The organism is Roseibium sp. ROS1 (assembly GCF_054658215.1).
In genome coordinates this window covers 1-55,495 of the sequence record NZ_BAAGIG010000004.1, presented here as the reverse complement: position 1 = coordinate 55,495, position 55,495 = coordinate 1, and the positions used below count along the sequence as shown (strand labels likewise).

Below are 55,495 nucleotides of genomic sequence, written 5' to 3'. Positions count from 1 at the left end.
CGCTGATTTTCTTTGAATCTCCCCATCGCACCGCCGCGACCCTGGCGCTGATGGCGGAACTGCTCGGCCCCGGCCGCGAAGCCGTCGTCGCGCGCGAGCTGACCAAGCGGTTCGAAACCTTCGAGCGTGGCACTCTGGAAGACCTGAGCACCCGGTTCGAGGGCCGGCAGGTCAAGGGTGAAATCGTCATTCTTGTCGGGCCGCCGGAAGACAAGCCGGAAGCCGAGGTGGACGATCTGGATGCCTTGCTGAGTGAGGCGCTCACCGAAATGCCGGTCAGTGCCGCAGCCAAGAAAATCTCGAAAGCGACGGGGCTTGACCGCAACGAGGTCTATAAACGCGCGCTGGAACTGAAGGCGGACGACGCCTGATGGCACGTCGTCCCGGCGGAGCGGAAAGGCAACCGGCAGAAACCGATCGCCGCCGCCAGGCACATGCCCTGGGCCTTTCTGCCGAAACCCTTGCCGCCTGGTACCTGCGCCTCACCGGCTGGCGCATTCTCAAGCGCCGCTACAAGACAAAGGCTGGCGAGATCGATCTCATCGCCAAGCGGCGCAAGACAGTCGCCTTCATCGAGGTCAAGGCCCGCAAATCGCGGCAGGCGGCGCTGGAAGCCGTCACGCCCGCCAGCCAGAAGCGCATCTCGCGTGCCGCGAAGATCTTCGTCACGGAACACCCCAAGGCCGGGTTCTTCACCCTGCGCTTCGATATTATCGTCGTCCGACCCCGCGCGTTGCCCGAGCGGATCGTGAATGCGTTTCAGGCCTGGGAGTAGTTCGGGGCGCAATTTTTCGGCTGCCGAGATATTCACCTTCGGCGTCACGCCGGACAAGCGCAGCGCGGATCCGGGGCTTGCTCGCTGCCCTGCTTGCTCACAGTGGTCTCAATGTCCCGGATATTTGCGTCACCTTGGGCGCGCTCTTGAAACGAACAGGCCCCGGGTCTCCTGTCGGTCACCGGGTTGATGCTGACTATGGCCGAGAGACTTCACCTCATTTGCCGGTGCCCGGAGCCACAGGAACCGAACTCGGATCCTTCTGACCTCCCCCTCTGGACAAAGCCGACTGCGCACCGCATATCTGGACCAATCGTTCTGAAAATCCCAAAGGCGCTCAAGCGGCGCCGCCCGCCGGGAGTTGCCTCATGGCTTTGAAAGTTGCGGTCCAGATGGACCATGTTTCGTCCATCAACATTGCCGGCGACAGCGCCTTCGCAATGATGCTGGAAGCACAGTCTCGCGGACATGAACTTTATCACTACACGCCGGACCGTCTGGCGATGCGCGGTGACGAAGTGTTCTGCGCACTGGAGCCGATCGAAGTGCGCGATGTGAAGGGTGATCACTTCACGTTGGGTGAAAAGAGCCGGTTCAACATGCGCGAGATGGACGTGGTGCTGATGCGCCAGGATCCGCCGTTTGACCTCTCCTACATCGCCGCGACCCACATTCTGGAAAAGATCCATCCGGACACTCTGGTGGTCAACGATCCTGCAGCCGTTCGCAACGCGCCGGAAAAGCTGTTCGTGACCGAATTCGCCGACCTGATGCCGCCGACCCTGATCACCAAGGACAAGTCGGAAATCGATCTGTTCCGGAAGGAATACGGCGACATCGTCATGAAGCCGCTGTTCGGCCATGGTGGCGCGGCTGTCTTCCGCATCACCCAGGATGACCTCAACTACGGTTCGCTCTACGACTTCTTTGCCGCGACCTTCCGCGAGCCCTGGGTCATTCAGCAGTTCCTGCCCAATGTGAAGCACGGCGACAAGCGCATCCTGCTGGTTGATGGCCAGTTCGCCGGTGCGGTCAACCGCGTTCCGGCCGCGGGCGACCTGCGCTCCAACATGGTGCGGGGCGGTGCGCCGACCGACAGTGAGCTGACCGAGCGCGAACGCGAGATCTGTGCGCGCCTCGGGCCTTCGCTGAAGGAGAAGGGCCTGATCCTGGTCGGGATCGATGTCATCGACGGCAACCTGACAGAAATCAACGTCACCGCCCCCACAGGCATCCGCGCCATCCGCAATCTCGGCGGACCGGATGTGGCTGGGATGGTCTGGGACGTGCTGGAAGCGAAAGTGAAGGGCTGAGCAGCCCTTCCCGCCAGCCAGTTCGAATATCCGCTTGACCTCAATTTAAGTTGAGGTTGTAGAGCTTTTCTCCTTTCAGATCCCAAGGAGAAAAGCATGAAATCGGACACGGAATCCCGGCCTATCTACCGCGTTGACCGCTTTGAAGTGCCGCTTGAGGCGCGCGACGTTCTGCTGGAACGGCTCAATGTCATTCGCGGCCTGCTTCAGAACATTGAAGGGTGCCGCCAGAACCTTGTGCTTGAGCAGCCTTCCGGCGAGGGGATGGCAAAATTCGTCACCTTTGTCGAATGGCAGAACGAAGAGGTCTTTCTGGAGGCAAAAGCCCGGATTGCAGACGAATACCGCAAGGTCGCGTTCGACCCGCAGGCCTTCCTGAAGCAAATCGGTGCAAAGGCGGTCATGGCGAACATGAGCGCTGTCTGATGTCTGACGGTACGAACGGGAATACCCGCATGCGGAGGTCGCGCGCACAGCCCGCGTCAAAGCAAAAAAAACCTCCGCATGGGGGTGCGGAGGTATAAAGAGTTTGTGCTTAGACAATGCAACAGAGGGCCTACTCGGCAGCCTCTGTATGTAAAACCCGTTCCACATGGAATCGTTCCTTGGAAAAACGTGATTCACGTGAAATTTTTCAAATTTCTACTTCAGGCTGTCGTTATCGTATTGAAAATACGGGATTAATCCGGCCAAGGACGCTCAAGATTTTTTTCCATTGATACCCGCTGAAACCCCGGATCGCGCTGTCAGCGAGGCGCAACACCCGGAAATGGTGTGACTTTTCGTGTTCCCCTGGGGCATGTCGCTTGGCAGGGCGGCCACTCCTTCGGGCCGTGCAAACAAGATCAAGTCCTGAGCCGGGTCCGGGCTTTGCTGCATCGGAAAAAGAATAATCTGGCCCGCAAGGCAAAACAACGGCCGCTTTCCCGAAGGACAGCGGCCTTTCAGAAGCAACCTGCAAGTGGGATTATTCGGCTGCTTCAGTCTTGATGACGCCGCGGCGGATCTGGTCTTCCTCGATCGATTCGAACAGGGCGCGGAAATTGCCTTCGCCAAATCCTTCGTCACCCTTGCGCTGGATGAACTCGAAGAAGATCGGGCCGATCACGGTCTTGGAGAAGATCTGCAGCAAGATCTTGGTCATGCCGCCGTCGATCACACCCTCACCATCGATCAGGATGCCGTGGCGCTTCATCCGCTCGATCGGCTCGTCATGGCCGTTCACCCGGGCATGGGACATCTCATAATAGGTTTCCGGCGGGCCGGGCATGAATTTCAGGCCGTTGTCCGCCAGAAGGTCCGTGCTCTGGTAGATGTTGTCCGTGCCGACAGCAATGTGCTGGATGCCTTCGCCGTTGTACTTCTTCAGGTATTCCTCGATCTGGCTGGTATCGTCCTTGGATTCGTTCAGCGGAATACGGATCTTGCCGCAAGGGCTGGTGATCGCGCGGCTGACGAGACCGGTGATCCGCCCGTCGATGTCGAAGAAATGGATCTGTTTGAAGTTGAACAGGTCGCGATAGAAGTCCCACCACTTGTCCATGTTGCCGCGATAGACGTTGTGGGTGAGGTGGTCGAGATAATAGAAACCGACGCCCTGCGGCTTCGGGTCGAACTCGCCCAGCCAGTTGAATTCCCTGGAATAGGCCGAGCCTTTGGCGCCGTAGGTATCGACGAAATAAAGCAGCGAGCCGCCGATGCCGACAATTGCCGGAACGTCCAGGGTCTTGTCGTCGCCTTCATAAGGCGTCGCACCTTTGGCAACCGCATGCTCGAACGCCTTTTGCGCATCGACGACGCGCCAGGCCATGGCAGGCGCGCACGGGCCGTGCGTGTCCACGAACTTCATGCCGAAGCTGCCCGGTTCGGCATTCAGCACGTATGTGACGTCACCCTGGCGATAGAGCGTGATGTTCTTGCTCTTGTGCTTTGCAACGGGGAGGTAGCCCATCTTGCGGAACAGTTCGTCCAGCTTTTCCGGTTCCGGATGGGCGAATTCGACAAATTCGAAGCCATCGGTCCCTGCCGGATTTTCAGACGTGATCTGTGCCGGCGGCGCGTCGTGCGGGAACGGTCCCATGAAAGTCCTCCTCGGTAAAACGGGTCATTGAAACCAGAATGCCGCGAAGGACGCGCAGTGTGTGTGCAATCCACGTGTTTTCGCGTAAGATGATGCACGAAACATGCAGGAAATTTCGGAGTGACGCATGACAATTGCGCTGGATGGCTTTGATGTGAAGCTGCTCGCCGCCTTGCAGAACAATGCCGCCCTCACCAATGCCGAACTGGGCGACGTGATCGGCCTGTCCGCAAGCCAGGTTTCCAGGCGGCGGCAGAAACTGGAAGAAGCGGGTATTATCCGCCGGTACCGGGCGGCACTGGATCCGGAAGCCCTGGGTCTGATGGTGACGGCCTATGTCGGCGTGACGCTTGGCGCGCATTCCAGGGAAAACGCCCGCAAGTTCCGCAACATGGTGACCGCGATGCCGGAAGTGCAGGAGGCCCACACGCTGACCGGCGATGTCGATTACATGCTGAAGATCGTGGTGCCGGACCTGAAGGCGCTCAGCCACATCATCAACGACGAGCTACTGCCTCAGGAGGCGGTCCATCATGTGCGCTCGTCCATTGCCATGGAAACACTGAAGGACGACAATCTGCTGCCGCTGAAATGACCGCTCAAAGCCCCAGCCAGCCCATGAGATCGGTCCAGAAATCCTTGCGCAGGCCTTTGAGATCCGGTGCCGGGTTGCCGTATGGGTCCGCCAGGCAGACATCTGAAAACCCGGTCTTGCCGGAGAGAAGACATCGCTCCGGTTCACAGGTGATCGTGTCGGAGAGATAGATCCGTTTTCCCGCAAAGGTCTTGAATGCGAGTTCCGGTTTGTCCTGCCTTGTTCCCGAGGTGAAGACATAGGTCGGAAACTCGCTGCCGCGCGGCTGGCCACGGTCCTGGATCGCATGGATGTACAGCAGGCTTCCGGGCGCGTCTTCACGCGAGCAGCCCTTGATGTTGAAGGCATAAAGATTGCCGGTCGTGCTTTCGCCTGCATCGGCAAGCGTGCGCGAATAGGCGCTCAGCAGATCCTCCTGCCAGATCTTGCGGTAGGTATCGGCCTCGTCGTTCAGCGACAGGGCATGCGCACTCCCGCTCCCCAAAGTCCCGGCGATGAGGCAGCATCGTAGGGAAAGACTGCGGACTGAGGCGAGGAAGTTCAAGATTGTTCTCGTTGTTGCCTGGAAGACAAGCATTGTGGATTGGAGAAGTGTGACCGAGTGTAACGCAAACTTGCGTCCCTTGCAGAAAATCCCATTTGATAGTGCAACCGTGATTTAAGCCGCTTCACGCGGCAATTTTAAGGAGCCGAATATGTTCGACGCAAAATCCTTGCTGGATCAGTTTCTGGGGACCCAGGGCGGTGGTCAATCCGGCCAGCGCGGGACTGCCCGCAAGGGTGGATCCGGAGATCTCCTGTCCCAGGGCAAGGATTTTCTGTCGTCCCAGGGTGGCGGTCTGGCACTCGGCAGCCTGGCCGGTCTCATGCTTGGCAGCAAGAGCGGACGCAAGCTCGGCAAGAAGGCAGTCACCTACGGCGGCCTCGCACTGGTTGCCGGCCTTGCCTACAAGGCCTACCAGGGCCACAAGGCCAATCAGCAGAACGCGCCGCGCCCACAGTATCCGGCCGATGATCCGATCCCGCTGGAAGCACCGCGCGGCACCGCCTTCGATCCGTGCGAGCATCCGGGCGGCGAACATCAGGCCGCAATCGCTTTGCTGACGGCAATGATCTCCGCCGCAAAGGCTGACGGTCATATTGATCGCGACGAACAGGACCGGATTTTCGACAAGATCGACGAGGCCGGACTGGACAGCGAGGCGAAGGCGTTCCTGATGGACGAATTACGCTCGCCGCTTGATCTGGACAAGGTCGTGGCCAGTGCAACTTGTGAGGAGACTGCGGCCGAAATCTACGCCGCGTCGCGTCTTGCCATCGATCCGGATCATCCGGCGGAAAAGGCTTACCTGCAGATGCTCGCTGCCCGGCTTGGTCTGGAGGATGGCCTCGTTCAGGAGATCGAATACGCCGTTCGCGAAGCGCAGATGGCGGGATGACCATCAGTAAAGCGTAAATAAAATCGGGCGTCCCGTGACCACAGATCACAGGACGCCCTGAATAACCGGCACATGCCGCGCGGCCGTCGAAAAGGCAAGCCGCGAAGCGAGCCTAAAGGCACGCAGCCCTGTGGGGGAGCCGCACACCACCCCTGGCCGGCTATTTCCCGGTGTTCTCCTCGATCAGCTCGATGGCGCGGTTGTAAAGCCCTGTGCCGTCCATGCCTTTTTCGTCCATTTCGGCCACCCATTTTTCGATCGTCGGTGCCGAGGCTTCCTTCCAGCGGGCAACCTCTTCCGGTGGAAGGACAATCATCGTCGCCCCCTTCTCGATCGCTTCGTCGCGAGGCTTGGCATCGTCCCGCTGCATCTGACCACCTGCGAATCCGGACAGTTCAAGACCGGAATTCTTGTCGATGATCGCCTTCAGGTCGTCGGGCAGTCCGTCATAGGCCGCCCGGTTCATGCCCAGCACGAAGGTTGCCGTGTAAAGAGCATCGTCACCGAAATCCGTGTGGTTGCTGACGAGTTCGTTGATCTTGAGCGCGCCGGTCACCTCCCACGGCACAACGGTGGCATCGATAACGCCCTTGGACAGGGCTTCCGGAACCGCCGGTACAGGCATGCCGACAGGTGTTGCCCCGAGTGAACTGAACATGTCGTTGGTCACCCGCGTCGGGGCCCGCAGCTTCACGCCGTTCAGGTCGTCGAGCGAGTCGATCGGGTCCTTGGAGTGGATCAGCCCGGGTCCATGCACCCAGAGCCCCAGAACCTTCATGTCCTTGAAGTCCTGGTCCAGCATGGTTTCTTCCGCCAGTTGCCAGAAGGCACGCGACACGGCCTCGGCATTGGTCATGACGAAGGGCAGTTCGAAGACTTCCGTCCTTGGAAAGCGGCCGGGCGTATAGCCAGGCAAGGTCCAGACGATGTCCGCGATGCCGTCGATGGCCTGGTCGACCAGTTCCGGCGGCTTACCGCCAAGCTGCATGGCGGGGAAATGCTGGAACTCGATCCGCCCGCCCGATTCTTCCTCGATCCTGGCCATCCACGGTTCAAGGATGTTCTTCGGCACACTGGCTTGCGCCGGCAGCATCTGGTGCAGCCGCAGCGTGACCTCCGCTGCCACGGCCTGGCCCGCCGTAAGGCTCAGTGAAAGCGCGGCCACGGCAACCGCTCCCACGGTGAGCGCACCTGCGGCCACCGATCTCATCATCCGGTACTTCGACATGGTTTCCTCCCTTGTTCGAAATCGTTTCCTCACGCCTGCTCGTCCGGCAGATGCACCACCAGTCCGTCGAGCGCACCGGTCAGCCTGATCTGGCAGGACAGGCGGGATGTTTCGCGCAAGTCGGCAGCCGCGCATTCCAGCATGATTTCCTCGTCGTCCGTGCGCGCGCCGGTCTTGTCGCTCCACGCCTCGTCCACGTAGCAATGGCAGGTGGCGCACATCATGGCCCCGCCGCATTCGGCAAAGATGCCATCGACCCCGTGGCTGACAGCCGTTTCCATGACGCTCGCCCCTTCGCTCGCTTCTATGGTCTTCCGGCTGCCGTTCGGTTGGACGAAGGTGATCTGCACCATGCGGTTTTCCTTTCAGCCGGCTCTAACCCGACCAGGTTGGTTTCTTTTTGTCAGCTCAGTTTGACGGGCAGGTTCAGGGGGCCACGGAAACCGAAACCGCTCCAGACAACGTCTTCGGGCTTGTCCAGCGTCATGCCGGGGAACCGTTCGAACAGCATCGGCAGCATGATTTCCCCGACAGTCCGCCGCGAGATATGGGCACCGGCACAATGGTGCGGGCCGCTGCCGAAGGCCTGATGCGGCGCTTTTTTTCGAAAGACGTTGAAGGTTTCGCCGTCCTCGTAGAGATCCTCGTCGCGATTGGCCGAGGCCTGGATGGTCATCAGTGTCACGCCTTCGGGAATGTCGATGCCGTCGATTTCCAGATCCCGCGTCACCCGGCGAGACGACGCCTGGATCGGCGCGACCCAGCGGACACCTTCCTCGAATGCATCCGCCCAGGCGTCCTGCCGCTTCACTTCCTCAAGCTGGTCCGGATTGGTCAGCAGGCCATAGATGATGGTTGCCAGCGCATCGCGCGGCTCGTTGATGCCGCCACCGATGGCAATCTTGATGTTGGCGTAGATCTGGCTTCTGGGGATCGGGTCGCGGGCATTCAGCATGACGGAGAACGCGGAGTTGTTGGGCTCTGCCAGATGCCGGGCAATCAGGCTGTCGAACTCGGCATCCATTTCGGCATTGGCCGCATCGGACCGGGCAAACGGTTCATCCGCGAAGCCGAAATTGCCGGCGCCGTCGATCAGCACCTGCGACCAGCGCTGCATGTCGGCGTCGCCGACTTCGTCGAGACCCAGGATGTGGGCGAGGATCCGTGCCGCCACCGGTCCGCACAGGTCGGTGAAGAGGTCGACAGTTTCGCCTCGTGGCAGCCGGTCGAGATACTCCGCGGCAATCTTGCGGTAGAGATCGGCCCAGTCTGTCTTGATGACCTTGGGCGAGAAAGCCGGCTGCATGGCCATGCGCTCCCGCCGGTGTTCCTCGCCGTCCTTGCGCATCAGCGTGTGGGCCAGAAAGGCGCGCCGCATCGGTGTGACAGGATCGTCCGAACTGTAAAGCTCGGGATCGTCCTTCACCATCTTGGTGTGTTTCGCCTTGGTCAGAAAAATACGGTTTGCCGCCGGAACCTGAACGATCGGCGTTTCGGCCCGCATCCGCTTGTAGATCGGATAGGGGTCGCGCGTCAGGTCCGCAAGCGTCAGCGTTTCGTCGACAGGTGCGACCGCCATCTGCCTTCTCCTCCCAAATCCGGCACTGACGGCAGGTTAAGCGGGCAGAATAAAATCAGGCAATACGATTGACTTTATAGTTGTCATCGAATTTTTTGATTTTACAAATTGTGGTGAGTGTTCTTGCCGGATCCGGGAGGAAATTGCCGATGCCGGGCGATCCGTTGGAAGTCGATTTTCGGGCGCTGCAGGTTCTGGTCTGGGTGCACCAGCTCCGTTCGTTCACGCGTGCGGCGGAAGAACTCGGCGTCAATCAGTCAGCGGTCAGCTACACGATCAACAAGCTGCGGGACGTGTTTCAGGATCCGCTGTTCGTCCGCCAGGCCCGTCGGCTCCACCCGACACAACGCTGCGAAGATATCGTCCATCAGGCCAAACGGTTGACGGCCGAGTTCCGGCAACTGGTCGCTCCGCCGGATTTCGATCCGAAGACGGCGGCTCAGACCTTCACCATCGCCTGCAACTTCTATGAACGCGTCCTGATCATTCCGGAAATCGTTCATTTTCTGAAGCGCGAAGCGCCCAACCTGGACCTGGAGATCATCGATGCGTCGGGGATCGGTCACGAGCGCCTGCTGCGCAATGAGGCGGATCTACTGCTTGGTCCGTTCGAACGGTCGGACCCGCATTTCTACAGGCGCGACCTCTATCAGGATCGCTACGTCTGCCTGCTCGATCCGGATCACCCGAAAGCCGGAGCGGCACTGAGCCTGGACGATTATCTGGATCTCGACCACGTGCTTGTGACCTACGGTGGTCAATGGCGGTCGCGCTACATCATCGAGCTTGAGCGCATGAACAAGGACTTGAAAGTCGCCCTGCGCGTGCCGAGCCCGGCCGGGCTGGAGCGTCTGGTCGCCGGATCGAACCTCGTCGCCACGGTGCCGGAACGGCTGTCCAGATCAGTTGCGGATGGACTTCATGTGGTTCCCTGCCCGGTGGAAACGTCGGTGACGATCAGCCTCGTGTGGACCACGCTCAACCACCGCGCACCGCTGCATATGTGGGTGCGCGACATGGTCTACCGGTTGAACACACGAACCCGGAAGGCGGATGATCCGTCTTCCGGCCTGGGTATCTCGCGGTAACAGGCTTTCAGCCGGTCTCCGTCACGCGGGGCTCGGCCCGACATAATGCGACGATGGCCGGATCAACTTGCCGGTTTCCTGTTGTTCCAGGACATGGGCGCACCAGCCCGGTGTCCGGCCGACGGCAAACAGCGGCGTGAACAGGGTCCGGTCGATGCCGATCGCGTCCAGCAGGACGGCGGTATAGAACTCCACGTTGGTTTCCAGCGGCCGGTCGGGCTTGGCAGTTTTCAGTGCGGCAAGCGCTGCCTGTTCGATCTCCTCCGCCAGACGCACTTTCGGATTCTCAGGCCCAAGCAGGCGCAGCCCTGCCTTCAGGACGTCCGCGCGCGGATCCCTTGTCCTGTAGATCCGGTGACCGAATCCCATCAACCTCTCCTTGCGTGCCAAGGCTTCGCCGATCCAGGCAGCTGCGTTTTCCGGACTGCCGATAGCATCGATCATGTCCAGCACAGGGCCCGGCGCGCCGCCATGCAGCGGTCCGCTGAGGGCGCCCATTGCACCAAGAACGGCCTGTTTCAGGTTCGCCTGGGTCGAGCCAATCACGCGCGCCGTGAAGGTGGAAGCGTTCAGCCCGTGATCCAGGATTGTCACCAGATAGCGATTGAGCGCGGCGGCATGGTCGGCAGGTGGCAGCTCACCCGTCAGCATGCGCAGAAGATCGGTTGCGGTTTCCAGGGTGCTGTCCGGTGCGATCGGCGTCTGTCCCCTGGCAACCCGGTGAGACGCAGCCAGAAAGACGGGCAATGCGCCGCTGATCGCAATCGCGTCGGGCAGGCCGGTGGACATCGGCAAGGCAGCCAGGCCCAGCTGCATGCGCTCATAAACGCCGAGGCTGGAAGGGGCAGCTTCAAGAACCGGCATGACGGCAAAGGCGGCCCTCCGGGCTTCACCGAAAGCCTCACGCAGGGACGAGGCCTCAGGCATCTGGAAATCCTGCCACAGATGCCGGACGGCCTCCTCGAAGCTCAGCTTGCCGGCCAGATCTTCGATATGGCGGCCATAGAGGATGAGGACACCCTTTTGGCCGTCGACATGGCTGAGCATGGTGGTGGCGGCAACAACGCCCTCCAAACCGGCAATCGGGTCCGGCGTCATCCGGGCGGGGTTCGGCGCTTCGGTCATGGCTATCTCCTTTTCTTTCCCGGTCAGATAGAAAGAGAAGATTGCATTGATCAATGTTGATAATTAAAATCAATGTATGAGCAAGCCGATCTACCTGTCCGCCCGAGAAGCCGCTGCCGAACTTGGTGTTCAGCCCGCGACTCTCTACGCCTACGTCAGCCGGGGGCTGATCAATTCCGTTGCCGGCCCGGGCAAGCAGCGCCGCTACGATGCGGTGGATGTGCGCCGCATGAAAGGCCGCAAGGCTGCCGACGACTACTCCGGTGCTCGGCCCTTGACCGGCGACCCGGTGCTTGAAACCGAACTGACGCTGATTTCGGAAGCCGGTCCGGTCTATCGTGGCCGGCCGGCGGTCGATCTGGCGCAAACCTCCACGCTTGAAACCGTGGCGACCCTGCTCTGGGCGTCGCAGGAAGACCCGTTTGCCGAAAGCGCTCCATTGCCCCCGCCCAACCTGCCGGAAGGGCTTGCGCCGCTGGACCGGCTGATGGTCGCCCTTGCCGCCTGGCCGCTGCAGGACAAGGCGGCCTACACCCAGGCACCCAAGCTTCTGCAGGTGAAAGGCGCTGCCCTGCTGCGCTACGCGGTTGCAGCTCTCCTCAACGCAGATCCGGTCGACGTGCCGATCCACACGCAGATTGCCAACGCTTTCGGCGTGTCGTCTTCGGCGAAGAACGTGATCCGGGCGGCGCTGATCCTGTGTGCCGACCACGAGCTCAACACCAGTGCCTTCGCGACGCGCTGCGCTGCCTCCACCCGGGCGCCCCTTCACGCGGCGCTCATTTCCGGTCTGGGGGCCTTTGCCGGTCCGCGCCACGGTGCTGCATCCGACAGGACAACGGCATGGCTGTCCGATGTCGGGCCGGACACCGACATAGAAACCCTGCTTTCGGACCGGTTGAGCCGGGGCGAGCCCCTGCCCGGCTTCGGTCACACAATCTACCGCGGTCCGGATCCGCGCGCCGCTTGCCTGCTCGACGTGCTTTACCGCAGCGAGCCCGCGCATCCCTTCGTTCAGCGTCTGCCGGGTTTGATTACGGTCGCGCGTGACCTGTTCGGCGAAGCGCCGAACATCGATCTTGCCCTGGCGGCCACACAAAAGACCTATGACCTGCCGAAAGACGCCGGCAAGATCATCTTCTGCGCTGCCCGCATGACCGGATGGATCGCTCATGCGCTGGAGCAATACGCGGCGCCGGAACAGATCCGGCCTCGGGCCGCCTATGTCGGCGAGCGACCGGAATAAGCCTGGTCACTTTTGCGGGATGCTTGTATCGGGGCGTCTTTGCGACTACTTGTATCGGGCACTTTCGAGGTGCGTCCCATGGAGATTGGATGTCAGAGATTGCGTGAGCAGGCTCTCTGAAGATCAGAGAGCCTTGAATACATGAACCGGTGCCTTGGCGGGCGCCCGATGACGTGTGTTTAATTCACGAGACAATCCAATGGTACGGAACTATTCCGACTTCATTCCCGCACGCCCCAAAAACGATGGGCCGGACAAAAACACTTCACGGCTTCTTTCACTTGGCTGGCGGCCCTATTTTGCACAACAGATCAGCTCCGACGAGCTGACGGCAACACCGCCCGTCCGTGTTGTCGAGGTCCATCGAAACGCGCTTCACGTGGTCGGCGAAGGGCTGGACGAAGCGATCCTGCCTGTCAGGAACGCCACGGTAGGCGACTGGTTGCTGCTGGACCGCGCTCATCCGCCATCAAGCCGGGTGCTGGAGCGGCAGAGCCTGCTCAAACGTCGTGCACCCGGAACCGATCGACAGATCCAGCTGATCGCAGCCAACATCGACACGGTGTTCGTGGTGTCTTCCTGCAATCAGGACTTCAATATTGCTCGGCTGGAGCGGTACATCGCGCTTGCGTTCGAGGCCGGTATCGATCCGGTGATCGTCCTGACCAAGTCGGATCTGGCGAGCGATCCGGAAAACTATGTCGATCAGGCTCGGACGATTTCGAATTCGGTTCCGGTCGTGACGCTGGACGCGCGCGGCGATGAGCCGGGCCTGAAACTCGCGGCCTGGTGCAAGCCGGGCAAAACAGTTGCCTTCCTTGGCTCTTCGGGCGTCGGCAAGTCGACGCTAACCAACGCGCTTTCCGGCACCGAGGACATAGCCACGCAGGCTATTCGCGAAGACGACGCCAAGGGCCGTCACACGACGACCCACCGGCAACTTCACGTGGTTCCAGGCGGCTGTCTGGTGCTGGATACACCGGGCATGCGGGAACTGCAGCTGACGGATGTGGCAGCCGGGATCGATGATCTGTTCTCGGATCTGAACGAGCTGGCATCCCGTTGCCGCTTCAATGACTGCCGGCACGAAACGGAGCCCGGTTGCGCCGTTCAGGCCGCGCTGGAGGAGGGCACCCTGGAACCTGGCCGGCTGAACAGGTGGCGAAAGCTGAAGGCGGAAGAAGCCTTCAACTCTGCAAGTCTGGCGGAGCGCAGGTCCAAGGACCGGGCATTCGGCAAGATGGTCCGAAGCGTCATTAAGCAGAAGAAGCAGAAAACCTGGGGCGCGGAGTAGCGGGTCTGGAAGGCCAAGGCTTACGTAGCTGCTGCCATCCGGGGTCGGGCTCTGCCCAGCCCCGGATCAATGCTTTCCAGCGCACCCGGAGTTGGCAAGCGGTTTGGTCACAGTGTCAGCCGCATGTGGACGATCCGCTTGTCGCCGCGCTGTTCCTCATGGGTTTCCGTGAAGCCCGCACGCTGGTACCAGGCCCGGTTTTCGGTCATGAGCACGTTGGTATAGAGCCGGATTTCGCTCAGCCCGAAGTCCGCTGCCCGCCGCCGCGCCCAGTCGAGCAGCTGCCTGCCACAGCCCTTGCCCTGCTCTTCCGGATCAACGGCAATGCTTTCGATCAGGAGATGGTCCGGATGCCGGATCAGAACAAGGCTGGCGGCAAGAGAGGTGCCGGAGCGGAGCACCCAGACGTCGTCCTGCCGGATATGCGCGGCATAATCGGCGGTCATTGGCACGGGCACGGCGTTGATGACCGGGATATAATGCGCATAGGCCCGCCGGGCGAGTTCGGTCATTGCGACTGCATCACCCGGGTTCGCCAGGCCAAAGCCTTCGGAAACCTGTGAGGCGTCCATTAGGGATCAGGGCCTTGTTTTCATGAAGGATTCGAAATCGGGAATTCCTTCCGGCATGGTTTCGGTCCTGTCGAAACAGCCGAACGTGCCACCGTCTTTCATGTCTTCGGCAGCGGCAATGAAGGCGCGGTAGGCAAGCCGTGCCAGACCTGCCCCGATGGAGACACGCGTAACGCCCATGTCGCCCAGTTCCTTGCGGGTCAGGTGGAAGTTCTTGCGCCCGGCCAGGACGTTCATCGGCGCTTTCACGGCGGCCAGAACGGCGGCAATCTGTTCCTTGTCCTTCAGCTCCGGTGCATAGACGCAATCTGCACCCGCCTCTGCAAAGGCGTTCAGCCGCTTGATCGTCTCGTCAAGTTCATGCTGTGTCTGGACGGGTCCTTCACTGCGGGCAGTCAGAACGAAATCCGGCGCCAGCCGGTTCTTGGCATCCACCGCCGCCTTGATCCGCTCCACAGCCAGCTCCAGATCGTAGTAGGGATGTTTCGGATCGGTCGTGTAATCCTCGATGGAGCAGCCGGCGAGACCGACCTCGATCGCCCCCTTGACCGTTGCCACCACATCGTCCGGGCTGTCGCCGAACCCGTTCTCCAGGTCACCGTTCACCGGCACGCTGGTCGCGGCAATGATGTCGGCGGCATGTCCGAGCGCATCGTCGCGCGTGATCAGTCCTTCGGCATCCTTCACGCCTTGCGTCCAGGCATATCCGGCGCTGGACGTGGCCATCGCGTCAAACCGCAACCCGTCCAGGATGCGGGCTGTACCGATATCGAAGGGATTCGGCATCAGGAAAGCACGCCCTTTTTCGTGAAGAGCTTTGAAGGCGGCACGGCGTTTGGCTGCGGTCGGCATGGCCGGATCTCCCTTGAGGTGTATTTCGCAAAGATTACCGTTAAAGTTTAAATCGGCAATGCGATCCCTTTATGATGGGTGCGATGATGCTCAGGTAAGATCCAGTTTAGCCAGAATCGGGGCGCCAGTTTGGAAAAACCGTGATTCCAGCGAAACGCCTTGTCTTTGCGGTCGCAGCGCCGTTTGATGGTGAAAGCGCCAGCAGGCAGATCCAGGGAGGTTGCCATGCCGGAAGATCCCACGACACTTGCAGATTTCAACGACCCGATAACAACAGTTGACCAGCTCGAAGCCCATGCCGGAACCGCGCCCGAAAAGGTGAGGGTAAAGGAGATCAAGGCACTGGATAGCCTGTGCAGGCAGTTCATTGCACGATCCCCCTTCTGCCTGATCGCGACGGTTGATCCGGAAGGCGTGATCGATGTGAGTCCCAAGGGGGACCCGGCCGGTTTTGTCACCGTCTTGAGCGACACACTGCTGGCGATCCCCGACCGCCCCGGAAACCGCCGCCTCGACAGCTACCACAATCTGCTGAAGGACCCGCGCGTCGGACTTATTTTTCTGATCCCGGGCAAGGGCGAGACCTTGAGGGTGTCGGGCAGAGCCCGCATCGTCCGGGATGCCTGGTTGCTGGAGCGGATGCAGGTGGAGGGCAAACAGCCGGCGATGGCGCTGGCAGTGGAGATCACCCGGGCATTCATGCATTGCCCGAAGGCCATGGTCCGCTCGAAGATCTGGCAACCGGAAAGCTGGCGCAATGCTGATGACCTGGGCGACATCGGCGATGCGATGATCCGGCATGGCAAGCTGAAACAGACCCCGGAGGCGCTTCTGGAAGAAGCCACCTCCGAAGGCTTGCTCAGGCTTTATTGATCAGGTCCATGCGGTGCGTGAAACCCTTGCCGCGTAGCAGCCGCGGCGAGCAAAATGCAGGTGAATGTAGTCGACTTGCGGATTGTCGAAGAACGTCCGGATGACACCTTCAAGCTCGCGGCCTTCAACGACTTCCGCGTCGATCATCTCGTGGGCCCGGTTGAAGGCACGGGCCGACAGCAGGCGCTTCGCCACGACTTCCGGGATCGTGTCCGGGTCCGGATGGTTTTCTTTCGCGCCATCGGCGACAAAGATCGCATGCCGGGAGCGGTAGGGCGTTTCGCCAGGTTGATGTTCGAAATTGAGCAGGTAAACCCGGGTACCCGGGGCTGCATCGGCAAGTGACACACGGCAGGGAAACGCTCCGTCCGAAATGTGCACCTGAATGCCCTTCTGCGCGAGTTCCGTGTCACTCAGGCTGCTCAAATGTGCAAATTCGGTGGCGGGAAGAGGCTCGATCTGAAACATGGTGTTGTCTCCTCAATGGTTGTGAGAAGACCCTAGGCGGCTCAAAACGCCCAAACGACCCGATTTGCGAGCGGGAATATATTTTCCTGCTGCCGGTCTGTCAGGCCGGGTTTTTGACACCTGCCCGACGTGCCATACCCAGGGAAACCGGCGCGGTTTCTTCAAAGCCGAATTGGGCATAAAGCGCATTGGCCGGAATATCGGCGATCAGGCTGACATAGGTCGAGGGCGGGAATGCGCTTTCGATATGGGCAGTCAGGGCTGCCATGATGCGCTTGCCAAGGCCCTGCCCCTGGTAGGCGGGCAAAACCGCGATATCCGTCACCTGGACAAAACAGCCGCCGTCACCAATGAGACGCCCCATGCCGATCGCTTCATCGCCGTCATAAAGCATCACGCAAAACAGGCTGTTCTTCAACCCGATTTCCGCCGCGTCCCTGCCGTAGCCGCTCAGCCCGGAATCGACCCGCAGGCGCAAATAGGTATCGACGTCGGGGACCTGGGTCTTCAGCGAGATTGTCATGCAGTGTCCTGGAATCGGCTGCAACAAGGAGGGAACGCGACCCTAGCCGATCGCACCGGCGCTGGCCATCGGAATAGACATGCTCAAGCCGGACAAGGGGCTGTTGACCCCAGGCACGCTGCTTTGCATTGAAGGCTCAAGACAAACGACATCTTGCGTTCCTGCGGTGTTCTAACCGATAACGGCAGGTGGCTGAGAAAATTCGGCCGCGTACCGGAACGAGAAGACTGAGCAGACGTGGATTTTTTCAATCTCCAGCCCGGGGAATGGCAGGCCCTTCTCTTGACCCTCAAGGTCGCTTCTGCCGCCCTCGCTGTCGCGCTGCCGCTTGCCGTTCTGATGGCCTTCGTACTTGCCCGCTACCGGTTCACCGGCCACGGCGCCGTCAATGCTCTTGTGCATCTGCCGCTCGTCTTGCCACCGGTGGTCACGGGCTACGTGCTGCTGCTGACCTTTGGCCGCAAGGGTCCGGTCGGATCGTTTCTGGACAGTGTCTTCGGTGTCACCTTCGCCTTCAATTGGACCGGTGCCGCACTTGCTGCCGGTGTGATGGCTTTTCCTTTGATGGTCAGGCCGATCCGAATTTCCTTCGAAGCCGTGGATCCGAAACTGGAAGAAGCGGCCAAGTCTCTCGGTGCCCATCGCCTGACCGCCTTTCTGACGGTCACCCTGCCTCTTGCCCTGCCGGGCATTCTCGGTGGCGCGATCCTGGGCTTTGCAAAGGCCATGGGCGAATTCGGTGCCACCATAACCTTCGTCTCCAACATTCCGGGGGAGACAAGAACCCTGTCTCTGGCGCTCTATACCGCCACCCAGACCCCGGGTGGAGAACTGGCTGCCTTCCGCCTGACGCTGATTGCGGCCTTTGTCGCCTTTGCGGCGCTGATCGCCTCGGAAGCACTGGCGCGCCGATTGCGCGCGCGCATGGGGGGCGGTCATGCTTGATGTCGACATCACCGGCCGTGTCGGTCAGCTTGATCTTGAAGCCCGGTTCAACAGCCGTGGCGGGGTGACATCGCTTTTCGGCCAGTCGGGCGCCGGCAAGACAACTCTGACCAACATGATCGCCGGGCTGATCAAGCCGCTCAGCGGACATATCACCGTCAACGGCACGACCCTTTTCGACGCGAACAAGAGTATCAACCTCTCGGTCCAGGCGCGCAGGATCGGTCACGTCTTTCAGGATGCCCGGCTGTTTCCGCATCTCAGCGTTGCCTCGAACCTCACCTATGCGCGCTGGGCAGGCCGCAGGCCTGGAACCCGGGACATGGCCGAAGTGGTCGATCTGTTGGGGTTGGGCGGGCTCCTGGAGCGAAAGCCCGGAACTCTTTCTGGCGGCGAGAGGCAACGGGTGGCCATCGGGCGGGCGCTTCTGTCGGACCCGCGGCTACTGATCATGGACGAGCCGCTGGCCAATCTCGATCAGGCGCGGCGAAACGACATTCTTCCCTATCTGGACCGTCTGTGCGTGGAGGCGGGAATCCCGATCCTCTACGTCAGCCATTCCATCGAGGAAGTGGCGCGCCTGTCCAACACGCTCGTGATCCTGTCGGATGGACGCACGCCCGCCTTCGGACCGGTGGCCGACATGCTCGCCCGGACCGATCTGGGCCGGGCAACCGGCCGTCACGAGGCCAGTGCGCTGCTGGAAGGCACCGTCACCAGATGTGACCCGGACTGGGGCCTGACCGATGTCGATATCGGCGGAGCCACACTGCAGATACCGGATATGGCCGCCGTGCCGGGCGATGCTGTGCGCCTGCGCATCCGGGCCAGGGACGTTGCCCTGGCGGTCAAGCCGCCGGAGGGCCTATCCATCCGCAATGCCTTCGCGGCGACAATCCGCAGTATTTCAAGTGAAAGCGGTCCCTATGCGGAAATCCTTTGCTCCGTCAACGGTCAGGTGCTGCGTGCCCGCATCACCCGCGCGTCCGTTGCCGACCTCGATCTCCACACCGGCAAGGACGTCACGGTTCTGATCAAGAGCGTTGCCATTGACCGGCGCCAGCGCGCACCGGCCCTGTCGGACACGGCGACCGGGGAGGATTTCGCTGGATAAGGCTCCCGCTTCACGCGGCGCGCGGCTTGTTTATACTGACGCGATGTTGCGCAAGACCAAGCGCCGGACCTGGCGCAGGCTGAAGATCGGTATCGGAGCGGCGGCGATCCTGTCGACGGTCGCACTGATGTGGCTGACCGGGCTTGCCAGCTTGCGGATCACGCTTGCGGAGGTGGAAACCGGTGCGCGGGCCAATCTTGCGGTTCAGACAGCCGTTCTCGAAAGACTTCTCGACAAGTTCCGCCTGCTGTCGCCGCTGTTGGCACGTGGTCCGGATATCGGTCAGTTGCTGATGAGCACGGGCAGGTCTGGAGACCCCGGCATCGCCGCGATCGCTGCCGGCATGTCGGGCGCGGAAGAGATCTGGCTGATGGACAGGCAAGGCAATGTCGTGGTCTCCAGCCAGGATGGTGTGCCGACGGGCTCCTTCGGCGGGGCGGAACGCATCGGACATGCCTTCGAACAGGCCCTACAGGGCCAGCTCGGCCGGCAGCTCATCCCCGGTACGCCAGAGGCCGCATCGAACTATGTCTTCGCCTCGCCGTTGCGCCGGGGCAGCTCCATCGTCGGCGTGATTGCCGTCCGGGTCAGTCTGGAAGACGTCGAACAAGCCTGGGCACTCAGCAAGGAACCGCTGGTCGCGCTGGATGGCAGTGGCCGGATTGTGGTCACCAATGTGCCCGCATGGCGCGGCAAACGGATGGACGAGCTTTCTGTCGGCCGGGATATCGCCGACATGTCGGTGGCGGAGCGCATCGAGGTCCTGCTGCCGGCAACGCCGTCGCCCTACTATTACCTGCAATTGACGGAGAACTTGGCCGTTCTCGGTTGGCAGGTCAGAACGCTTGTGACGATCGAGGATGCCCGCCAGCGATCCGGTTGGGCCATGCTGGTCGCGCTTCTGGTCTGTGTGATCGCCGCCGGAGGTATCGCCATCCTGATCGTCAGGCGGGAAGAATTCGTGCGCCAGGAACGGCGCAACCGGGCGAGCGCACTGCGCCTGGAGCGCCGTGTGCAATCACGGACAGCGGATCTTCGCCGCACCAACGTCCTTCTGGAACAGGAAGTGCGCGAGCGCGAACAGGCTGAAGCCGATTTGCGTCTGGCCCAGGCCGAACTCGTGCAGGCAGCCAAGCTCGCAACGCTCGGCCGGATGTCTGCGGCTCTCAGCCACGAGTACAACCAGCCATTGGCAGCTATCCGTTCCGATGCCGAAGTGGCAGGCATGCTGATCGAGCGGGGGCGAGCGGACGAAGCCCTCGGCAATCTCTCGCGGATCGAAGGCATGGTCAGCCGCATGGCCGAAATCGCCAAGACGCTGAAAGGCTTCACCCGCAAGTCGGGCACCGACATCAAGCCGGTGTCCCTGCGTCAGGTGATCGACGAGGCAACGCTTCTGCTGCAGCCACATATCAAGCAGAGCAAGGTGCGTCTCGATCTGGCGCTGCCGACGGAGGATATCATCGTCAAGGGCGGGCGCATCCGCCTGGAGCAGGTGGTCATCAATCTCCTGTCCAACGCTCTGGATGCGGTCAGCGGCAACGCCGCATCGCTTGCCATGCCCGAAGTGCGGCTGGAACTGAGGCAGGAAGGCAGCGAAGCGGTTCTGACCGTCAGTGACAATGGCACAGGCATCGATGCCGATGTGCTGCCGCAGATCTTCGACCCGTTTTTCACCACCAAGGATGTCGGCGCCGGGCTCGGGCTGGGCTTGTCGATTGCCTACAAGATCGTTCATGACTTTTCCGGATCGCTGAAGGCGGCGAATCGCGACGGTGGCGGTGCGGTGTTCACCATGCGCCTGCCGGTGGCCGATGAGCATGTCCTTGCAGCGGAATGAAATGAGATAGGCGTTAATGGATCAGGCGACCGTCCTACTGATTGACGATGAAGCGGACCTGCGCGGCTCCTTGAGCCAGGGGCTGGAGTTGTCCGGCCAGGCGGTGTTTGCGACCGGCGAACCGGAAGAAGCCCTGGAGCGGGTCAACCGCGGGTTCTACGGCGTGCTTGTTACAGATATTCGCATGCCCGGGACGGACGGGTTCCAGGTCATGAAGCGGGCCTTCGAGATCGATCCCGCCCTGCCCGTGGTGCTGATCACCGGCCATGGCGATGTGCCACTGGCGGTCGAGGCCATGCGCGCCGGTGCCTATGATTTCATGGAAAAGCCCTTTTCCGTTTCGCGCCTTGCCTCCGTAGTGGAACGCGCGCTCGACAAGCGCCGGCTGGTGCTGGAAAACCGAAAGCTGCGCGAGGAACTGGCAGACCGAACGGGCCTGGAAAGCCGTCTCGTGGGGCGCACCGCCGCCATGGAACTGCTTCGCCGCAATGTCACGGCCCTGGCGGCAACCGATGCCGATGTGCTGATCCTGGGGGAGACCGGCTCCGGCAAGGAGGTGGTCGCCCGGGCACTGCATGACGAAGGTCCCCGCAAGGAAAAGCCTTTCGTCGCCCTCAATTGCGGGGCGCTTCCCGCCGAAATCATCGAATCTGAACTCTTCGGCCACGAGAAGGGCGCCTTTACCGGTGCCAGCGGACAGCGCATCGGCAAGCTGGAACATGCCCATGGGGGCACCGTGTTTCTGGACGAAATCGAATCCATGCCGCTGGAACTGCAGGTCAAGCTGCTGCGCGTGATCGAGACCCGGACAATCGAACGGCTCGGCTCCAACAAGGCGATCGAACTGGATGTGCGCTTCATCGCGGCCACCAAGGAAGACCTTGAGGCCGCCGGCAAGGAAGGCCGGTTCCGGCTGGACCTGTTCTACCGGCTCAATGTCGTCAACGTTGCCATTCCACCGTTGCGAGACCGGCTGGAGGATATCCCCCTCCTGTTCCGGCATCTGGCGGTGGAAGCCCGGGCACGCTACCGGCGCGAGATCCCGGACATCAACGAGGAATATCTCGCCGAGCTGATGGCGCGGGACTGGCCGGGGAACGTCCGCGAGTTGCGCAATGTCGCCGATCGTTTCGTGCTCGGTGTCGAGCTGGTCAACGCGCCCAGCAGCGGGGCCGGATCCACCTTGTTCGAACAGGTCGCGACATATGAACGGGCGTTGATCGTCGCCGAACTCAAGCGCAACGACGGTGCCATCAAGCCCACTTACGAGAACCTTGGGCTCTCGCGAAAGGCGCTTTACGAGAAAATGCGCAAATACGGTCTCGGCAAGGACGAAGCGCTTTCCGTCTGACAATGACCTGATTTCCTTGCCATCCCGGCTTGCTGGGCGGGTCGGCAAAACGAATGGCCGAAAAAAGTTTCGGGCCGGTGTCACAAATCGCTGCACCCGGTCGTCAACCCTGTGTCACACCCTGAAACCTGAATGGAAGACACGCCAATGACGACCTCTAATGCCATCAATCACTACGAAAATGTCCCCGATATCGTGAAGCGTTTCGTCGCTGCCAGTGGTGAGATCGGCAAGGCAGGGTTGGAGCCGAAACTGCGGCATCTCATCGATCTGCGTGCCTCGCAGATCAACCAGTGTGCCTATTGCGTGAAGATGCACACCCAGGAAGCACTCGACGCGGGCGAGACCCAGGAGCGTTTGCAGCGCCTGACGGTCTGGCGGCACGTTGATGACTACACGCCGGCGGAGAAGGCGGCCTTTGCCTGGACGGAAGCCTTGACCAGTCTTCAGGTCGATACGAACTATGAGGCATTGCGCGGTGAATTGCGCCGCCACTTCGATGACGCCGAGATCAGTGCGATCACCGCCGCGGTCGCGATGATCAATCTGTGGAACCGGGTACAGGTATCGAACCACTGACATGAGTGACGCTCCAGGCATCGATGTTTTCGAGACGGTACGCCCGAAGCTGATGGGGCTGGCCTATCGCATGCTCAGCTCCATGGCAGATGCCGAGGATGCGGTGCAGGACACATACCTGAAGTGGCAATCCACGGACCGTGCCGGCATCCTGAATCCGGAAGCATTCCTCACCACGGTCTGCACCAATTGCTGCCTGGACACTCTGAAGGCCGCTCACAGGAAACGGGTCGACTATGTCGGCCCGTGGATCCCCGAACCGCTTCAGTTCGAAAGTGGCTCGGACCCGGAGACCGACCTGGACAGGGCACAATCCCTGACGACAGCGTTCCTCCTGCTGCTGGAGCGCCTCAGCCCGAAGGAGCGCGCCGCCTACCTGCTGCGCGAGATCTTCGCAAAGCCGTATGACGAAGTTGCCGAGACTCTGGGGGTTACCGAACAGGCCTGCCGCCAGTTGGTGTCCCGGGCAAGCAGACATGTGCAGGGTCCGACCTCCCGTTTTGTTCCTCCGGCCGATCATCAGGACCGGATCCTGTCTGCCTTTCTCACCGCTATCGAAACAGGGTCCACGGACCACCTGACGGGCCTTCTCGCCGAAACCGTACAACTCCAGTCCGATGGTGGCGGCAAGGCAACGGCCATGAGCCGGATCCTGGAAGGCGCGGACGAGGTCGCTCGCTACGCGGTTCTTATTCTTGGCCGCCTCTGGGAGCCCTGCCGGATCAAGATACTGGATCTGAACGGCACACGTGGCCTCGTCATGTTCTACGGCGACGAGATCGTGACAGCTGTGATGTTCGCCTATGACACCGATGGACGACTGGAGCGTATCTACAACATGCGCAATCCGGACAAGCTGGCACGCCTGAAGGTCAAGCTGCGCCACGACCGGTCTTCAGGCGCTATCTGGCACTGATAATTCGGCGCTTTACGGCTTAAAATATGATGTAGCAGGCCTGAAATGTGTCGGTTTCGACACATCCGGTTTGATGCCATGTGTCTGACTCGACCCATAAACGAAAGTCTCTCCCGACCAGGTTCATTTGAAACTTTTTGTTAACCTGCAGAAATCGGCGCTTTTTGTTGCTCTTCCGGCACTTGGCACGGACTTTGCCAATAGGGTGCCGACCAGCCACCACGCTGTCCGGCCCGAATGGCCGTCATACTGAAATGTCTGGGAGGACATCCGATGAAAAAATTCGCTCTCGCCGCAGCTACCGCGGCGTCTCTGGCCCTGTCTGCAAACGCTTATGCGGCTGACGATTGCAATGACGGTGAAATCGTCATCAAGTTCAGCCACGTGGTTGCCGCAACCGGCCACCCGAAAGGCGACGCTGCCACGCTGCTGGCGGAACGCGTCAACGACGAGATGAACGGCAAGGCCTGCATGCAGGTGTTCCCGAACTCTCAGCTGTTCGACGACGACAAGGTAATGGAAGCTCTTCTGCTCGGCGATGTTCAGCTTGCTGCGCCGTCGCTTTCCAAGTTCGAAGCCTACACGCTGAAGTTCCGCCTGTTCGACCTGCCGTTCCTGTTCCAGGATCTGGACGCCGTCGAGCGCTTCACCACAGGTGAAAACGGCAAGGAACTCCTGAACTCCATGACCGACTACGGTTTCCAGGGCCTCGGCTACTGGAGCTCCGGCCTGAAGCAGTTCTCCGCCAACAAGCCGCTGCTGGTTCCAGACGATGCAAAAGGCCTGAAGTTCCGCGTGCAGACCTCTGACGTGGCTGTTGCCATGATCGAAGCCATGGGCGCCAACGCTCAGAAGCTGGCCTTCAAGGAAGTCTACGGCGCACTGCAGACCGGTGTTGTGGACGGTCAGGAAAACTCCTGGTCCAACATCTACACCCAGAAGTTCTTCGAAGTGCAGGACGGCATCACCGAAACCAACCACCAGCTGCTTGCTTACCTGCTCGTCACTTCCGACGAGTGGCTGGACAGCCTGGATCCGGAAGTTCGTGACCAGTTCCTGACCATCGTGGAAGAAGTCACTGCAACCGCAAACGGTAACGTGGCAGCTGCTGAAGCCCAGAACCGCCAGAACGTTCTGGATGCCGGTTCCACCATTCGTGAACTGACCCCGGAGCAGCGCAAGGCATGGGTTGGCGCCATGAAGCCGGTTTGGGACAAGTTTGAAGGCGATATCGGTAAGGACCTGATCGACTCCGCCGTCGCTTCCAACAACGCCAGCTAAGGCTGACCTGAAACAACTCCTGGAAGGGCCGGATCGTCCGGCCCTTCTGCCAAGGTCCCGCGGCCGCCCGCGCAACCATGCCGGCGGACACGCTGATAACCAAGAGGCCAATTCGGGGGAAACGCATGCAACGCGTCGACAATTGGGTCACGCGCTTCGAGGAAGGTGTACTCGCCTTTCTCCTGGCCGCCATGACCATCGTATCCTTCACCCAGGTGGTGGCGCGATACGGCTTTAATTCCGGCTGGACCGGTGCCCTGGAATTCACACGTATCCTGTTCGCCTGGCTGATCCTGTTCGGCATGAGCTATGGCGTCAAAATCGGCTCGCATCTGGGCGTCGATGCGGTCATCCGCCTGTTTCCCAAGCCGGTGTTCCGGGCTGTTGCCGTATTCGGTGCGCTCTGCGGCGTTGTCTATGCGCTAACGCTGCTCTGGTCGGAATGGCTGCACATCTTCGGTCTCGATACCAGAGGCGGCGCGATCGACTACTGGTCCAAGATGTACAAGATCGGCATCGGTCTCGACGACCTGCGCTATCCCGACGCGATCATTGAAACCTTCGGCACTAAAGAGCGTGTTCAACGCTGGATCGCCTATCTGATCCTGCCCATCGGCCTGTTCCTGTTCATGTTCCGCTGCATCCAGGCGGCCTGGCAGATCATTACCGGCGAGCGCGAGATGATGATCGCCGCGCATGAGGCGGAAGACCTCGTCGCTGAAAACAAAGACGTCTTGAAGGACTGAGGCCGGGGCAATGGAAGCAGCAATTCTCTTCATTCTCGTCCTCGGCTTCTTGTTCCTGGGCGTTCCAATCTCCATTTCGCTCGGCTTGTCCAGCGTTCTGGCGATTGCCATCTTCTCCAACGATTCCATCTCGTCGGTGGCGCTGCAGCTGTTCACGGCGTCGCAGAACTACACACTCTTGGCGATTCCCTTCTTCATTCTGGCATCGGCCTTCATGTCGACGGGCGGTGTTGCCAAGCGCATCATCCGTTTCTCGATCGCGTCCGTCGGTGCGATCCGGGGCGGTCTGGCGATCGCCGGCGTCTTCGCCTGCATGCTGTTTGCAGCTCTGTCAGGCTCGTCGCCCGCAACCGTGGTCGCGATCGGTACCATCGCCATCGCCGGCATGCGGCAGGCAGGCTACACGAAGGAGTTTGCAGCGGGTGTCATCGCCAATGCCGGTACGCTCGGCATCCTGATCCCGCCTTCCATCGTCATGGTGGTCTATGCGGCTGCAACCAACGTTTCCGTTGGCCGCATGTTCCTTGCCGGTGTGGTTCCAGGGCTGATCGCCGGTCTGATGCTGATGATCGCCATCTACGTCATGGCACGCGTCAAGAACCTGCCGGCCCAGCCGTGGCCAGGCTTCAAGGAAATCTGGCATGCCATGATGGAAGCGGCCGTCGGCTTGTTCCTGATGGTTATCATCCTGGGCGGCATCTACGGCGGTATCTTCACCCCGACCGAAGCCGCGGCAGTGGCAGCCGTTTACGCCTGCCTCGTGGCACTCTTCGTCTATCGCGACATGGGCCCGCTCAGTGGCATTCGCTGGGTGCAGGAACAGGACGGCCCTCTGGGACTGGCCGGTTTCAAGACCATCACCTACGGGTTTGCCGCAATGTTCGCCTGGTCGAGCATCGCCGGCATGGTTACGGACAGACAGGGTTTCTACGGCATCGACAGTGCCATTGTCCTGCTGGCTGCGCTGATTGGCTATCCGCTTCTGCGTGGCCGTGTCAGCCCTGCGGAGCTGCCGTCCATCTATGGTATCGGCGCAAAGATTTGGGGTCGGAATATCGGACTGATCGTCTGGAAGTTTCTTCCGGCCATGTTCCACAAGGACACCAAGAAGGTGATGGTGGATGCGGCGAAGACGACCATCATGCTGATGTTCATCATCGTCAACGCCCTGCTGTTTGCCCACGTGCTGACATCGGAGCGGATTCCGCAGGCAATCACCGACTGGATGGTCGGAGCCGGTTTCAACTGGTTCACCTTCCTGATCGCGGTTAACCTGCTGCTGCTGCTTGGTGGTCAGTTCATGGAACCGTCGGGCCTGCTTCTGATCGTGGCGCCGGTGGTCTTCCCGATCGGCATGGAACTCGGCGTCGATCCGGTTCACCTCGGCATCATCATGGTCGTGAACATGGAAATCGGCATGATCACGCCGCCAATCGGGCTCAATCTGTTCGTCACATCGGGGATAACGGGGATGAGTCTGGTGCAGGTGGTCAAGGCGGCAGCGCCGTTCGTGCTCATCCTGCTCCTGTTCCTCATCCTGGTGACCTATGTCCCGGCCCTGTCCACCTGGCTGCCCTACAGCCTGATGGGACCGGAAATCATCACAAACCGGTAACGACCCGGATCATCCAGAAACTCGAACGGCGGGCCTTGCCCGCCGTTTTTTTGTTTGCCGGACCCGGGAGGGAGCCTTCACGTCCTTCACCAGGCCTCATCCCCGCCACCTCATCCTGAGGAAGGCCAAGGGCCTGTCTCGAAGGATGGGCGGCACACTCCGAAACAAGCGGCCCATCCTTCGAGACGCCCGGCTGTACCGGGCTCCTCAGGATGAGGCTGATGGGAATGGGGGAGGTGGGAGTGGAGATCGTGGTACAAAAAAAGCCGGCCCTCAGGACCGGCTTGAAAGGCTCTGTTTCAAAAAATCGCTTAGACGATGCTGCCGAGTTTCATGGCAACGCTCATGTCACCTTCCACCTGCATCTTGCCGCCCATGAAGGCAGCCGTCGGATTCAGATCACCCGAGAGAAGGTCACCGAGGTCTTCGGCGGACATCTTGATGGTGCAGTCTGCCTCGTCATCTTCGTTGGAAACGCTGGAGCCTTGCAGAAAGATGATACCCGTTTCCCCAAGATCGAACTTGACGGATTCTTCAATGCCGCCATCGGCAACCTTTGCGCGGACACCTTCGGTAAGCTGTTCCAAGGACATGTCGTTTTCTCCCGTTTGAATTGGGCCGGAGCCCGTCTTTGCCCTCTTGAAGCATGACGTTTACGTAATCGTCAAGTAGAAATCTGTGTCGAAAGAGATGTGCCGCCGGGAGCCTTTCGCCACATGCTCCGTCATCCCATGGCTTGACCATGGGATCCCTGTCGCTTCACCGGCAGCGCGGCCGCCGTGATCATCGCATGGATTGCCGGATCAAGTCCGGCAATGACGGAGAATTTCAACATTTCGCGGTGCCAGAGGCAATCCAACTGACAGGATCGTCAGATCAATGATTGTCCCGTGGCAGCCCCTTGGTATGCGCGACGTCCTGGTATTTAACCGCCGGCTCCAGAACCATGCCCTTGTCGAACTGCCCGATCATGGCGCGCTGGATCTCCTGCCAGGGTGTCTGGCTCTCCGCAATCTTGAAGCCGCCCGCCGCTTCCAGGTCCGTGCGTCGTTGCGCAAGTTCCTCATCGGAAATCAGGATGTCGGCAGTGCCTTTCCTCAGATCGATGCGCACACGGTCCCCGCTTTTCAAAAGCGCGAGTCCACCCATGGCGGCAGCTTCCGGTGATGCGTTCAGGATCGACGGCGAACCGGATGTGCCCGACTGACGGCCGTCGCCGATGCAGGGCAGGGATGTAATCCCGCGTTTGATCAGGGCTGCGGGTGGCTGCATGTTGACCACCTCAGCACCGCCCGGATAACCGATCGGGCCGGTGCCCCGGATGAACAGCATGCAGTGTTCATCGATCTCAAGGTCCGGATTGTCGATGTTGTCGTGGTAATCCTCCGGCCCTTCGAACACAACGGCACGGCCCTCGAACGCTTCCGGATCGTCCGGATTGGAGAGATAGCGGTCGCGGAACTCTTCCGAGATGACGCTGGTCTTCATGATGGCGCTGTCGAACAGGTTGCCCTTCAGGTTGATGAAACCAGCCTTGTCTTTCATCGGATTGTTGAAGGGCTTGATGACGTCCGGCAGATCTGTAACGACACCGTCGCAATTGTCGCCGATGCCCTTGCCGTTGACGGTGAGCGCGCCCGGATGCGGCAGCTTGCCGTTTCGCATCAGCTCCGCCACGACAGCAGGCACGCCGCCTGCGTGGAAGTAATCCTCGCCGAGATATTCTCCGGCCGGCTGCAGATTGACCAGCAGCGGCACGTCATGGCCGATCTCCTGCCAGTCGTCGTTGTCCAGCTCCACACCCAGATGGCGGGCAATGCCGTTCAGGTGGATCGGTGCATTGGTCGAACCGCCGATGGCCGAGTTGACGACAATGGCGTTTTCAAACGCTTCGCGGGTCATAATGTCGGAGGGTTTCAGATCCTCACGCACCATGTCGACAATGCGTTTGCCGGTCTCGTAGGAAATTGCACCGCGCTCACGGTAAGGCGCCGGAATGGCGGCCGCCCCCGGCAGCTGCATGCCAAGGGCTTCGGCCAGCGAGTTCATGGTCGTTGCCGTGCCCATGGTGTTGCAGAAGCCGACGGACGGCGCGGAGGAGGCGACGAGGTCCATGAAGCCCTTGTAGTCGATCTCGCCTGCGGCAAGCATCTGGCGGGCCTTCCAGACGATGGTGCCGGAGCCCGTGCGCTCGCCCTTGTACCAGCCGTTCAGCATCGGACCGACGGACAGCGCGATGGCCGGAATATTCACCGTTGCGGCGGCCATCAGGCAGGCAGGTGTGGTCTTGTCACAGCCGATTGTCAGCACCACGCCGTCGATGGGGTAGCCATACAGCAGTTCGACGAGACCAAGATAGGCCAGGTTCCGGTCCAGTGTTGCGGTCGGGCGCTTGCCGGTCTCCTGGATCGGGTGAACCGGAAATTCGAAGGCAATACCACCGGCATCGCGAATACCTTCGCGCACACGCTTTGCCAGCTCCAGATGGTGGCGGTTGCAGGGTGAAAGGTCAGAGCCGGTCTGGGCGATGCCGATAATCGGTTTGCCCGACTGCAGCTCTTCACGCGTGATGCCGAAATTCAGGTATCGCTCGATATAGAGCGCGGTCATGCCCGGATTGTCGGGATTGTCGAACCAGGCGGCGGACCGCAGTTTCGGTGTTTTGGTGTCGCTCATGTCGCCTCATCCCTCAATGCACTCACAAAGTGTCAAAAGCCGATAAACACCAGCTCCATGAGGCTGTAAAGGCGCTGAAACCCGATTTCGGTTCCACAATCTGAGAATGCGCGCGTCATGTATTCCGGTGCAGCGTATCTGCAATGGAAAATCGGGCAAATGTCCAAAGAACGGCAAGACAGACAGCGAAAAGAACGGGTGCGGCCGACAGCGGAAGGAGGGTCAAGGCACCGCACAGGCCGGCGAAAAGCCAGAGACCTGACAGCAGCCGGCGGGCGTGCACGGCCAGCAGATTGCGGCGCATGGCCAGCGCCTTCAGGGCAGGGAAGGCACCAATGTCGTCGGTATCGCTGACAGCAAGGGGGGAATGCCTTGCATCCGTCCCGTCCTTTCCGGGCGTGGCGCCTTCGCGCAGTTCCAGCGCCATACGGTCCTGCGACAGGGTCAGGACAAGGGGAGGCATGTCCGGAAAGCAGCGGGAGGCGGCCTCGGGCGCGGTTTCTCCCGGCTTCGGATCGTCGGTCAGCTCTAGGCCAAGCATGCCCGCCAGCGCGCTGCGTGTGTTGGGGCTGTCACCACTGAACAACCACGGCACGAGGCCCTCTTTGCGCAGGGCCATCCCCGCAACGCCGGCGTCCTGACGCAATGTGCCTTCCAGACCTAAAACACCCACGACGCGTCCCCCGACAGCGACACGCAGCACCGTCTTGCCGTCTGCTTCCAGCGACCGGGCAATGGCGTCGGCGGTAAAACTGTCGATCTTGAGGCGCTTCAGGAGGTCCGTCGTGCCGATCACCACGGTCTGTCCGCCGAGCAGCGCAACAACACCCAGACCAGGTGTCGGTTCGAACCGGTCCGGCATCTTGAGGGCGACCTGCCACTGGCTGGCCAGTTCGCGCAGGGCCTGGGCGACCGGATGGGTTGATCCGGCTTCAGCGGAGGCGGCAACGGCCAGGAGCGTTTTCGGCTCGTTGTTGAAGGCCATGACATTGGTGACCATCAGGTTGGGTCCAGACATCACGGCAGCCTTGTCGATGAGGATATCGCGGGCATGAGCGACCTTGGTGAAGGCGCCGGGGGCAATGTCACGGGCGCCTGCCGCCAGCGCTGCCTTGTGAAAGACCTTGTCCGCGAATGCGTTGATTCCGTCGATCAGTTGCGGCCAGGAAAGAAGCAGAGCGGCGGCAAGAGCTGCGGGGGCCTCGGTCCTGTCGAAGACCCACCACCAGGTACCGGCAGCCAGCAGCGCCAACAGGACAGACCATGCCGCTTGTGGCACTCCGCTGAGGTCACCCCTTGGTGGCAGCAGAACCACACCGAACGCCCGCAGCACCATCAGGAAAGCTGCGGCAAGGGCGGGTGCATTGGTCTGGGGCGATGTCGGACCGGACAGGTGGAGGCCGGTCGAAACGGCAAGCAATCCGGTGCTGACCAGCGCCGTGAAAAGCGTCAAGGGCCGGCCGACAGAGGTGTTGAGCGAAAAAGAGAGGCCGAGAAGCGAAAAAATCGCGGAAAACATGCTGAAAATTAAGGCGCTGTAGGAACCGAAAACCAAAAGTGACGTCGCGGCGTCAGAGGGTTCTCCGCCTGCTGCTGCCAGAGCCAGAACAAGGCACACTACGGCAATGACAAGAAAAAATGCCCAAAGAACTGAAATCAATGATGTTTTCGGCATAGCCGGTCGGCTCTCGTATCTGGAATTCTTCTGCTGGAACCGGGTCGTGGGCCAACTGGAGATACAAACGGCACGCCCTGGGGACCGTCTGAAAATGCGGGAGCGGCCGGAGACAGGCAATGCCGCAGAGTCAGTTCGGTAAGCATGTTGCCTGTCCCAGTCGCAGTGCATCGGAATGGGTGCTGACCATTTGTGCAGCGTGGAACTTGAGCGAAACTGAATTGCGAGTAGTATAAATGGGTAATTTTTTAAACGGCCTGCAAGTATTGAGGGCCTGTATTTAATAGTCCTCTGGACGAAGATTATTTCGGGGTGTGGTATATTAATGGGAGAGCCGAAAGGCTCTCCCTTTTACGTTTGGGCGCGCCGGAAAAACATGGTTAACATCTGTTAACAATCGGGTCCGGACTAAAAATCAGAATGAATCTATTTGGGTGCAGATCGTAGTGGCGCCCTGGGCGGCAAAAACTGCCCGGTTCGGACTGGATTGTGACTAACGTTTTGCGGTCACCGGAGAATCGGGGTGGGGCTTGGAGTCAAGTCAGCGACTCGGCCGAATCCGAAAAAAGACTCATCTTCAAAGACTTGGGAAGGCCGGCGACAACGCCGCCGGTTCCTTCAGGCCGTTGCGAGGTTTGCACGCGACAGCAACTCCAGTGACGGCATCAGGTTCAGGAGTTCGCGGGTATAGGGGTGTTGCGGCGCTTCGAAGAGCTGGTCGCAGTCTGCCACCTCGCACAACTCGCCATGGCGCATGACGCCGATGCGGTTGCACATCTGCCGGATCACGGCCAGATCGTGGCTGATGAACAGCATGGTCAGCCCAAGTTCTTCCTGAAGATCCTTCAAAAGGTTCAGGATCTGCGCCTGGATCGACACGTCGAGTGCCGAGGTAGGCTCGTCACAGATCAGGAACCTGGGCCGCGTCGCGAGCGCCCGTGCGATGGAGATGCGCTGGCGCTGACCGCCGGAAAACTCGTGCGGAAATTTCCTTCCGGCCGCCGCGCCCAGGCCGACATGATCGAGCAGGTCATCGACGATCTGGCGCACTTCCGCATTGCTTGACGCCAGTCGGTGGAACTTGATCGGTTCCGCGATGATGTCGCTGACGCGCATGCGGGCGTTCAGCGAGGAATAGGGATCCTGAAAGATCATCTGCATCTGGCGGCGCATCGCCAGGACGTCCTTGCGATTCTTGAGCGACGTCAGTTCGGTCTTGCCGAACAGGATCGACCCTCCCGTCGGCTGATAGAGGCCGGTGATCAGGCGCGCGATGGTCGATTTTCCCGACCCGCTCTCGCCGACGAGGCCGAAGGTCTCGCCTTCGTTGATGTCGAAACTGACCTTCTTGACCGCCTGGAAGTATTTGCGCTTGGACGGGAAGATCGAGCCCCGGGTCTCGAACCGCATGTCGAGGTCCGTTGCCTTGACCAGCGGGCCGGACACTTTTTCATAGTCGCGTGCCTTGCCGAGCCAGTGTGTGGCGATGTCGATCTGCTTCTGTGGTGTGCCGGCCTTTTCGATGTAGTTGACCACCGGAAACCGCTCGACCTTGATGTCCGGGCGTGGCACGGCGGAAATCAGGCTCTGGGTGTAGGGGTGTTCCGGAGCGCCCAGCACCTGGGTCGTCTCGCCGTATTCCACCAGTTCACCGTGGTACATCACCGCCACATGGTCCGTGATGTCGGCAATCACGCCCATGTCATGGGTGATCACCAGCATGGCGACGTTACGCTCCCGGCACAGCTTCTTCATCAGTTCAAGGATCTGCGCCTGGATGGAAACGTCGAGCGCGGTTGTCGGCTCGTCCGCGATCACCAGTTCAGGTTCCGCACACAGCGCAAGCGCGATGACCACCCTTTGGCGCATGCCGCCGGAAAACTGATGCGGATACTGCTTGATGCGTTCGGGCGCATCTGGAATGCCCACGGCCTCGATCAGTTCGATCGCGCGCTGGCGGGCCTGCGATCCGGAGAGCGGCAAATGGGTGCGGATCGTCTCCACAAGCTGGCTTTCCACCGTCTGCAGCGGATCGAGAGACGTCAGTGGATCCTGGAAAATCATGCCGATCTTTCGGCCGCGCAAACGACGCTTTTCCTTGTAGGGCAATTGGTCGATGCGCTTGCCGTGAAGATAGACTTCACCCCCGGCTATGTGTCCGGGTTCCTGCAGCAGCCCGATCACCGCGTTGCCGACTGTCGACTTGCCTGCACCAGATTCTCCGACGACGCCGAGAACCTTGCCGGCATCGACGCTCAAGGTAACGTCATCTACGGCGACGAAGACGGATTTTCGGCCCGGAAACTCGACCCTCAGGTCCTTGATATCGAGAACGCTCATACCGGCCTCACCTGAGTTTCGGGTTGAGGGCGTCGCGCAGCCAGTCGCCCAGAAGGTTGACGTTCAACACCAGCAGGGCCAGTGCAAGGCCCGGGAAGATCGCGATCCACCACTCCCCCGAATAGAGGAAATCGTTGCCGATGGCGATCAATGTGCCGAGGGACGGCTGGGTAGGCGGCATGCCGACACCCAGGAACGAGAGCGTCGCTTCGGTCACGATGGCAAGTGCCAGATTGATGGTCGCGATCACCAGCACCGGTCCGGTAACGTTCGGCAGGATATGGCGCACCATGATGATGACCGAGGGAATGCCGATCACGCGGGCGGCCTGAACATATTCCTTGTTCTTCTCCACCATGGTGGAACCGCGAACCGTGCGCGCATATTGCACCCAGAAGGACAGCGCCAGCGACACGATCAGAATGTAGAAGGCGAAAACCTCCCGGTCGATCGCGCCGAAGATGCCATGCGCGACACCGTCGATCAGAAGGGCGATCAGAATGGCCGGAAACGTCAGCTGAACGTCGGCAATCCGCATGATGATCGCATCCACCCGACCACCCATGTAGCCCGCGACCAGCCCCAGCGAGATGCCGATGAAGGCGGCGACGACAACAGAGCAGAAACCAACGATCAGCGAAATTCGCATGCCGTAGAAGATGCCGGAGAGCATATCGCGGCCCTGATCGTCCGTTCCCAGGAGGAAGCGGGGATCGGCATATTCCATCCAGACCGGCGGAACGCGGGCGTCCATGATGGAAATCGACGCCAGGTCGAACGGATCATGTGGAGCAATCCACGGCGCCAGGAACGCAAGGAGGAAAAGGATTGCCGTGCCAGTGGCAGCGACAACGGTGACCTTCGATTTCAGGAACGAATGAAAGAGGTCGCTGTCGAGAGCGCGGGCCATCCGCCCCGGTTCCTTGACCGGTGCCGCCCTGTCCTGAACGCTGGATTTTGCTTCTTCGTTGGTGACGAAAGGCATGGCGTCGGTCTCCCTTATGGCCGACCGACCCGCAGACGCGGATCGATGAAGAAGTAAAGGATGTCGACGATGAAATTGATCGTCACGAACAGGAAGGCTGTCAGCAGCAGATAGGCGGACATGATCGGAATATCGACGTTCTGCACGGCCTGCAGGAACATCAAGCCCATGCCGGGCCACTGGAAAACGGTCTCGGTGATGGTCGCGAAAGCGATGATCGCGCCAAGCTGCAGCCCGGTGATGGTGATGACCGGAACGAGCGTGTTCTTGAGGGCATGCCGGAAGTTCACCAGCCGGTCCGGCAGACCGCGCGCCCGGGCGAACTTGATGTAATCGGTCCGGATGACTTCCAGCATCTCGGCTCGGATCAACCGCATGATCAGGGTCATCTGGTAGAGGCCGAGCGTGATGGAGGGCAGGATCAGCGCCTTCAGGCCGGAGATGGTCAGAAAGCCGGTCGTCCACCAGGATCCGATCGGCACGGTCTCGCCGCGTCCGAAGCTCGGCAGCCACTGCAGCGTAACGGAAAACAGGAAGATCAGCAGAATCCCGATGAAGAACGTCGGCAGTGAAATGCCGATCAGCGAAACTGACAGAAACAGCTTGGAAACGGGCGATTCCCGATTGAGCCCGGCGTAGATGCCCATGGGAATGCCGACAACGAGCGCAAACACCGCAGACGCGAAGCTGAGTTCGAGCGTGGCGGGTATGCGCTTGGCGAAAAGCTCGGAAACCGGCTGACGGAACTGGTAGGACGTGCCGAAATCGAATTGCGCGGCCTTGGTGACGAAACGGAAGAACTGGACCGGAACCGGGTCGTTCAGACCCAGGCGCTCGCGCAGGGCCTCCCGTTCTTCGATCGAGGTTTCGATGCCGACCATCTGGTTGATGGGATCGCCGACAAAGCGGAACATGGTGAACGCGAGAAGGGCGACCACCAGCATGACAATCATCGCCTGCACGATGCGGCGCGTTGCAAATCCAATCATTTCGGCTCTTTGAATGCTTTAGTCATGAAAATACGCCCCCGGCGGAGTTGCCGGGAGCGTCATTTGCTGTGCTTCAGGATCAGTTCTTGGTCACGAAGCGGAACTGGAACTGGTTGTCGGCACGCTGAACAAGGTCCAGCTTGTCGGAAACGCCCCATGCCAGGCTCTGCTGGTGCAGCGGGAGGTAGTAGGCGTTCTCGTGGCTGATGCGGAAAGCTTCAGCAATCATGGCATCACGCTTTTCCGGATCAATCTCGACCAGGATTTCGTCGGTCAGCTGGTCGATCTTCTCGTCGCAGAAGCCACCGTTGTTGAACGGCGAACCTTTGCCGGATTCGTCGCGGCAGTTCATCAGGTTGTCCAGAACGTTCCAGCTGTCGAAGGATCCGGGGGTCCAGCCAAGCAGGTAGAACGACGTGTCGTAACCACCGGAAGCAAGGATCTTGGCGAAGTATTTCGCCTTTGGCTGGGCGTTGAGGTTCACCTTCACGCCGATACGGGCCAACATGGCGGCAACGGCCTGGCAGATCGCCTCGTCGTTGACGTAGCGGTCATTCGGGCAGTCCATGCCGATGGAAAAGCCGTCTGCATAGCCGGCTTCGGCCAGCAGTGCCTTGGCGGCTTCCGGGTCATAGGGATAACGCTCGAAATCGGCCGACTTGGAGAACAACAGCGGCGAAACCATCAGGGCAGACGGGTTGGACAGGTCCCGCATGACCTTCTTCTTGATCCCCTCGATGTCGATCGCCTGGTAGAAGGCCTTGCGCACCCGGGCATCCTTGAGCGGGTTCTTGCCCTTGACGTCGGAATAGAGCAGCTCGTCGCGCATCTGGTCCATGCCAAGGAAGATCGTGCGCAGTTCCGGTCCGGTCAGCGCCTTGGTTCCCGCATTGTCGTTGATGCGTTTGATGTCCTGCACCGGGATCGGGTAGACCATGTCCATCTCGCCGGACAGCAGCGCGGCAACGCGCGTTGCATCGGAACCGATCGGCGTGAATTCCACCGTGTCGATATTGTGCTTGGCTTCGTCCCACCAGCCGTCGTATTTTTCATAGACGGTCTTCACGCCGGCTTCATGGCTGACGATCTTGAACGGGCCGGTACCATTTGCATTGAGTGCCGCATGGTTCGCAGAAGTGTCGGACGCCGAGGTGACTTTCACCGCGTCGTTCTCCGTCGTCCACTCCTTGTCCATGATGTAGAACGTGTCCCACTCGTAATGCAGGATCGGGTTCGGACCGGTGAGAACGAAATCGACCGTGTAGTCGTCAACAATCTCGACCTTGGCATCAGCCGGGACGCGGGTGGTCAGGTCAGACCCTTCCGAGCGCACGCGGTCGACGGAAAAGGCAACGTCTTCGGCAGTGAAATCGCTGCCGTTGTGAAACTTTACGCCCTTGCGCAGGTGGAAACGCCAGCGGTTCGGATCGACGATTTCCCAGCTCTCGGCCAGGGCCGGTTCAATGGCCAGGTCCGGACCACGGCGCGTCAGGCCTTCATAGGTATTGCCGAGCGACGACAGGGTGAAGGTCTCGTTGAGACTGTAGGGATCAAGCGCGTTCAGTGCACCCTGAAAGGCAAATTTCAGCGTTTCAGCATGAACAGCAGTCCCCGTTCCCGCCGCAAACAGCGCTGCGGCGATGACAATTTTTCTTTTGTTCATAGTCCCCTCGTTTTCCGGTTTCGGCTTTGCTCCACGGCCGCACCCCCCTGCCAGGACCATGCGGCCATGTTGTCAAAAACGACTATGACATCGTAAATCTCTGTGTTCAAACCCGTTTAGCTGTCAAATTGCGACATTCTGTCAATCAGCTTGTCGAGGAAGGCAGCGCAGCGGTCGAGTTCGGAAAGCTCGATAAATTCGTCGGGCTGATGGGCCTGATCGATGGATCCGGGACCGCAAACCACGGTCGAAAGTCCGTGATCCTGGAAGATCCCGCCTTCGGTGGCATAGACCACGACGTTGCGGCTGTTGTCGCCGGTCAGGCGCCTGGCAGTGGTTTCCGCCAGCCCGTCCGGTTCCTCTCCCAGCCCGGGCACATAGGCAAGTTCTCTCACCTCGATGGCGCAGTCCGGCGAGATCGCTTTCATTCCCGGCAGAACCTCATTTTCGATGAAGGCCCGGTAGGCGGCGACCCAGCCCTTCGCGTGTTCACCCGGCAGCAGACGGATATCGGTCACGAATTCGCAGTGCTGGGCCGTGATGTTGTGTGCCTGGCCGCCGGAAATGGTGCCGCAATGCAAGGTGGTGTAGGGCGGTTCGAACGGGCAGTCAGGATCGGCCTTGGCCCGGTTCTCCGCGGTTCTGGCATCCAGCCAGCCGATCAGCCTGGCCGCCACCGAAATCGCCGAAACACCCCGGTGCAACTGGCTGGAATGGACCGGATGACCCTGGATGCGCGTCTTCAGTACTGTAATGCCCTTGTGGCCCGTAACGACCTTCATGCTGGTCGGTTCGCCCACAATCACGACCGAAGGGCGCGGGCCGTTTGCCAGCATTTCAGGGATCAGCACCCTGGCCCCGTCGCAGCCGGTTTCCTCGTCATAGGACAGCGCGATGTGGATGGGTCGTCTGAGCGGTGCATTCAGAAAATCCGGAACCTTGGCAAGCACAGTTGCCGCGAAGCCTTTCATGTCCGCCGCGCCACGGCCGTAGAGGCGGCCGTTTTCCTCCCAGGCGGAAAAAGGATCGTGAGACCAGTTCTGGCCCGCCACCGGAACGACATCGGTGTGGGCAGACAGGACCGTTCCACCGTCGATATCCGGACCGATGCGGGCATAAAGAGCGGCCTTTTGGCCCGTTTCATCCAGCGCCCGCCCTGAAGCGACACCCCATTGGCTGAGATAGTCTTCGACGAAGGTGATCAGATCGAGGTTGCTTCGATCCGAAACGGTGTTGAAGGAGATCAGTTTCTCCAGCATTTCCCGAGGCGTGTAGATCCGGCTCACGTGGTCTCCAGAGGTTTTGTGACAGGGAGGATGGGTCTCAGGCGGGAACGGCGTCAGCGAGATGGAGACCATCTAAGCTTTTCACCGCAAGGATTTGCAAGGGGATTTCCTTGCCGCGCACCTTGATCTCGGCCTCTTCGGCACCGTCGATCCGCGCGCCTGCCGCATCGACAACAGCCTTGGAAACAACCATGAAGCTGCCGTGGTTCTTGTTCTCCGTTTCCAGCCGGCTTGCGGTGTTGACCACGTCGCCAAGCGCAGTCAGCCCGCCGCGTTTGCCTGCCGTTCCGGCGGCGCCGATGCGACCGAGAATGGCCGGCCCCAGGTGCAGGCCAATGCCGAGCCGGATCGGATCGCGAAACTGCGGCCCCTTCTCCTTGTCGAGCGATTTCATGACCTTCTCGATACGGCGGCAGGCGGCAAGAGCCTGCCGGGCGCCGGTTTCCGCGTTGCTGTCCATGCCGAAGATGGCCATGATGCCGTCACCAATGAACTTGTCGACATAGCCGCCCTCCTCCCGGATCGCGGCAGAGGCCTGGTCCAGGTAGCTGTTGAGCAGATAAACCACGTCATAGGCGAGCTGGCTTTCGGTGATGCCGGTGAAATTGCGCAGGTCCACGAACATGACCACCACATCCTGCTCGACGCCCCAGTAATAGGCGTCCTTCAGGTGTTCGCCGATAATTGCACTGGCCTTGACCGGTACAAGGGGCTGCACTTCCACGTTGCTTTCCGGGCGCGCCTGGCAGGCCAGCCGAATGTCGCTTCCCGCGCCGATCCGCGTCAGTACCGCAGCTTCGGCAACACTCGGTTTCGGCAAGGTTTCGCCGCCCTCCAGAATTTTTACTCGGCAGGTGGAGCATCTGGCCCGCCCGCCGCACACCGATGCGATCGGTATGTCGTTCATGCGGCTGATTTCCAGCAGCGTTGCGCCCGGTTGCGCCTTCACCGTCAGTCCGCCTGGATAGACCACGGTCAGGCTGCGCGCTTTCAGGCTGAGAAGGTAACGGATCAGGATGGCCAACAGGCTGACGGCAATCAGGCCGAACACGACCGCCCGGAACTGAACGACGACCTCGCTGGCCCACAATTGCTGGTCCGGAGTGATTCGGAGAGTTACCTCACGGCTGAGGGCCAGCCGGCGGGCACCTTCAATCCAGCCCCAGATGGCAAGCACCGGCATCGCAAAGGCAAACCCGGCCGCCAGCGGCTTCAGCTTCTGGTAAACCGGATAAAGGCGCAGGAAGAAGTGCAGGCCGATCATGGCGTGGGTCCACACCATGAGCAGCAGAATAGACTGATTGACCGCCGCATTCGGCCACAGCAGCGTCAGCATCTGCTCGTAGAGCGGCAGGAAGCCGAACTCCTTGGCAACGCCCATGGTCGTGGTGACATGCGGTATCAGGAGCCAGGGAATGTAAAGACCGAGGGCGAGCTGCAGAAGTTCCCAACGGGACATCTTCAACGTTCGCCGTTTGCTGGTCCGCCACAAGGCGAGCAGCACATGGGTCAGCGCGGCGAGGATGAGGACAGTTTCGCCAAGCGGGCTTCTCCAGACCCAGTAGTGCCAGACCGAGGCCTGGTCCATGGCCTGGAAGGAAATGATGCCGAGGGCGTGATTTGAAAAATGGCTGAGGCAGAATGTGAACAGGATCAGGCCGCTCCACAGCCGGAGCCGCTGACGCCAGTTCCCTCCGGCGACCATGACACTGTCGGACTTCTTGCCCGGTCTTGCCGCCGAAGCGGACTTTTCAGAAGATTTGGCGGCCGTCGCGGGCCTGCTCGGCCGGCTTGTGCCGGGGGCCTCTTCCTGCATGTATTTTCAGTCTCCGGTCTGGCCGTTCCGGCCTTCTGCCGGTCTGCCCTGTCAATTGCCACTTGAAGCGCGGGGGGCAGCCGAGGTCAAGGAGGCAAAAAGGAAATGCGGTGAACTGCCCGTGAAGGCACGCGAAACGTGGAAAAGTCCTCGGCATGCGAGCACTGTCAGGTCAAATTTCGCAAAATTTCGGGTTTTCTTCGGCTATGACCTTGCATCCCGGGCGACAGTCGGCACATTCCGGGCCGGACATCCAACTACCGGGAAGAGGCGATGAAGGTCTACGGCATCAAGAACTGCGACACCGTCAAGAAGGCGCGGAAGTTTCTGGAAGAGGCCGGCGTGCCTTATGAGTTCCACGACTACAAGAAGGATGGCGTCGATGCCGATCGACTGGCCGGCTTTGTCGGTGAATTCGGATGGGAGTCTATCCTGAACAAGCGCGGCACCACCTGGCGGCGCCTGGACGAAGCAACGCAGGACAGCGTTGTCGATGCCAAGAGCGCGCTCGACGTGATGATCGAGAACCCGTCCGTTATCAAAAGGCCGATCGTGGCAGGCGAAACCAAGAATTTCGTCGGCTTTGACCCTGTCGCCTGGGAAATGGCACTGGAACTGGGCGAACTGAAGTAGCGTTTGCCGCCACTGGCCAATCAGGCCCGGTACATACCGGGCCGGGCTTTTGCCTGCCAGGCTGTTACCAGGTCCGGCGCGGGCCGGTGTCGATGTGGTAGTGGCCGGAAGAATAGTGCTTGTATCCGCCAACTTCCGGCTGTGATTTCAAGAAGGCAATGACGGACGACGGGTTGCCACGGACCGAAAAATCGACCGCCCGGCAGTTGAGGTGATAGGAATCCCTGGCGCCACCCTTCCACCAGTTCTCAAGCCACCAGCGCTTGGTCGAGCTGACAGTCACTTTGCCATAGCGGGATGCAACCCGGTTTAGAACCTTCTTCAGCTTGCGCGGCACGCACCAGGAACTGTCGTTATAGTCGATGGAATTGTGGGATGCGGTCATCCAGCCCATGCCGGTAACACCGGCGACGGTTCCGCAGCCGGCAAGTGTGACAGTCAATCCTAGGAATACGATCCAGGCGGTGAGGCGCTGACGCATGACGGGCGGCCTTCGGTTACTGATTACAATCTCGTCCCCCGCGCGCAGGTTGATTGAATTTTATTAAAATTCTAATGAAAAACGTGGTTAACGCGCCTTCGAAACAAATGTTTCAGAAGCTAACGTTTTCTGATACAAATGCGTCAACCCAATGTGGGCTGTCCCGTCAGTTGTCGGATGCGTTTGCCATGTCTCATGTTTTTCCCCGCCACACCAAAGCCGATCTCCCCGTCGCAGTAACAGGGGACGGTTGCTACATTCTCGATCGGTCCGGAAAGAAATATTTCGATGGATCCGGCGGCGCCGCGGTCTCCTGTCTCGGGCACAGCGATCCGGATGTGATCGCTGCCATCAAGGCCCAGGTGGACCGGATCGCCTTCGCCCATACAGGCTTTTTCACCAGCGAACCTGCAGAGGAACTGGCGGATCTCCTGATCGGAAAAGCACCGGGTAATCTGGACCGCGTCTATTTCGTCTCCGGTGGATCGGAAGCCATGGAGGCGGCGCTGAAGCTGGCGCGTCAGTTCTTCCTGGAGAAGGGTGAAGCGTCACGGCACCGGGTAATTGCCCGCAGGCAGAGCTACCACGGCAACACGCTTGGTGCGCTGGCAACCGGCGGCAACCAGTGGCGGCGGGAGCCTTTTGCACCGTTGATGATCGATACCACCCATATTGCCCCCTGTTACGAGTATCGAGACCGCCGCGAGGGGGAAACCGCCTTCGACTACGGTCAGCGGATCGCCAACGAACTGGAGGCGGAAATCCTTCGGCTCGGGCCGGAAAACGTCATGGCTTTCGTTGCCGAACCGGTTGTCGGTGCGACGGCGGGTGCCTTGCCGCCGGTCGAAGGTTATTTCAAGCGGATCCGGGAGATCTGCGATAATTACGGCGTGCTTCTGATCCTGGACGAGGTCATGTGCGGCATGGGCCGCACCGGCACCCTGTTCGCCTGTGAGCAGGATGGTGTCGCGCCGGATATTCTATGCATCGCGAAAGGGCTCGGAGCCGGCTATCAGCCGGTCGGTGCCATGCTGTGCACCGCTGCCATTTACGAAGCCATCGAGACCGGATCGGGCTTTTTCCAGCATGGCCACACATACATCGGCCATCCGACCGCCTGCGCCGCCGCGCTCGCCGTGTTCAGGAAACTGACCGGCGGCGTTGCTGACCGGGTGATGCCGATGGGCGAGAAACTGACGACGGCGCTTAACGATGCTTTCGGTCAGCACCCGCATGTTGGTGATATTCGCGGCCGCGGACTTTTCCGGGGCATCGAAATCGTCGAAGACCGGGCCAGCAAGGCGCCGTTTGATCCGAAGAGGGGCATCAACAAGGCGCTCAAGAAGGCAGCATTCGAGGCCGGTCTAATCTGCTACCCGATGGGCGGGACGATCGATGGGGTGCGGGGCGACCATATCCTGCTGGCGCCGCCTTTCATTCTTCAGGACAGCCATGTCGGAGAGATCACCGACAAGCTCAACCAGGCGTTCAAGGCGGTCTTCTGAACATGAGTGCGCTTTTTGTTCCGCCGCCTTTATCATTGATCATGGTGGCTCCCAACGGTGCCCGCCGGACCAAGGCGGATCATTCCGCCCTGCCGATGACCATCGCCGAAACGGTGGTGGCGGCAAAGGCGTGTCTTGAGGCTGGAGCCGGTGCGCTTCATGCCCACGTACGCGACCTTACCGGTGCCCATGTGCTTGACGCCGGGCTTTATCGTGAGCTCTTGTCGGAAATGCGTGTTGCGGTGCCGCAAATGCAGGTTCAAATCACCACGGAAGCTGTTGGAAAATACACTCCGGAAGAGCAACGCGAACTGGTCTACAAGGTTAAGCCGGATGCGGTCTCCGTCGCGATCCGGGAGATGGTTCCGGAAGGCGGGGAAGACCAGGCAGAAGCCTTTTATCGCTGGGCATTCGACCATGAATGTGCGGTCCAGCATATCGTCTACAGCGCGGATGATCTGGACCGGTTTTTCGACCTGGCGGCAGCCGGCACCCTGGCAGGGGAAAGCCATCAGCTGCTGTTCGTTCTGGGGCGCTATGCGGCAGGCCAGGAAAGCGCACCGGAAGATCTGGTGCCGTTTCTGGAAAAGCTCGCGGAACGCGGCAAGGGGCAGTCGCTGGACTGGGCGGTCTGCGCTTTCGGACACCGCGAGACGGAGTGTCTGGTGGAGGCGGTCCGGCAGGGCGGCAAGACCAGGATCGGTTTTGAAAACGGCCTGTGGAACAGGACCGGAGAACGCGCGATAGACAATGCCGACCGGGTCAGCGATCTGGTATCGGCCCTGAAGGAACACAGTCTGATGCCTGCCTGATCGTTCGGGCCGGCATCCGGCACGAAGCAAAATCAGCGGGCTGCGGCCCTCAAGGTTGGAGACTGGAAAATCATGGCGGATAGCCTTTACGTTCTGACGCTGTCCTGCGCGGACAAGCCTGGTATTGTGGCGGCAGTCACGACGGAACTGGCGGATTTTGGCGCCAATATTGCCGAAAGTGATCAGTTCTGGGACCGGGTAACCAACCAGTTCTTCCTGCGTATTGCCATTCTGGCTCCGGAAGGCGTGACCCTGGAAAGCGTTCAGAGGGCGCTTGACCCGGTCATCAGCCGTTTCGACATGAAGGCCAAACTGGTCGACACGGCCAAACGGCCGAAGGTCATCGTCATGGTGTCCAAATTCGACCATGCCATGTTGCACCTTCTCTACCAGATCCGCGTCGGCTGGATGGATGCCGAAGTGGTCGCGATCGTTTCCAACCACACCGATAGCCAGCGCACGGCCGAGCACGAAGGCATTCCGTACCACCATTGGCCGGTGAACAAGGAAAACAAGGCCGAGCAGGAAGAGAAACTGCTGAAGTTGGTCAAGGAAACCGGAGCCGATCTGGTGGTTCTCGCCCGCTACATGCAGGTGCTTTCCGACAGCCTTTCCAAGCGTCTGTTCGGCAAGATCATCAACATCCACCACTCCTTCCTGCCGAGCTTCAAGGGCGCTAAGCCCTATCACCAGGCGCATGCTCGCGGCGTCAAGATGATCGGGGCCACCGCTCACTATGTGACACCGGATCTCGATGAAGGCCCGATCATTGAGCAGGACGCCGAACGGGTAAGCCATGCGCTCTCCGCCGACGATTTCGTCGCCCGTGGCCGCGACATCGAATCCCGCGTGCTGGCCCGTGCCGTCAAATATCACCTGGAAAACCGGGTGATGATCGTCGGCAACAAGACCATCGTGTTCACGCCGTAAGGCAAGCCTTGGTGCTCGAAAAGCAATTGGCCCCGGTCGTCCGATGGATGGCCGGGGCTTTTTCATGATCCGGAAGCCTGGGTTGGGGGCCGGGTGTCCTCAGGCAACCACTGCCATCGGCGCGGTGACAGGCATGCCGTCGCGCTTCAGTTCCGCATGAACCCAGTCGCGGAACAGGCGGACCTTGCGGCTGGTGCGTAAGGCGGGCGGGTAACTCATGTACCAGCTTTCGTCATCGGCATGGCAGGTCAGCTTGAACGGCTGGATCAGCTGGCCGTTTTCAAGGGCGGTCTTGCAGAAATAAGGGGTCAGGATCGCGACGCCCTGTCCTGCGATCGCCCGGTTGGCCTCGAGCGCCTGTGACCCCATGCGCGAGCTAGGGTGACCGCTCAGGTCGACATTCGGCAGTCCCGCTGCCTCGAACCACATCTGCCACCACGGGTCCTGCGGATCGACCAGCGGTAATTTCAGAATGTCCTCGGGCTTTTTGACGCCGCCGATCGTGTCCGCAAGCTTCGGGCTCAGCATCGGTGTAAAGTCCGCGCGCACGATTTCATGGGCGAGCCAGTTTTTCGGAGGGGCCTTGCAGGCGGAGATCACGACGTCGGATTCGTTGAACTCCGGTTCAGCATGCGGGCCATAGGGAACGATGCGCACGCCCACGTCCGGGTTCTGCATCTGGAACTCGAACAGACGGTTTGACAGCCAGTTGACCGCAAACGTGGTGTTGCTGGAGACGACAAGCTGGCCGGCGTTCTTTTCGGAAATATCCTCGAAGGCACTGCGAAGCGAGGAGAACGCATCCACCACCCGCGCCGCCAGTTGCCCGCCATTGTCGGTCAGCTCGATCTTGCGGGCCTTGCGGGTAAACAGTTGAAAGCCGAGACGATCTTCCAGGATCTTGATCTGGTAGCTGACAGCCGCCTGGGTCATGCCCAACTCGTCGCCGGCCTTGGTAAAACTCAGGTGCCGGCTTGCAGCTTCAAAGGCCCGTATTGCGGAAAGTGGTGGCAAATTCACTGACATGCATAAGTCTCCCTTATGCATGTCTATTGAATTTTCGTTGGTAAGACAACCGGAACCCGCCGATATGTAACTCACAAGAAACAGGAGTTATAGACGTGTTCAGGCTCTCCCAGACGAAATCGGGCTGCGCGACCCATCAGCAAGACTTGGGCTTTTCATTAAGGTCGCTTATCGGTTCTCTGTTCGCAAGGATGGCAACCGGTGGCCGCAAGCGTGTGAACGTGGCTCATCTGCCGGACGAGCTGCGCCGGGATATCGGGCTTGGCCCCAACCCGCATGAAACGTCGTTCGAGGCGCGTTGGCAAAAGGAACTGAAGGACCTGCAGCGGTAGAGCTTACCCGCTGCCTGACCTTCACCCGGCCGCGGTCTCCCCTGTGGCCGGTCGGGCAGATCCGGCAGGCGCATGCTGCCGGATCTGTCTCGCTTCACGCAGTGCCTCCGGTCAGGTCAGTTTCTTGAGCGCCGGCAGAATGGTCTCATAATCCAGCGTGCCGCCGGTGAAATGGCGCATCAGCAAGGTGCCCATCAAAAGGCACAGCACGCTGTCGGCCGCCTCGCTCTCCGCAAGGCTTCGAACGTGCCCGCGCAGCTGGTCATTGGCGAGCTTCATTGCCGGATCACTGGCGATTTCTTCCCCCGTCTTGCCGCGCAGGTAGTCGAACAGCAGCGAGATTTCGGCTGCAAATCCAGGCTCCAGGCTCCGGGCAAAGTCAACCAGTGCTGACGCGGGCACCCGTGAAGCATCATTCGCGCCGGCCTCTGACGTCATCTGCGCCATGACTGTTTCGGTGCAGGCCAGGAACAGGCTCTTCTTGTTTGGAAAGTAGTGATAGAGCGCGCTTTTCGACAATCCCAGGGCTTCTGCAACGCGGCGCATGCCAAGGCCGGAGTAGCCGAGTTCGGAAAAAAGCGGCGCAGCCCTGCGCGCAAGTTCCAGCCGGTAGGCCTCGTGATCGATCTGTTTCGGCATTATTTCGTCCAGTTGGTCGATAAACATATTGACCACCTGAAGGTGCGTCGTCTAGATCTCTTTTTAGTCCAGTTGGACGAAAATAAATTGACGGTCCACAAGCTCCAAAAATCGAGCTGTCGGATCGAAGGAGTATTCATGGCGCAACCTGGAGGCGTGAGTCGCAAGCACGAAAGGTCCCTGCTGCAAAAATGTGTCTTCGCAGCACTTCACCTCATCTGTGTGCTCTTAAGCATCTGGCTTCTTCTGGGCGGTGGATGGGTACGGGTCGGTGCCTGGTTCGGGCTGGAACTCACCCTCGCCGATCCGCAGCGTGGTCTGCTCCTGCTTGCTTGCACTCTGCTCTATTTTGCCCGCCATCTGTTGACCCTGTTCTACCTGCTTGCCCGGAAGGTGGCTTTTCCGGAGGTCTTTGGACTGGGAGCCTTCATCGCCTTCTTCGAAATCGGCTTTTTGTTGCTCGGCAGCGGTGCCTTTCGCCAGGCCACCGTACCCTTCTCGGTTCTCGATGGTGTGGCGCTTGCAATGGTGGTCGGCGGTTCGTTTCTCAACAGCTGGTCGGAACTGCAGCGCAAGTGGTGGAAACGTGATCCCGCCCATCACGGTCAATGCTACACCGGGGGCCTCTTCGCCTCATCGATGCATATCAACTATTTCGGCGACACGGTGCTGTTCACGGGCTGGGCTCTGCTCACCCACAATCTTGCGGCGCTTGCCGTTCCGGCATTCATGGCGGTTGCCTTTGTGGTCTTTCATATCCCGGCGCTCGATGCCTATCTTTCGCGGAGATATGGCCCGCAATTCGACGCCTACGCAGCCCGCACGCACAAGTTCATCCCGTTTGTTTATTGACTGACACGCAGCCTCAGATCAGCAGTGCCCAAACAGTCGCCGCCAACATGGCGATTGCCATGGTCACCGTAATGGCTCGCATGAGCGGGCCTTCGCCGATCAGGGCGAGGATCGACACGCCAACCAGGGCCCAAAGGGAATGAAACACCATCCCGCCAAGGGTAAAGCCCGCCACCAGGATCATCGCGTTTTCGTGTATCCCGAGCCCGTTGCCGGCCAGGAAGGTTGAAAAGGCAACCAGGTTCATGGCCCAGGTTTTCGGGCTGAGCGGGTGTATCAGCAACCCTTCCCAGAAACTGGGCAGCGCGACCTCGCCCTTCGGCTTGACGCTGAGGCAAACGATCCGCCAGGCAAGATAGGTCATATAGGCCATGCTCAGCACCTTGAAGACAGTCACCACCGTGCCGCCTCCGGCCATTACATGGCCAAGGCCATAGGCAACGCTGAGCTTGAGCGGCAAAGATCCGATCTGCGAGGCGACAATCACGGGAAAGGCGGTGCGGTACCCTGCGGATGCGCCGATGGCCAGAAAGGTCAGGTTGCCCGGACCGGGCGTCCCGGTCATGACGATGACGAACACCGCGAAGGCGAGAAACGTGGCGTAATCCATGGGTATCTCCAGACACAGCATCGAGTGTTTCGATACAATCGATACAAAATAGCGGAGATACTAATTGTCTTGAGGTATTGTATCAGTCAATGATAACATTGTTCTCATGACAATGTGGATCCCGAACATCGAAGCGGCCGGTGGCCCGATCTATCTGGCGATCGCGGACGCGTTGGAAGCCGACATCAAGACCGGGGCGCTTGCCCAGGGCGACAGGCTGCCGCCACAGCGTGAACTTGCCTATCAGCTTGGTGTGACGCTCGGCACCATTACCCGTGCCTACGGCGAAGCCGAGCGGCGCAGGCTGGTGAAGGGAGAAACCGGACGGGGCACCTACATTGCCTCTGAAACCCAGAAGGTTTCGCCCCTTGCCCCGAAGGAAGACGAGCCGGAAACCTGCGATCTGGCGCGAAACTTTGCCTATCCGCATCTCAACCCGAGTCTTTCCGACGGGCTGACGCGGATGGCGCGCACGGTGGGGATCGACCGGTTGAACGGGTTCGTACCGTCTGAAGGGCTCAAGGCGCATCGCGAAACCGGGGCTCTCGTCTTCAAGGACTACGGTCTGGAAGCCGACCCGGACCGGGTCGCGGTTACCTGTGGCGCGCAGCACGGAATTCAGGTCACCTGCCAGGCCCTGTTCCGCCCGGGCGATGCGGTTGCCGTCGACCGGTTCACCTACCCGTCGATCTTCAGTTCCTTTGCCAGCATCGGCCTGAAGCCGGTGCCTTTGCCCGCATTGATACGGGCCGATGGTGGCTTCGGCGCCATGGATCCGGCAGCGCTTGCCCAGGCCGCGAAGACGCATGGTGTCAAGGGCGTGTTCCTGATGCCGAACATGCAGAACCCGACCACTCACACCATGTCTGTCGAAGAACGGCAGGATCTGGTTGCGGTTGCCCGGCAATTCGACCTGAAGATCGTCGAGGACGATCCCTATACGCCTTTTCTGCCGGAAGCCCTGCCCGCCTTCGGTGCGCTGGCGCCGGAGCGCACGGCCTCAATCGCCAGTATCTCCAAGGTCTGTTCACCCGGAAGCCGGATTGGCTTCGTCCATGTGCCAGGGCCTTTCGGTGACAGCATTCGCAACAAGATCGGTGAAAGCACCTGGATGGCCTCCCCCATCACGGCAGAACTGATTGCCGGCTGGGTGCGCGAGGGACATCTGTTCAAGACGCTGCGCCTGAAGCGCAAGGCAAACCGCACAAGGTTCCTGGCAGCGCGTGAATTGCTCGCGCCGCATTTCCTGCAGAGCGACGTCAACAAGGTGTTCGGCTGGCTGCGCCTGCCGGAAACTGTCGATCCCGACGCGCTTCAGAACGCGCTCGGACACCAGGGCATTTCGGTCTTGTCATCCCGGTATTTTCAGGCGAAGGACCACCAGCCGGCGCCCTATCTGCGCCTGACCTTCGGATCCGAACAGTCCGACGACCGCTTCCGCTGGGCCCTCCAGCGCATCAGATCCACCATCGGCCAATTGGCCGAATTGCCCGATCTCACCCGCCCGGTAGGGTAAGGCCTTGCGGTAATGTGTGATTTTGCCAGGCACCTGTCAGTCTTTGACAAGCCGGCAGATCCGACCGATAAGCTGCGCGCAAAACAGGACCGGCCCTTGCAAGGAGTGCCGTCCGCGACGAGGTGACATGGCATTCTGGCCCAAAAGCAGGAAACTCAAGGACAGGCCCAGTGTCTGTAATCCCGACGCCAGTCCTTACGCGGTCTTCGATCGGGTTGGCCTGAGTGTCGGCAAAGAGCATATCCTGCAGGATCTCACCTTGCAGCTTGCCGAAGACCGGATCGGCATTATCGGCCTGAACGGGTCCGGCAAGAGCTCTCTTGTACGCCTGTTGAACGGGTTGCGTACGCCGACGAGCGGCAACCTCACGCTTTTTGGAGCCCCCTCCGCCGAGGCGGAACTGGAGTTGCCGCGTCATGTCGGCTTCGTGTTCCAGAACCCGGATCATCAGACCATTTTTCCCACGGTGGAAGAAGAAATCGCCTTTGGCCTCACCCAACTCGGGGCCGGCAAGGAAGAAAGCCGCAGTCGCGCGCGGGCGTTCCTCGCCCTGCATGGCTGTGAGGGGCTGGCCGGCAAACCGATCACGGAACTTTCCGGCGGTCAGAAACAGCTCGTCTGCATCCTGGCGGTTCTGGTCATGGAGCCGCGGCTCTTGGTGCTGGACGAGCCGATGGCCAGCCTCGATGCACTGACGACAGTGCGCATCCGCCAGAAAATCCTGTCACTGCCGCAAAAGATCGTTCTCGTCAGTCACGATCTCAGCCAGTTCGACGGTTTCGACAGACTGCTCTGGCTGGAGGACGGACGTTTGCGCATGGATGGCGCGCCGGATGCGGTTCGGGCGGCCTTTCAGGAAGACGTCGTCTCGCGGCAGGGCATGAATGTGGAGGTTGCCGAGTTATGATGTCGGTCTATCTCCAGGGCAACAGCTGGGCCCACCGGATCCCCGCGGGCCTGAAGCTTCTGGCTGTTGCCGTCGCCAGCCTGCTGCTGCTGCGATACACATCATTTTGGGTTCTGCTGCCGGCTCTTGCAGGTGTTCTCCTGTGTTATGCCTCCCTCGGGCGCGAGGGACTGGCGCAACTGAAGCTCCTGCGGGCAATGTCGTTTCTGCTTGCCGTGCTGCTGGCGCTTCACTGGGTGTCCGGAAGTCTGCTGGAAGGGGTTACGATCATCCTGCGGCTTGCGATCATGATCCTGGCTGCAAACTTCGTTTCGGTGACCACCCGTATGGACGATATGTTGAATGCCGTCCAGCCGCTGTTCAGGCCGCTCGAGTTCCTCGGTTTCTCTCCCCGCAAACCGGCGCTGGGCGTTGCGCTGGTGCTTCGCTTCGCGCCCTACATGCTCGTCGTTTTCGGTCAACTGCGCGAAGCCTGGCAGGCGCGAACAGGCACGCAAAATTCGTGGCGTCTGCTGGCGCCTTTCGCCATTCAGTCCCTGAGCATGTCGGATCATGTTGCCGAGGCATTGAAGGCGCGGGGCGGCTCGGAAGGCTTGTCAAGATGACCGAAAAGAAGCTCCATATGGCTGGCATTCGGCCAAAAACTGGGATATCCCGCCCACAGATGACGTTGCCTGACCCTCATGTGGTAAGATCCGCGCGAGGTTGAACGGCAGCACCCTTGTTAATGAGAAGAAGGTCGATTTCATCATGGCTGACAGGTCTCTTGTGCACGTTGCTTTCTATGCCGCGCTGATTGCCGCCCTGGGGCTGGTTCCGCCGGTGGCGATCGCCTTTCTCGGCGGTGTGCCGATCACGGCGCAGACCCTCGGTGTCATGCTGGCCGGTGTCATGCTCGGCCCCATCCGCGGTGCGCTTGCCGTGCTGCTTTTCCTGTTTCTCGTCGCGCTGGGCTTGCCGTTCCTGTCCGGCGGCCGCGGAGGCCTTGGCGTCTTCATGGGTCCGTCTGTCGGTTTCCTGATCGGCTGGCCGGTCGGCGCTCTCGTGGCCGGCTTGATCATGCAGTCGACCCGCGAGCTGAACATTCTGGTGTCTTCGGCAATAGCGGCTGCGGTCGGCGGCATTCTGGTGGTCTACGCTTTCGGCATCCCGGGCGTTGCCATCATGGCCGGACTTTCCCTTCCGAAAGCCGCGCTTGGCAGCGCAATCTATATTCCCGGTGACCTGGTCAAGGTCGCACTTACGGCGCTCATCGTTCAGACCGTCGCACGCGGCCTGCCGGGTGCCGTGTTGTCCCGGTCTTAATTCCGAAGATCCAGCAAGGCCACATCATGGCCTTCGTCGGCGACAGTCTCGACCGGTTTGCCAGTGAGAAAGCCACTGGGGCCGCACTCACATGCGGTCCGAATTCTCTCTCCTGGCAGGAGCTTGCAGCCCGGATCAACCGGATCGAGACAGTGCTTTGTGAGCGGACCGACCATGCAAGCTATGTGGTCCTGCGTCTTCGGGACCCTGCGGACCTGGTCGTCTGCTTCTTTGCCTGCGCCCGCACCGGGCGTGTCGCCACGGTCATGGACCCGGACTGGCCTTCAGCCCAGGCATCAGCAGTTCTGGAAGCGGTCGGGCCAGATCTCGTCATCGATGACCAGTCACTGCCGGTGTTGCTGACGGCTGGTACCGGTTCCACTGAAGCGCGAAGGTCACCGGAAACTCCACCTGAGATCCTGCCGGACGAAGACGACCTCTTTTATGCAGGCTTCACCTCCGGTTCCAGCGGTGTCCCCAAGGGCTATGTGCGCTCTCACAGATCGTGGCTCGAAAGCTTCAAACTGTCGGCACAGGCCTTCGGTATTTCGAAAGGCAGCCGCGTCGTCCTGCCCGGGCAGCTCACGCATTCACTTCACCTTTATGGCGCTGTCTGCGGCCTCGCCTGCGGCCAGCAGGTGGTGCTCACGCCGCGGTTCGATCCGCGCGTCGTCCTGAGAGAGCTTGGCAGCGCCCCCGAAGGCTCTGTCCTTTATGCAACGCCGACCCAGCTGCACTTTCTGGCCGAGGCTGCCCGGCGCAGCGGTCCCATCGCTGCGGTGAAACAGGTTCTTGCGAGCGGGGCCAAATGGCGTGAAGCCGACCGGCAGGCCTTGAAGTCGGTTTTCCCCGAGGCACGCCTTTTCGAATTCTACGGGGCTTCGGAAACCAGCTTCATCACGCTGTCCTCACCTGAGGACAATGTCCCTGCAGGCTCGGTCGGGTGTGCCGCGCAAGGGGTCGATATCGTGATCGGTGACCCTTCGTCCCCCGCTGCCCCTGGCCGGGCCGGGCCGGTCTGGGTGCGGAGCGGACTGCTGTTTTCGCACTATATAAGCGGCACATCCCCGGACACGCTCTGGCGGGACGGTTGGCTCACCGTCGGCGATCACGGTTTTCTCGATGAGCGAGGCTTCCTGTTTCTGACAGGACGGGAAAACCGCATGGTCATCACTTCCGGGCTGAATGTTTATCCGGAAGAGGTTGAGGCCGTATTGGCCGACCATCCCGCCGTCGCCCTTGCAGTCGTCGCAGGGTTACCGGATCAGGTGCGCGGTCACCGGCTGGAGGCGGTGGTTGAGCTGGGTGCGCCTTTGGCGGGTGCAGAGCAGATCTTGCTGCGCCATTGCCGCGAACGTCTCGCACCCGGCAAGGTGCCGAGGCATATTCACATCAGGGCAAAGATGCCGCTGACGCCAGGGGGCAAGCCGGATATTCGGAAGGTCGTGGCCGATTTGGCGAAAACCGGAGGCAGCGGGTGACGCAGACACGCAAGGCAGTGATCGCAGCAGCACGGCGGACGGCGGTTTGCCCGCGGGGTGGCGCACTTGCCTTGTTGCAGGCCGACGAGCTTGCCGCACCCGTTCTTGCACAGCTTGTCGTTGACGCCGGAATAGAGCCTGAAGAGGTCGACTGCGTCTTTCTGGGCAACGCTCTTTATGGCGGCGGCAATCCGGCCCGCCTTGCCGCGCTTCGCGCCGGGTTGCCTCAAACGGTTCCTGCTCTCACCATCGATACGCAATGCTGCTCGGGACTTGATGCGATCGTCATGGGTGCGAGATTGATCGAGGCTGGTGCGGCGGACATTGTTCTGGCAGGAGGAGCGGAAAGCTTCAGCCGGTCGCCGATCCGGATGACCAGACCTGTCGATCCGGCAGCTCCACCCGTTGCTTACGACCGTCCTGCTTTCGCGCCCGCGCCATTCGGCGACCCGGATCTTGCAGATGCAGCTGCAAGGCTCGCCGCTGAAACGGGAACGTCACGAGAAGACCAGGCGGTCTTTGCTGTCACCTCACACGACAAGGCGAGGTCGGCAAGGGGCTATCTTCGCGGGCGTCTGGTCAATGCCGGAGGGAAACTTCCGGAAGAGGACGGGTTCACGAGACACCTGTCGCTCAAGACAGCCCTCAGGGCACCGCTTCTGAACGGCGATCACGAAACCGGTCTTAGTGCAGCAACGATCGCCTGCGAAGCAGACGGCGCTGCAGCCGTATTGCTGATGTCCGAGGGAGCCTTTCAAGAACGCTTTCATCTGAATTCAAGTGAGAGCCGGATGACAGGCCTGAAAATACTTGCGAGCCGAAGTGCCGGCGGTAGCCCCGCCGAACCGGCTCTGGTTCCGATAGAGGTGGCGAAGGCCATGTTCGCAGAACTGGGTATGGATGCGACGAAGCTGGCTGCAACAGAACTCATGGAAGCCTATGCAGTTCAGGCAATGGTGACAGCAGCGCACCTGGGTCTTGAGTCTGAAGGTCTGAACCGGATGGGCGGCGCACTTGCAAGGGGGCATCCGATCGGCGCATCAGGCGCAATTCTTGCTGTGCACCTGTTTGATGTGCTGACACGCAAGGAGACCCCTGCGGAAGGTGCTCGGAACCTGGGCATGGCGCTCATTGCGGCAGCTGGTGGACTGGGCTCGGGGATAGTGGTTTCGCCTGCTGTGCGCAAAGTTGGACAACTATTAAGTATCTGAAATATAATATCTTTTCGAGTTGTATGAAAGTTTTTTCGCTTTTTTTGATTTTTTTCGAAAACCGGTGTTGACGGGTTGGGTTGGTCTGCGTATAACCCGGTTCATCGACGGCGGCAACGTCGCTGGCGACAGGGTTTTGTGACCTTAATTCCAGAAAATTGGTCCTAGTGGCCGGGCTTGATGGTTCGGCGAATGGCTTGTTTTTGTTGAGTTCTGGTTACGGCTTGAGAGGTTTTGATGCCTCTGTTCTTTGACAATTTGATTATTGAAGGAAGGGAAGCGTAGGCGGCGTTGGCCTTGCGATCATCGGGTGTTTTTGATGTCTGATGGTTTTAAGGAGTTACGCAGGTACGCTGATCTTTCAAACAAGGAAGCCGATTGGGTCTGA

General features: G+C 60.4%; 55 protein-coding genes (1 of these 55 cut by a window edge). 31 read left to right on the top strand and 24 right to left on the bottom strand.

The genetic code is table 11. The features are described 5' to 3' along the window. The 4 genes from rsmI to ACYQ6M_RS22970 all read left to right on the top strand — a co-directional run. A protein-coding gene (gene rsmI / locus ACYQ6M_RS22985; RefSeq protein WP_370199697.1) for a 16S rRNA (cytidine(1402)-2'-O)-methyltransferase crosses the window boundary here: on the top strand, window positions 1-371 show its 3' end. 544 nt of this gene lie to the left of the window's left edge; only the last 371 of its 915 coding nucleotides appear in the window; its start codon lies off the left edge, out of view; it ends in the stop codon at window positions 369-371. Then, window positions 371-775 carry a YraN family protein gene (locus tag ACYQ6M_RS22980; RefSeq protein WP_460075826.1) on the top strand — a complete coding sequence of 135 codons (405 nt, stop codon included), beginning with the start codon at window positions 371-373 and terminating at the stop codon, window positions 773-775. The genes rsmI and ACYQ6M_RS22980 overlap by 1 nt, the downstream gene beginning before the upstream one ends. Window positions 776-1,143: 368 nt before the next feature. Then, window positions 1,144-2,088, top strand: coding sequence for a glutathione synthase (gene gshB, locus ACYQ6M_RS22975; RefSeq protein WP_023002334.1), 945 nt, complete (start codon window positions 1,144-1,146; stop codon window positions 2,086-2,088). Window positions 2,089-2,184: 96 nt separating this feature from the next. Continuing rightward, a complete protein-coding gene (locus tag ACYQ6M_RS22970) occupies window positions 2,185-2,514 on the top strand; it encodes an antibiotic biosynthesis monooxygenase family protein (RefSeq protein WP_460075824.1) in 330 nt (109 codons plus the stop codon). 541 nt (window positions 2,515-3,055) lie between these two features. Here ACYQ6M_RS22970 and hppD read toward each other — a convergent pair. Further along, a complete protein-coding gene (gene hppD / locus ACYQ6M_RS22965) occupies window positions 3,056-4,168 on the bottom strand; it encodes a 4-hydroxyphenylpyruvate dioxygenase (RefSeq protein WP_023002332.1) in 1,113 nt (370 codons plus the stop codon). A gap of 127 nt (window positions 4,169-4,295) precedes the next feature. On the opposite strand from hppD, the gene ACYQ6M_RS22960 reads away from it, so the two are divergent. Then, the gene (locus ACYQ6M_RS22960; protein WP_023002331.1) at window positions 4,296-4,763 is read left to right on the top strand and encodes an Lrp/AsnC family transcriptional regulator; all 468 of its coding nucleotides are present in this window, start codon (window positions 4,296-4,298) and stop codon (window positions 4,761-4,763) included. Between the two features lie 4 nt (window positions 4,764-4,767). Here ACYQ6M_RS22960 and ACYQ6M_RS22955 read toward each other — a convergent pair whose 3' ends face one another. Beyond that, on the bottom strand, window positions 4,768-5,307 hold the full coding sequence (locus ACYQ6M_RS22955; RefSeq protein WP_145903837.1) for a hypothetical protein: 540 nt from the start codon (window positions 5,305-5,307) through the stop codon (window positions 4,768-4,770). Window positions 5,308-5,458: 151 nt separating this feature from the next. On the opposite strand from ACYQ6M_RS22955, the gene ACYQ6M_RS22950 reads away from it, so the two are divergent. After that, complete coding sequence (locus tag ACYQ6M_RS22950; protein WP_023002329.1) at window positions 5,459-6,202, top strand: tellurite resistance TerB family protein; 744 nt, start codon at window positions 5,459-5,461, stop codon at window positions 6,200-6,202. 160 nt (window positions 6,203-6,362) lie between these two features. Here ACYQ6M_RS22950 and ACYQ6M_RS22945 read toward each other — a convergent pair whose 3' ends face one another. From ACYQ6M_RS22945 to ACYQ6M_RS22935, 3 genes are read right to left on the bottom strand one after another with little or no spacing between them, the layout of a single operon-like run. Further along, entirely contained in the window at window positions 6,363-7,430 is a 1,068-nt protein-coding gene (locus tag ACYQ6M_RS22945; RefSeq protein ID WP_235814946.1) for a TRAP transporter substrate-binding protein, read from the bottom strand. Window positions 7,431-7,459: 29 nt separating this feature from the next. Then, a complete protein-coding gene (locus tag ACYQ6M_RS22940; RefSeq protein ID WP_370199691.1) occupies window positions 7,460-7,783 on the bottom strand; it encodes a 2Fe-2S iron-sulfur cluster-binding protein in 324 nt (107 codons plus the stop codon). Between the two features lie 50 nt (window positions 7,784-7,833). Next, complete coding sequence (locus tag ACYQ6M_RS22935) at window positions 7,834-9,009, bottom strand: cytochrome P450 (protein WP_460075820.1); 1,176 nt, start codon at window positions 9,007-9,009, stop codon at window positions 7,834-7,836. Between the two features lie 149 nt (window positions 9,010-9,158). On the opposite strand from ACYQ6M_RS22935, the gene ACYQ6M_RS22930 reads away from it, so the two are divergent. After that, window positions 9,159-10,097, top strand: coding sequence for a LysR family transcriptional regulator (locus ACYQ6M_RS22930; protein ID WP_460075818.1), 939 nt, complete (start codon window positions 9,159-9,161; stop codon window positions 10,095-10,097). Window positions 10,098-10,118: 21 nt separating this feature from the next. On the opposite strand, the gene ACYQ6M_RS22925 is transcribed toward ACYQ6M_RS22930, so the two are convergent. Beyond that, on the bottom strand, window positions 10,119-11,222 hold the full coding sequence (locus ACYQ6M_RS22925) for a citrate synthase/methylcitrate synthase (RefSeq protein ID WP_460075816.1): 1,104 nt from the start codon (window positions 11,220-11,222) through the stop codon (window positions 10,119-10,121). A gap of 76 nt (window positions 11,223-11,298) precedes the next feature. Between ACYQ6M_RS22925 and ACYQ6M_RS22920 the strand changes: the two genes are divergently transcribed. Continuing rightward, window positions 11,299-12,468, top strand: a complete 1,170-nt coding sequence (locus ACYQ6M_RS22920; protein ID WP_075284145.1) for a citrate/2-methylcitrate synthase — start codon at window positions 11,299-11,301, stop codon at window positions 12,466-12,468. Between the two features lie 199 nt (window positions 12,469-12,667). Then, window positions 12,668-13,762 (top strand): ribosome small subunit-dependent GTPase A, encoded by a 1,095-nt coding sequence (rsgA, locus tag ACYQ6M_RS22915; RefSeq protein WP_460075814.1) that lies wholly within the window; start codon window positions 12,668-12,670, stop codon window positions 13,760-13,762. A gap of 107 nt (window positions 13,763-13,869) precedes the next feature. Here the strand turns inward: rsgA and ACYQ6M_RS22910 are convergent, their stop codons facing one another. The 3 genes from ACYQ6M_RS22910 to ACYQ6M_RS22900 are packed head-to-tail and all read right to left on the bottom strand — an operon-like array spanning window position 13,870 to window position 15,413. Beyond that, window positions 13,870-14,334: a GNAT family N-acetyltransferase gene (locus ACYQ6M_RS22910; RefSeq protein ID WP_460075812.1), complete on the bottom strand. Its 465-nt coding sequence runs from the start codon at window positions 14,332-14,334 to the stop codon at window positions 13,870-13,872. Between the two features lie 6 nt (window positions 14,335-14,340). Continuing rightward, the gene (locus ACYQ6M_RS22905) at window positions 14,341-15,186 is read right to left on the bottom strand and encodes an isocitrate lyase/PEP mutase family protein (RefSeq protein WP_075284142.1); all 846 of its coding nucleotides are present in this window, start codon (window positions 15,184-15,186) and stop codon (window positions 14,341-14,343) included. Window positions 15,187-15,233: 47 nt separating this feature from the next. After that, window positions 15,234-15,413, bottom strand: coding sequence for a hypothetical protein (locus tag ACYQ6M_RS22900; RefSeq protein ID WP_460075810.1), 180 nt, complete (start codon window positions 15,411-15,413; stop codon window positions 15,234-15,236). On the opposite strand from ACYQ6M_RS22900, the gene ACYQ6M_RS22895 reads away from it, so the two are divergent. Further along, window positions 15,412-16,059, top strand: coding sequence for a pyridoxamine 5'-phosphate oxidase family protein (locus ACYQ6M_RS22895; protein ID WP_460075808.1), 648 nt, complete (start codon window positions 15,412-15,414; stop codon window positions 16,057-16,059). The genes ACYQ6M_RS22900 and ACYQ6M_RS22895 overlap by 2 nt on opposite strands. On the opposite strand, the gene ACYQ6M_RS22890 is transcribed toward ACYQ6M_RS22895, so the two are convergent. Both ACYQ6M_RS22890 and ACYQ6M_RS22885 read right to left on the bottom strand, forming a co-directional pair. Continuing rightward, window positions 16,060-16,527: a DUF1203 domain-containing protein gene (locus ACYQ6M_RS22890; protein ID WP_168691707.1), complete on the bottom strand. Its 468-nt coding sequence runs from the start codon at window positions 16,525-16,527 to the stop codon at window positions 16,060-16,062. 100 nt (window positions 16,528-16,627) lie between these two features. Continuing rightward, on the bottom strand, window positions 16,628-17,050 hold the full coding sequence (locus tag ACYQ6M_RS22885; protein ID WP_460075806.1) for a GNAT family N-acetyltransferase: 423 nt from the start codon (window positions 17,048-17,050) through the stop codon (window positions 16,628-16,630). A gap of 237 nt (window positions 17,051-17,287) precedes the next feature. Here ACYQ6M_RS22885 and modB point away from each other — a divergent pair, with 237 nt between their 5' ends. The 9 genes from modB (at window position 17,288) to ACYQ6M_RS22840 (ending at window position 27,437) form a co-directional block, all read left to right on the top strand. Next, window positions 17,288-17,995 (top strand): molybdate ABC transporter permease subunit, encoded by a 708-nt coding sequence (modB, locus tag ACYQ6M_RS22880; protein ID WP_055660401.1) that lies wholly within the window; start codon window positions 17,288-17,290, stop codon window positions 17,993-17,995. After that, the gene (gene modC / locus ACYQ6M_RS22875) at window positions 17,988-19,109 is read left to right on the top strand and encodes a molybdenum ABC transporter ATP-binding protein (RefSeq protein ID WP_460075803.1); all 1,122 of its coding nucleotides are present in this window, start codon (window positions 17,988-17,990) and stop codon (window positions 19,107-19,109) included. The genes modB and modC overlap by 8 nt, the downstream gene beginning before the upstream one ends. 43 nt (window positions 19,110-19,152) lie before the next feature. Continuing rightward, window positions 19,153-20,949 (top strand): sensor histidine kinase, encoded by a 1,797-nt coding sequence (locus ACYQ6M_RS22870; protein WP_023002314.1) that lies wholly within the window; start codon window positions 19,153-19,155, stop codon window positions 20,947-20,949. Between the two features lie 16 nt (window positions 20,950-20,965). Further along, window positions 20,966-22,300, top strand: coding sequence for a sigma-54-dependent transcriptional regulator (locus tag ACYQ6M_RS22865; protein WP_023002313.1), 1,335 nt, complete (start codon window positions 20,966-20,968; stop codon window positions 22,298-22,300). 147 nt (window positions 22,301-22,447) lie between these two features. Next, window positions 22,448-22,879, top strand: coding sequence for a carboxymuconolactone decarboxylase family protein (locus tag ACYQ6M_RS22860; RefSeq protein ID WP_031269919.1), 432 nt, complete (start codon window positions 22,448-22,450; stop codon window positions 22,877-22,879). A 1-nt stretch (window position 22,880) separates the two neighbouring features. Further along, on the top strand, window positions 22,881-23,795 hold the full coding sequence (sigJ, locus tag ACYQ6M_RS22855; RefSeq protein ID WP_229005345.1) for an RNA polymerase sigma factor SigJ: 915 nt from the start codon (window positions 22,881-22,883) through the stop codon (window positions 23,793-23,795). Between the two features lie 273 nt (window positions 23,796-24,068). Then, complete coding sequence (locus ACYQ6M_RS22850) at window positions 24,069-25,076, top strand: DctP family TRAP transporter solute-binding subunit (protein ID WP_023002310.1); 1,008 nt, start codon at window positions 24,069-24,071, stop codon at window positions 25,074-25,076. A 125-nt stretch (window positions 25,077-25,201) separates the two neighbouring features. Further along, complete coding sequence (locus tag ACYQ6M_RS22845) at window positions 25,202-25,822, top strand: TRAP transporter small permease (protein ID WP_023002309.1); 621 nt, start codon at window positions 25,202-25,204, stop codon at window positions 25,820-25,822. Between the two features lie 10 nt (window positions 25,823-25,832). Next, a complete protein-coding gene (locus ACYQ6M_RS22840; RefSeq protein WP_023002308.1) occupies window positions 25,833-27,437 on the top strand; it encodes a TRAP transporter large permease in 1,605 nt (534 codons plus the stop codon). 311 nt (window positions 27,438-27,748) lie between these two features. Here the strand turns inward: ACYQ6M_RS22840 and ACYQ6M_RS22835 are convergent, their stop codons facing one another. The 9 genes from ACYQ6M_RS22835 to ACYQ6M_RS22795 form a co-directional block, all read right to left on the bottom strand. Next, window positions 27,749-28,030, bottom strand: coding sequence for an SCP2 sterol-binding domain-containing protein (locus ACYQ6M_RS22835; protein WP_023002307.1), 282 nt, complete (start codon window positions 28,028-28,030; stop codon window positions 27,749-27,751). A gap of 283 nt (window positions 28,031-28,313) precedes the next feature. Continuing rightward, window positions 28,314-30,113 carry an IlvD/Edd family dehydratase gene (locus ACYQ6M_RS22830; protein ID WP_023002305.1) on the bottom strand — a complete coding sequence of 600 codons (1,800 nt, stop codon included), beginning with the start codon at window positions 30,111-30,113 and terminating at the stop codon, window positions 28,314-28,316. Window positions 30,114-30,228: 115 nt separating this feature from the next. Beyond that, window positions 30,229-31,632: an HAD family hydrolase gene (locus tag ACYQ6M_RS22825; protein ID WP_460075798.1), complete on the bottom strand. Its 1,404-nt coding sequence runs from the start codon at window positions 31,630-31,632 to the stop codon at window positions 30,229-30,231. Window positions 31,633-32,406: 774 nt separating this feature from the next. Then, a complete protein-coding gene (locus ACYQ6M_RS22820) occupies window positions 32,407-34,128 on the bottom strand; it encodes an ABC transporter ATP-binding protein (protein ID WP_460075796.1) in 1,722 nt (573 codons plus the stop codon). A gap of 7 nt (window positions 34,129-34,135) precedes the next feature. Further along, window positions 34,136-35,113 carry an ABC transporter permease gene (locus ACYQ6M_RS22815; RefSeq protein WP_023002302.1) on the bottom strand — a complete coding sequence of 326 codons (978 nt, stop codon included), beginning with the start codon at window positions 35,111-35,113 and terminating at the stop codon, window positions 34,136-34,138. 14 nt (window positions 35,114-35,127) lie between these two features. Further along, a complete protein-coding gene (locus tag ACYQ6M_RS22810; protein WP_460075793.1) occupies window positions 35,128-36,102 on the bottom strand; it encodes an ABC transporter permease in 975 nt (324 codons plus the stop codon). A gap of 79 nt (window positions 36,103-36,181) precedes the next feature. Next, a complete protein-coding gene (locus tag ACYQ6M_RS22805) occupies window positions 36,182-37,765 on the bottom strand; it encodes an ABC transporter substrate-binding protein (RefSeq protein WP_031269916.1) in 1,584 nt (527 codons plus the stop codon). A 116-nt stretch (window positions 37,766-37,881) separates the two neighbouring features. Then, window positions 37,882-39,051 (bottom strand): acetylornithine deacetylase, encoded by a 1,170-nt coding sequence (gene argE, locus ACYQ6M_RS22800; RefSeq protein ID WP_460075790.1) that lies wholly within the window; start codon window positions 39,049-39,051, stop codon window positions 37,882-37,884. A 37-nt stretch (window positions 39,052-39,088) separates the two neighbouring features. Further along, on the bottom strand, window positions 39,089-40,867 hold the full coding sequence (locus ACYQ6M_RS22795; RefSeq protein ID WP_460075787.1) for an adenylate/guanylate cyclase domain-containing protein: 1,779 nt from the start codon (window positions 40,865-40,867) through the stop codon (window positions 39,089-39,091). A 273-nt stretch (window positions 40,868-41,140) separates the two neighbouring features. Between ACYQ6M_RS22795 and ACYQ6M_RS22790 the strand changes: the two genes are divergently transcribed. Continuing rightward, window positions 41,141-41,500 carry an ArsC family reductase gene (locus ACYQ6M_RS22790; RefSeq protein WP_023002296.1) on the top strand — a complete coding sequence of 120 codons (360 nt, stop codon included), beginning with the start codon at window positions 41,141-41,143 and terminating at the stop codon, window positions 41,498-41,500. 64 nt (window positions 41,501-41,564) lie between these two features. Here ACYQ6M_RS22790 and ACYQ6M_RS22785 read toward each other — a convergent pair whose 3' ends face one another. Continuing rightward, window positions 41,565-41,981 carry a YcbK family protein gene (locus ACYQ6M_RS22785; RefSeq protein ID WP_023002295.1) on the bottom strand — a complete coding sequence of 139 codons (417 nt, stop codon included), beginning with the start codon at window positions 41,979-41,981 and terminating at the stop codon, window positions 41,565-41,567. A 188-nt stretch (window positions 41,982-42,169) separates the two neighbouring features. On the opposite strand from ACYQ6M_RS22785, the gene ACYQ6M_RS22780 reads away from it, so the two are divergent. The 3 genes from ACYQ6M_RS22780 (at window position 42,170) to purU (ending at window position 45,228) form a co-directional block, all read left to right on the top strand. Then, window positions 42,170-43,486: an aspartate aminotransferase family protein gene (locus tag ACYQ6M_RS22780; protein WP_460075783.1), complete on the top strand. Its 1,317-nt coding sequence runs from the start codon at window positions 42,170-42,172 to the stop codon at window positions 43,484-43,486. A 2-nt stretch (window positions 43,487-43,488) separates the two neighbouring features. Then, window positions 43,489-44,298 carry a beta-keto acid cleavage family enzyme gene (locus ACYQ6M_RS22775; protein ID WP_460075780.1) on the top strand — a complete coding sequence of 270 codons (810 nt, stop codon included), beginning with the start codon at window positions 43,489-43,491 and terminating at the stop codon, window positions 44,296-44,298. A 72-nt stretch (window positions 44,299-44,370) separates the two neighbouring features. Further along, on the top strand, window positions 44,371-45,228 hold the full coding sequence (gene purU / locus ACYQ6M_RS22770) for a formyltetrahydrofolate deformylase (RefSeq protein WP_023002292.1): 858 nt from the start codon (window positions 44,371-44,373) through the stop codon (window positions 45,226-45,228). Between the two features lie 99 nt (window positions 45,229-45,327). Here the strand turns inward: purU and ACYQ6M_RS22765 are convergent, their stop codons facing one another. Next, window positions 45,328-46,254, bottom strand: coding sequence for a LysR family transcriptional regulator (locus ACYQ6M_RS22765; RefSeq protein ID WP_023002291.1), 927 nt, complete (start codon window positions 46,252-46,254; stop codon window positions 45,328-45,330). 95 nt (window positions 46,255-46,349) lie between these two features. Between ACYQ6M_RS22765 and ACYQ6M_RS22760 the strand changes: the two genes are divergently transcribed. Continuing rightward, window positions 46,350-46,586: a hypothetical protein gene (locus tag ACYQ6M_RS22760; RefSeq protein WP_460075776.1), complete on the top strand. Its 237-nt coding sequence runs from the start codon at window positions 46,350-46,352 to the stop codon at window positions 46,584-46,586. A 111-nt stretch (window positions 46,587-46,697) separates the two neighbouring features. On the opposite strand, the gene ACYQ6M_RS22755 is transcribed toward ACYQ6M_RS22760, so the two are convergent. Continuing rightward, complete coding sequence (locus ACYQ6M_RS22755) at window positions 46,698-47,225, bottom strand: TetR/AcrR family transcriptional regulator (RefSeq protein WP_460075773.1); 528 nt, start codon at window positions 47,223-47,225, stop codon at window positions 46,698-46,700. On the opposite strand from ACYQ6M_RS22755, the gene ACYQ6M_RS22750 reads away from it, so the two are divergent. Further along, window positions 47,205-48,077 carry a methyltransferase family protein gene (locus ACYQ6M_RS22750; RefSeq protein ID WP_460075770.1) on the top strand — a complete coding sequence of 291 codons (873 nt, stop codon included), beginning with the start codon at window positions 47,205-47,207 and terminating at the stop codon, window positions 48,075-48,077. The genes ACYQ6M_RS22755 and ACYQ6M_RS22750 overlap by 21 nt on opposite strands. A gap of 13 nt (window positions 48,078-48,090) precedes the next feature. On the opposite strand, the gene ACYQ6M_RS22745 is transcribed toward ACYQ6M_RS22750, so the two are convergent. Further along, a complete protein-coding gene (locus tag ACYQ6M_RS22745) occupies window positions 48,091-48,687 on the bottom strand; it encodes a LysE family translocator (protein WP_023002287.1) in 597 nt (198 codons plus the stop codon). A gap of 106 nt (window positions 48,688-48,793) precedes the next feature. On the opposite strand from ACYQ6M_RS22745, the gene ACYQ6M_RS22740 reads away from it, so the two are divergent. The 6 genes from ACYQ6M_RS22740 (at window position 48,794) to ACYQ6M_RS22715 (ending at window position 55,107) form a co-directional block, all read left to right on the top strand. Then, entirely contained in the window at window positions 48,794-50,203 is a 1,410-nt protein-coding gene (locus tag ACYQ6M_RS22740; RefSeq protein WP_460075767.1) for an aminotransferase-like domain-containing protein, read from the top strand. Window positions 50,204-50,330: 127 nt separating this feature from the next. Beyond that, on the top strand, window positions 50,331-51,110 hold the full coding sequence (locus tag ACYQ6M_RS22735) for an energy-coupling factor ABC transporter ATP-binding protein (RefSeq protein ID WP_460075764.1): 780 nt from the start codon (window positions 50,331-50,333) through the stop codon (window positions 51,108-51,110). Then, window positions 51,107-51,715: an energy-coupling factor transporter transmembrane component T family protein gene (locus ACYQ6M_RS22730; protein ID WP_460075762.1), complete on the top strand. Its 609-nt coding sequence runs from the start codon at window positions 51,107-51,109 to the stop codon at window positions 51,713-51,715. The genes ACYQ6M_RS22735 and ACYQ6M_RS22730 overlap by 4 nt, the downstream gene beginning before the upstream one ends. Before the next feature lie 145 nt (window positions 51,716-51,860). Continuing rightward, window positions 51,861-52,415 carry a biotin transporter BioY gene (locus tag ACYQ6M_RS22725; RefSeq protein ID WP_031269905.1) on the top strand — a complete coding sequence of 185 codons (555 nt, stop codon included), beginning with the start codon at window positions 51,861-51,863 and terminating at the stop codon, window positions 52,413-52,415. 26 nt (window positions 52,416-52,441) lie between these two features. Further along, complete coding sequence (locus ACYQ6M_RS22720; protein ID WP_460075760.1) at window positions 52,442-53,896, top strand: AMP-binding protein; 1,455 nt, start codon at window positions 52,442-52,444, stop codon at window positions 53,894-53,896. Continuing rightward, on the top strand, window positions 53,893-55,107 hold the full coding sequence (locus ACYQ6M_RS22715; protein ID WP_460075758.1) for a thiolase family protein: 1,215 nt from the start codon (window positions 53,893-53,895) through the stop codon (window positions 55,105-55,107). The genes ACYQ6M_RS22720 and ACYQ6M_RS22715 overlap by 4 nt, the downstream gene beginning before the upstream one ends. Window positions 55,108-55,495: the final 388 nt, after the last annotated feature.

Bases quoted from the DNA above. Each gene is read 5' to 3' on its own strand.
- ACYQ6M_RS22740 (WP_460075767.1), top strand. From the start codon at position 48,794: ATGACAATGTGGATCCCGAACATCGAAGCGGCCGGTGGCCCGATCTAT.
- ACYQ6M_RS22745 (WP_023002287.1), bottom strand. From the start codon at position 48,687: ATGGATTACGCCACGTTTCTCGCCTTCGCGGTGTTCGTCATCGTCATG.
- ACYQ6M_RS22945 (WP_235814946.1), bottom strand. From the start codon at position 7,430: ATGTCGAAGTACCGGATGATGAGATCGGTGGCCGCAGGTGCGCTCACC.
- ACYQ6M_RS22870 (WP_023002314.1), top strand. From the start codon at position 19,153: ATGTTGCGCAAGACCAAGCGCCGGACCTGGCGCAGGCTGAAGATCGGT.
- ACYQ6M_RS22960 (WP_023002331.1), top strand. From the start codon at position 4,296: ATGACAATTGCGCTGGATGGCTTTGATGTGAAGCTGCTCGCCGCCTTG.
- ACYQ6M_RS22725 (WP_031269905.1), top strand. From the start codon at position 51,861: ATGGCTGACAGGTCTCTTGTGCACGTTGCTTTCTATGCCGCGCTGATT.
- ACYQ6M_RS22860 (WP_031269919.1), top strand. From the start codon at position 22,448: ATGACGACCTCTAATGCCATCAATCACTACGAAAATGTCCCCGATATC.
- ACYQ6M_RS22910 (WP_460075812.1), bottom strand. From the start codon at position 14,334: ATGGACGCCTCACAGGTTTCCGAAGGCTTTGGCCTGGCGAACCCGGGT.
- ACYQ6M_RS22735 (WP_460075764.1), top strand. From the start codon at position 50,331: ATGGCATTCTGGCCCAAAAGCAGGAAACTCAAGGACAGGCCCAGTGTC.
- ACYQ6M_RS22795 (WP_460075787.1), bottom strand. From the start codon at position 40,867: ATGCAGGAAGAGGCCCCCGGCACAAGCCGGCCGAGCAGGCCCGCGACG.
- ACYQ6M_RS22890 (WP_168691707.1), bottom strand. From the start codon at position 16,527: ATGTTTCAGATCGAGCCTCTTCCCGCCACCGAATTTGCACATTTGAGC.
- ACYQ6M_RS22785 (WP_023002295.1), bottom strand. From the start codon at position 41,981: ATGCGTCAGCGCCTCACCGCCTGGATCGTATTCCTAGGATTGACTGTC.
- ACYQ6M_RS22885 (WP_460075806.1), bottom strand. From the start codon at position 17,050: ATGACAATCTCGCTGAAGACCCAGGTCCCCGACGTCGATACCTATTTG.
- ACYQ6M_RS22810 (WP_460075793.1), bottom strand. From the start codon at position 36,102: ATGATTGGATTTGCAACGCGCCGCATCGTGCAGGCGATGATTGTCATG.
- ACYQ6M_RS22840 (WP_023002308.1), top strand. From the start codon at position 25,833: ATGGAAGCAGCAATTCTCTTCATTCTCGTCCTCGGCTTCTTGTTCCTG.
- ACYQ6M_RS22900 (WP_460075810.1), bottom strand. From the start codon at position 15,413: ATGGCAACCTCCCTGGATCTGCCTGCTGGCGCTTTCACCATCAAACGG.
- ACYQ6M_RS22925 (WP_460075816.1), bottom strand. From the start codon at position 11,222: ATGACCGAAGCGCCGAACCCCGCCCGGATGACGCCGGACCCGATTGCC.
- ACYQ6M_RS22845 (WP_023002309.1), top strand. From the start codon at position 25,202: ATGCAACGCGTCGACAATTGGGTCACGCGCTTCGAGGAAGGTGTACTC.
- rsgA (WP_460075814.1), top strand. From the start codon at position 12,668: ATGGTACGGAACTATTCCGACTTCATTCCCGCACGCCCCAAAAACGAT.
- ACYQ6M_RS22805 (WP_031269916.1), bottom strand. From the start codon at position 37,765: ATGAACAAAAGAAAAATTGTCATCGCCGCAGCGCTGTTTGCGGCGGGA.
- ACYQ6M_RS22950 (WP_023002329.1), top strand. From the start codon at position 5,459: ATGTTCGACGCAAAATCCTTGCTGGATCAGTTTCTGGGGACCCAGGGC.
- hppD (WP_023002332.1), bottom strand. From the start codon at position 4,168: ATGGGACCGTTCCCGCACGACGCGCCGCCGGCACAGATCACGTCTGAA.
- ACYQ6M_RS22940 (WP_370199691.1), bottom strand. From the start codon at position 7,783: ATGGTGCAGATCACCTTCGTCCAACCGAACGGCAGCCGGAAGACCATA.
- ACYQ6M_RS22755 (WP_460075773.1), bottom strand. From the start codon at position 47,225: ATGCCGAAACAGATCGATCACGAGGCCTACCGGCTGGAACTTGCGCGC.
- ACYQ6M_RS22835 (WP_023002307.1), bottom strand. From the start codon at position 28,030: ATGTCCTTGGAACAGCTTACCGAAGGTGTCCGCGCAAAGGTTGCCGAT.
- ACYQ6M_RS22825 (WP_460075798.1), bottom strand. From the start codon at position 31,632: ATGTTTTCCGCGATTTTTTCGCTTCTCGGCCTCTCTTTTTCGCTCAAC.
- ACYQ6M_RS22815 (WP_023002302.1), bottom strand. From the start codon at position 35,113: ATGCCTTTCGTCACCAACGAAGAAGCAAAATCCAGCGTTCAGGACAGG.
- ACYQ6M_RS22895 (WP_460075808.1), top strand. From the start codon at position 15,412: ATGCCGGAAGATCCCACGACACTTGCAGATTTCAACGACCCGATAACA.
- ACYQ6M_RS22935 (WP_460075820.1), bottom strand. From the start codon at position 9,009: ATGGCGGTCGCACCTGTCGACGAAACGCTGACGCTTGCGGACCTGACG.
- ACYQ6M_RS22850 (WP_023002310.1), top strand. From the start codon at position 24,069: ATGAAAAAATTCGCTCTCGCCGCAGCTACCGCGGCGTCTCTGGCCCTG.
- ACYQ6M_RS22920 (WP_075284145.1), top strand. From the start codon at position 11,299: ATGAGCAAGCCGATCTACCTGTCCGCCCGAGAAGCCGCTGCCGAACTT.
- ACYQ6M_RS22970 (WP_460075824.1), top strand. From the start codon at position 2,185: ATGAAATCGGACACGGAATCCCGGCCTATCTACCGCGTTGACCGCTTT.
- ACYQ6M_RS22790 (WP_023002296.1), top strand. From the start codon at position 41,141: ATGAAGGTCTACGGCATCAAGAACTGCGACACCGTCAAGAAGGCGCGG.
- purU (WP_023002292.1), top strand. From the start codon at position 44,371: ATGGCGGATAGCCTTTACGTTCTGACGCTGTCCTGCGCGGACAAGCCT.
- ACYQ6M_RS22980 (WP_460075826.1), top strand. From the start codon at position 371: ATGGCACGTCGTCCCGGCGGAGCGGAAAGGCAACCGGCAGAAACCGAT.
- ACYQ6M_RS22830 (WP_023002305.1), bottom strand. From the start codon at position 30,113: ATGAGCGACACCAAAACACCGAAACTGCGGTCCGCCGCCTGGTTCGAC.
- ACYQ6M_RS22820 (WP_460075796.1), bottom strand. From the start codon at position 34,128: ATGAGCGTTCTCGATATCAAGGACCTGAGGGTCGAGTTTCCGGGCCGA.
- ACYQ6M_RS22730 (WP_460075762.1), top strand. From the start codon at position 51,107: ATGATGTCGGTCTATCTCCAGGGCAACAGCTGGGCCCACCGGATCCCC.
- ACYQ6M_RS22865 (WP_023002313.1), top strand. From the start codon at position 20,966: ATGGATCAGGCGACCGTCCTACTGATTGACGATGAAGCGGACCTGCGC.
- ACYQ6M_RS22775 (WP_460075780.1), top strand. From the start codon at position 43,489: ATGAGTGCGCTTTTTGTTCCGCCGCCTTTATCATTGATCATGGTGGCT.
- ACYQ6M_RS22930 (WP_460075818.1), top strand. From the start codon at position 9,159: ATGCCGGGCGATCCGTTGGAAGTCGATTTTCGGGCGCTGCAGGTTCTG.
- modC (WP_460075803.1), top strand. From the start codon at position 17,988: ATGCTTGATGTCGACATCACCGGCCGTGTCGGTCAGCTTGATCTTGAA.
- ACYQ6M_RS22765 (WP_023002291.1), bottom strand. From the start codon at position 46,254: ATGTCAGTGAATTTGCCACCACTTTCCGCAATACGGGCCTTTGAAGCT.
- ACYQ6M_RS22720 (WP_460075760.1), top strand. From the start codon at position 52,442: ATGGCCTTCGTCGGCGACAGTCTCGACCGGTTTGCCAGTGAGAAAGCC.
- ACYQ6M_RS22780 (WP_460075783.1), top strand. From the start codon at position 42,170: ATGTCTCATGTTTTTCCCCGCCACACCAAAGCCGATCTCCCCGTCGCA.
- sigJ (WP_229005345.1), top strand. From the start codon at position 22,881: ATGAGTGACGCTCCAGGCATCGATGTTTTCGAGACGGTACGCCCGAAG.
- ACYQ6M_RS22905 (WP_075284142.1), bottom strand. From the start codon at position 15,186: ATGCCGACCGCAGCCAAACGCCGTGCCGCCTTCAAAGCTCTTCACGAA.
- gshB (WP_023002334.1), top strand. From the start codon at position 1,144: ATGGCTTTGAAAGTTGCGGTCCAGATGGACCATGTTTCGTCCATCAAC.